The organism is uncultured Maribacter sp., from assembly GCF_963974015.1.
GTDB lineage: Bacteria > Bacteroidota > Bacteroidia > Flavobacteriales > Flavobacteriaceae > Maribacter.
Genome location: NZ_CAXBBZ010000004.1, coordinates 57,306 through 114,976, shown reverse-complemented (window position 1 = coordinate 114,976; position 57,671 = coordinate 57,306). Strand labels below are relative to the sequence as shown.

The following is a 57,671-nucleotide window of genomic DNA, read 5'->3' as shown; positions in this document are numbered from 1 at the left end:
GAGTGTGCACTAAAAGGTCTCCCAAAAAATTGTTATATTCAAGCGCCCTACCGGGCGTTTTTTTTATAAACCATAATTTACCAAAACCAATGAAATCAAATATCAATATTCTGCTCATTACCTTAATTCTAACAACATTTATAAGTTGTAATCAAAAACCTAAAGACGATACCCCTTGGGTAAATCTTTTTGACGGAGAAACTTTAAATGGATGGTCACAACTCGGCGGCGAAGCCACTTATGCAGTAAAAGATAATGCTATTGTGGGCACCACGGTGCATAACACCCCCAACTCATTTATGACAACAGATAAATTGTATGGTGATTTTATTTTAGAATTAGATTATAAGGTAGACCCTAGTATGAATTCTGGCATACAAATTAGAAGTAATAGTTTACCACATTATATGGATGGGCGAGTTCATGGATATCAAATAGAAATAGATCCATCTGAACGAGCATGGAGTGCCGGTATTTATGATGAAGCAAGAAGAGGTTGGTTGAACCCGATGACCGATAACCCTGATGCTCAAAAGGCATTCAAGCAAAATGAATGGAACCACTATCGAATAGAAGCTATAGGCGACACCTTAAAAACGTGGATCAATGATGTACCTGCTGCTTACTTAATTGATGATAAAACAGATAAGGGTTTTATAGCGCTTCAAGTACATAGCATCTCTGATGAACAGAAAGATGGTACTGATATTATCTGGAAGGATATTAAAATTTTAACCGACAGTCTTTCTAAGTATTCAAGAAAAAGTCCTTTGACACCAATAATCACAAAAAATGGATTAGGTGCAGACGAATTGAAAAATGGTTGGAAAATGTTATGGGACGGCGAAACTACAAATGGTTGGCGAGGAGCCCGTTTAGATGAATTCCCAACAATAGGATGGGAAATTAAAGATGGTATTTTGACCGTACTATCATCCGGTGGTGAAGAGTCTGCAGCTGGTGGAGATATCGTTACTAAAGAGTTATATGGTGATTTTGAATTAATGTTAGATTTTAAAATCACAGAAGGTGCCAATAGTGGTATCAAATACTATGTAGATACCGATATTAATAAAGGGCCAGGTTCTTCAATAGGTTTAGAGTATCAAATATTAGATGATGCTAAACACCCTGATGCAAAACTTGGAAACCATGATGGTAGCCGCACCGTATCTTCTCTTTATGACCTCATTCAAGCAGATGTTAACAAACCAATGAACGGACCAGGAGAATGGAATACCGCTCATATCATTTCTAAAGACAATCACGTAGAACATTGGTTAAACGGAATGAAAGTTTTAGAATATGAACGTAAAAGCGACGACTACCGAAAATTAGTATCAGAGAGCAAATATGCTCAATGGCCAAATTTTGGAGAAGCTGAAAAAGGACATATTCTTTTGCAAGATCATGGAGACAAAGTTTCCTTTAAAAACATAAAAATAAAATCAATCATTAAAGAATAAGCAATGACCACTAGAAGAAACTTTATTAAAAAAACCTCCGCAGGTACAGCAGCGGTTACTTTGGGCAGTTTTGTCTTTCCAAATAGTTCGTATGCAAATATTCTTGGCGCTAACGACCATATCAATTGTGCAATTATTGGAGTGCGAAGTAGAGCAAAAGCACACGTAATGGCTATCCATAATGATAAAAATGCCAAGATCATATATTCTTGTGATGTCGATGATGTAATATTAAAAGAACATAATGAGTGGTGCCAAGAAAATATAGGATACATACCTAAAATAGAAAAAGACTTTAGAAAAGTATTGGAAGACAAAGACGTCGATGCGGTATTTATTGCTACCCCAGAACATTGGCATGCACCAATGGCTATTTTAGCTTTACAAGCAGGTAAGCATGTTTATGTTGAAAAACCTTGTAGTCATAATCCGTATGAAAATGAACTTTTGGTGGAAGCACAAAAAAAGTATGGAAAAAAAGTACAAATGGGCAATCAACAACGTTCAGCAAAAACGTCAATTAGCGCTATAAAAGATATACAAGAAGGTATTATTGGAGATGTTTATAAAGGAGAGGCATATTACTCTAATAATAGAGGTTCTATTGGTAAAGGAAAGGTTATTGATGTTCCTTCTACATTAGATTGGGATTTATGGCAAGGACCAGCACCAAGAGAATCATACAAAGACAATATTCACCCTTATAACTGGCATTGGTTTCGCACTTGGGGTACGGGTGAAGTACATAATAACGGTACCCATGAAATAGATATCTGCCGTTGGGCCCTAGGTGTAGACTTACCGGAAACAGTTACATCTTTTGGTGGCAAATATACCTTTCAAGATGATTGGGAATTTGTAGATAACCAACAAGTAACCTACACTTTTGCAAATAATAAATTTTTAACATGGACAGGCCATAGTCGAGGAATAATGAAACCAACGCGACCTGGCCGAGGAAGTACAATATACGGTTCTAAAGGAAGCATTATGCTTGACCGTAATTTCTATCAACTTTATGATTTAGATGGCAATCTTTTAAAAGAGGAACTTGAGGGTGGCTCAAGCGAAACAACCAACACAAGAGGTGAAGGCCAATTAGATACAAACCATATTTCTAATTTCTTTGCAGGTATTAGAGAAGATAAAAGTCTTAATTCTGATATTAGCGATGCAAGTGTTTCTACCATGCTATGTCATTTAGGAAATATGGCCCAAGATGCAGGAGAAACCTTAAAGATTGATTCCACTACTGGAAAAATAACTAATAATGCTAAAGCCATGGAATCATGGAAGCGAACTTATGCCGAGGGTTGGGAACCGTTTCTATAGCTTATAAGTTTATTTAATTTTCAAATTAGAGCAATCTACTAATTCATATTATGAACTTGGTAGGTTGCTTTTTTTATTCTAAGGTATTATTTACATCCAATGCGTTAAAATCTAACCCATTATATAAAATAGTATAAAATGAAGACGGACTTTATATAATGCTAGAAATAGTAGATGATATTTTGTTTGACCAAACTAAAGACCCTTAAAAATTTTGGTGGAACGATGACTGTGTAGTGGTTTATATCGATAAGGATAATTCTGGAGGTTTACATCGATTCAATAACAATGCTTTTACCTATGATTCAGCCCTTTACGGTAATGGTATTGACTTAGGTAATGAATAAAATTTCCATATTGTACAATGACCATATAAAATAGGCACATAGAAAAGAAGGTACAACCACCTATTGGGAAATTCTCATAAAGCTGTATCCAGATTCATATGCTGAAACAGAATCTGTAGAACCAGTCATTTTAACTGAAAATAAAAGAATAGAATTTGCTTTGGCATACGCCGATAATGATAAAAGTGCTGAGCGAGAAAATTTTATTCGATCAGTATTCGTGCCTGGTGAAGATAAAAATCAAGTGTGGATAGATGTAAATATTTTTGCAACGTTAGAATTAGTAAAGTAATTAGTGGATGACCACTTCACTATAATCGGATGTAATTACAACAGAACGATTACTCTTTTCTTTTAAATAAGAGCCTTTATTAATAATTGAAGTACCATTTTTAATCTGCTCTAACTTTAAAGTAGCTGGTACCTTAAGAGTAGAAGAATTACCCTTAACATAAACATCTGTAGCCACATTTGGCAATGATAGGTTTAATTCCCCATTTCGAACACTAATATCTAATTCTTTAAAATCTGGCCCCAATTCTAGTATATGTACTGCACCAAAGTTGTTTTTTATAAAAGCATTTTTAAGCAGTTTATTTATTGTAACGGCAGAGGATGTTGCTTGCAATTGCAATTGAACAACTTCAGACAATAATATTTCTTCTGAATACGCCGTGTTTAACTGACCATAATTCCATTTTTGAACATTGACAGGTGAATATGAAGCCGAAACATTAGTTTCTTGCCCATCTATGGTAGCTGCCCAAAGGCTTGAATGCGAAAGTTTCGCATTCAAGTTTTTGGTATTCGCTGCTAGTTTTACTTCTCCATGGCGTACATCCATTTTTATACGGGTAGACTTAGGTAACTTAATTTTTATGATTTTTTTTATTTTATAATTCTTTTGGCCTTCATTCGTATTCAAATAGAAAATATTTGGTGCGCTGATTAAACTATCGCGTCGTAAAAAAGCATAGCTCCTTATCGAATCTCTTTCCGCCAGACGATGTTCACGGTCTCTTTCATGCTCTTCAAGCCGCTGTTCCATTTCTTTGGCACGTTCTTCCATATGCTTAATGCGTTCTTCATTTTGTTTTTCCATACGCTTTTCCATTTCCTCAGCTTGCTCTTCCATTTTTGAAGCCCATTCTTCTAAACGTTCTTGATGATCTTTATCAAAACTTTTCTCAAAATTCTTCTGCCATTTTTTCATGTACTTATCCCCATCTTTTTTATAAGCTTCATAATCGAATGAAAATGCCTCTGTTCGTGGTAATGGCGGCATATTGGGAAACGGGGCTATTTGCGGCATATTCATAACAAATGATGCAATTTCCGGCATTTCGATATGCAAATCACTATGATCAAATTCAAAATCTGTTCCGTCAATAGAAAAGAATGTATGGTTTCTTGATTTTGATGCTATAGTAACTTTCTTACTATTACCTAATATTTCAATTGGATTACCCTTAAAATAAACATCCGCCTCCTCTTTGGTAGCACCTTCTAAGGTGATGGTGGCCGTAATGGCCACCTCATCTTTGTCCCACGTTTCAAATTCAATATCAGCGTAGCTGGTATTGATGTCTACAACGGCATCTTCTGCCACAATAAATCGTTCTTGAAATGTTTTACTTTCCTTCTGGGCATATAACCCACAGGTAATTAATAGCCCTAATGCAATGATGAGTTGCCTAAATACTGTTTTCATTGATCTGTTCATTTTTCGATAATTTTAATTCGTTTAACTTTCTCTTTAATTTCTGTAATAATTGTAATCGTAATTGCAAATTCTCTATCAGCGCCGTTATAGTTTGATCATTTGGACCTAATTCTTTCAACTCTGCGTTTAACGTTTTATACTCCAAGTTCAGATTATTGAGTTGTTCCATAAAACCGTCAATTAAATCTTTAGTATCAGGCGATACTTCTAGTTTGGCTAATTCTAGATTAATATTGGCCACATAATAATTTTCTACTTTTTTAAGATCTGGAGATAGATCCCCAAAAGTAAATTCAGTTTGTCTTTCATTGATAGGATCATTACCCACAACTGTATTCTCAAAATTGCTATTTTCATTCAATAAAAAATAACCTACACCTACACTTAGTATGATCGCTATCGAAGCAGCAACTTTTACCCATGCCCAATTCGGTTTTTTATCTTCAGGCAGTGATTGCTGCAGTTTCTCTAAAAACCGCTCTTCATGTCCATTATTTATGGTGAATTTCTGCTCTCGCTCTTCTTTATTGAACATTTCCCTAAGATCCTGTTCCATATTTCTTTTTTTTTAATAGTTCTTTTAAATGTCCTTTTCCTCGTAATAACCTTGTTCTACAGGCAGATTCTGAAATATTCAATACCTGAGCAATTTCTTGATGGTCATACCCTTCTAGCAAATACATGAGTATTACATACTTGTATTTACTCTCTAAATCATCAATTGCAGATCTCACCTGTTCTATACTAATTGTCGATGGTACATTCCAATTATCATCATCTTCCACAACCTGCATATAACCTTCATGTAAAGCCACAACATTATCTTTTTTTGACTTTAAAAAATCAATACTCTTATTAATAACAATTCGCTTCAGCCATGCTCCAAACGTTACATCTCCCTTAAACTGATGTAGTTTTTGAAAAGCTTTTATAAATGATTCTTGTAAAACATCTTCTGCATCATCTGTATTCTTTACAAATCGCATAGCAACGATAAACATACCATCACAATATTTTCTGTACAGTTGCAACTGTGCAGTTCTATCATTTGCTTTACATTTCTCTACGACATTGCTTTGAAACATCGGTTGAATAAGTTGGTTTAAGTTTGTTGTTATAATAAGGACGTTAGAAAAAAAAGAATGTTGCAAAAATCTTTATTTTTACATTGTATAATTAATAGCTCCCTTTGAAACAAGTTACGATTTCCAATAAGTTTATGACCCTGATGGTGCTAGATTATGGCGCTACGATACAAAAATTACTGGTAAAAGGTAAGGACGGAAACTATACCAATGTCGTTGTTGGTTTTAATCATCCAAGTAGATATCGTTTAGATGATAATATGCTTGGTGCAAGTGTAGGTCGTTATGCTGGTCGTATTTCTAACGGCGGATTTGAACTTGATAGAGAAAAATTTTATTTATATCATGAAGATGGAGTTCATTTACATGGTGGCAAAGAAGGTTTTCATCATAAATATTGGTCTATTGATGAAGTAAACAATGATGACAACCCCTCAGTTAAACTTTCTTATAAAAGTAAGCATTTAGAAGAAGGTTACCCTGGCAACCTTACTGTAAATGTTACCTATAAACTAATGAATAATGCATTACAGGTAATTTATGAAGGAACTACAGATAGAAGCACCGTTATTAATCTTACCAATCATTCTTATTTTAAACTTGATTCAGACCCGTATATAGACGATTATGAATTGCAGTTAAACTGTCCGTATAGACTTGAAATGAATGAAAAATTACTTCCTACAGGAGACATTATTCCTGTTAGGAAATCTGAATATGATTTTTTATTACCAAGAAAAATCGGAGTACAACGTTTAAATACAGTTTTCATTAAGGATATTGGTAATGAAAAAGTTGCAGAAGTGCATTCAAAAACCTCTGGTATTTCAATGAAGGTATATACCAATCAACCAGCAGTAGTTCTATACACCCCTTCAGATTTTCCAGGTATTTGTTTTGAAACACAAAATTATCCTGATGCCCCCAACCAACCAGATTTCCCTAAAAGCGTCTTAAGGCCAGGTGATATCTATAACAACATCTCTATCTTTAAATTTGATAGTTTACCCTAAAATGTAATTTACGTACTATAGTTTTTTAGCACATGAAAGTATTGATAAAAATCCTTATGAGTATTGCTGTGCTTATAGCTCTCATTTATTTTGGTGCTATACCCTATATACATCATGAAGCCAAAAAATTCAGTCCCGAAAAAACAGCTACTATGGACCTTGGAGGAGGCTCGTTGAAAGTAGATTATTCGAGTCCGTCAAAAAAAGGAAGAACAATTTTTGGTGAGTTAGTGCCTTTTGGTAAAATATGGAGAACTGGAGCCAATGAACCTACTACTTTTACCACGACCGAGCAAATTAAAATTATCGACAAAACTCTACCTGCAGGAAGGTATTCTTTATGGACGATACCTAACAAAAATTCTTGGAAGGTTATTTTCAATACCGAAATACCCGAATGGGGCGTAACACGTGTAGATGGTAACCAAACTACTCATGAAGCGAAGTACGACTACTTGACTATTGAAGTACCTATCAAAAAATTAGAAGAACCGGTAGAAGATTTATCTATTAATTTTGAGGATATTGAGATAAATAATACGTCTCAAAATAATTTAAGTTTAGCATGGGATACTACCAAAATTATGGTTCCCATATACAAATAGTACATTTACATCAGGTCTACCAAAACCAAAACTGTTTCATGAATATAGCCAACCTTAACACTAAAGAAATAATTGAGGGTATTTACTCGAACAATATCGCAATTGTTAGTAAGGCTATTACCATTATTGAGAGTACAAAGCCAGAACATCGTATTATCGCTAATCAAATAATTGAAGGCTGTATTTCAAAAAAACATGACACCATTCGAATTGGCATAACCGGTGTACCAGGCGCTGGAAAAAGCACCTTTATAGAACATTTCGGTAGTATGCTCACCGGTTTTGAAAAAAAAGTAGCGGTGCTTACAATTGACCCTTCTAGCAGCAGAACAAAGGGTAGTATTTTAGGAGACAAAACACGAATGCAAGAATTGGTGAAAGACCCTAATGCCTACATTAGACCATCTGCCTCTGGTTCTTCTCTTGGTGGTGTTACTAGAAAAACTCGAGAAAGTATTGTTATCCTTGAAGCAGCTGGTTTCGACATTATTCTAATTGAAACGATTGGGGTGGGGCAAAGTGAAACAGCCGTACATGATATGGTAGACTTTTTTTTACTTCTAAAATTAGCAGGTGCAGGAGATGAATTACAGGGAATAAAAAGAGGAATTATAGAAATGGCAGATTCTATAGTTATCAATAAATCTGATGGAAATAATGTGCAAAATGCCGCTCGGGCAAAAATGGAATTCGCCAGAGCTTTACATATGTTTCCGCCTAAAGAAAATGGTTGGTCTCCTGAAGTTTTAACATGTTCTGCATTAGAAAATAGAGGTTTGGAGGAGATTTGGAAATTAATAGCCAATTATTGCCAGACCATGAAAGAAACCGGTTATTTTAATAAAAACAGACAACAACAAAATGAAAAATGGCTTATTCAATATCTAGAACAAGAACTTTTATCGAAATTCTATCAAAATCCGAAAACCAAAAAGTTATTGCCGTTACTTAAGAAGGAGGTTATCAATGGTAATACGTCACCTTTTTCAGCCGCAGAAAAACTATTGAATGTGCTTTCAACAAACTAGTTTACGAGAGTACTTAGTAATAATCAAGTTCTTTTTCTTAAAGATAAAAAACATAACTTTGCAGCTATTCCAAAAACAACCCAATGCAACCTGTTACCACTTCCCTACTTTCGGTCGTTGTTCCTTTATATAACGAAGAAGATAATGTGGCTTTATTGACACAAAAAATTCACGAAAGCTTGGTAGGCTACCATTATCAAATTATTTATGTTGATGATTTTTCTAAAGACGACACTAAAAAAGTGGTGAAAGCCCTTAAAGATGATAAGGTTCATCTTATAGAACTTAAGAAAAATTACGGTCAAAGTTTAGCTTTGGCGGCAGGTCTTGATTATGCAGATGGGGAATATATCATTACTATGGATGGGGATCTGCAAAACGACCCTTCCGATATACCCGAGATGCTTACCTATGCAGTGAGTGAAGAATATGATGTAGTAACGGGAATTCGTCAAAAACGCAAAGATTCCCTTGTTAAAAAAATACCCTCTAAAATCGCCAATTTTCTGGTGCGCCGAGTCACCAAATTAGATATAAAGGATAATGGATGTGCCCTTAAAGTTTTCACTAAAGATATAGCCAAAGATTTAAACCTATATGGCGAAATGCACCGATTTATTACCCTTTTAGCACATTTAGAAGGCGCACAAATAAAACAAATTCCTGTAAAACACCATGCACGTCATGCAGGTGTTTCTAAATACGGTTTAGAACGTGTATTTAAAGTGGTTGCAGATATGATGCTACTACTATTTATTCGCAAATACTTTCAACGTCCAATACACCTTTTCGGCATATTCGGCTTTTTAATGATTCTTTTGGGTGTAATAATAAATTTATATCTCTTTGTCGTAAAAGTAGGTTTTGGGCAAGATATAGGCACAAGACCTTTATTAATGTTCGGAATGATGTTCATTCTTGCAGGAATTCAATTATTCACCATAGGTATTGTTATGGAATTATTGATACGTACGTATTATGAATCACAAAAGAAAAGACCGTACCGCATTAAAAAAGTAAGCGTAGGTGGCGAAGTTAAATAAAAAAGTAACCTCCGGATTAAAAGTCCTTATCAGTGCAATTCTTATTTATTTCATTCTTACAAAAATTAATGTAGAAGAAATAAAGGAGATATTGGTAAAGAGTAATCCTTCTTATTTTTTCGGTGCAGCTATTTTCTTTATCATTTCTAAGGTGATAGCGGCTGTGAGGCTTAATCTTTATTTTCATCAACTCAGTATATCTCTTACCCATAAAAGCAATCTTAAACTGTACCTTTTGGGGATGTTCTATAACCTCTTCTTGCCAGGTGGCATTGGTGGTGATGCTTATAAAGGCTACATTTTAAAGAAGAGTTTCGATGTGCCTACCAAAAAAATGGTGAGTGTTTTGGTGTTAGACCGTTTAGGAGGTCTTCTTATACTCTTTATTTATGCTTGTGCCTTATTATCTTTTCTAGATTTAGAAGCCCTAAATGGTTTTCGATGGATGTTCATTTCAGCTATTCCATCGTCCGTTGTAGTATTTTGGTTTTTAAACAAAAGATTTTTCAATTATGTGCTTCCCATTTTTTGGAATACCACAGTCTTATCGGCTTTGGTACAGTTGGCCCAATTAATTAGTATATATTTTATTTTATTTGCACTGAAAATAGAACTAAATCAAATCGCATATCTTATCATTTTCCTTGTTTCTTCAATCGTATCGGTTGTTCCTTTAACCCTAGGAGGCATAGGTAGTCGTGAAGTCACATTTTTTTATGGTGCGCAGCTATTAGGGCTAGACCAGAATATATCGGTTGGTGTAAGTGTATTATTCTTTTTAATAACTGCAATCGTTTCTTTAGCAGGAGTATGGTATCACTTCAAAAAAATAAGGCTAGAATCTTTGGTAACTTCAAAGCAATAAAAGATTACTTAGTAAATATGCAGCAAATGCATTTTACGAGTAACTTTTTTACGTGTATTCGGGTTTAAAAATTTGCCTTGAAGACGAGTTATTCGAAACTGATCAACAGAAATTTTAGAATCCCAATCTAGGCCACTATTCTGCAATATTGATACGTCTTCATCACTAGCATATACCCAAATATCCTTTTTGCCTTCTAATAAATTTGGGGTCGTTATTTGAACAGGATGTTGATTGTAAAAATCTAAAGACCATGTATAATCTGAACTAACCTTATACACTCTATCTACAGGAATATTTTTTAATTTTATGATTTTCGCCATTGAAGAGCCACCTTGAAACTCCAATAAATTAGGATAAAAATGCAAATTCAAAACAGTGTTCAATAATAATGAAGAACAGACAGAAATAGTAATTAATCGTACATAAACACCTTCTCGTTTTAATGCGTAAAAAATAATAATTAGCCCTGCAATTGATAGAAAGATATTAGTCACTATACTCTTTAATTCAAATACATAAAAACAAATTAAAGCAGAGGCTATGAATACCACACCAAGTATAAAATATTGACCTTTCATCAGCAATCGTATTACTTTCTCTCTATCATATCGATATAAATCATAGAGATAAGATGCCGTTAAAACTGCAAACAAAGGAATAGTAATATTTAAATAGTGTGGTAGCTTAAATTGTGCAAAACTAATAACTGCAAATATTAAAGTTATTCCTCCTAAGGTTAATACTTCAAACTTGTCGTTATATCTAAATTTAAGCTTAATTAGTCTTTTTACCTTAGTATAATAGGCAATAATTCCAAGAATTGTCCAAGGTAGAAATACCCATAAAAAAGTATGAAAAAAGAAGAAAAAGTCACTACTATTTTTTCCTATTCCTTCACCACTTAGTCTTTCAAAACTTTGTTCCCAAAAAATAAAGAAAATGCCACTACGGTTATCCTTACCACGAATTACTTTTTCAGGGTGTAAATCGAATTGAAGGTAATATGCATATAACATCGGGCTAATAGTCACTCCAAAAACCAAAAGCGCCACCAATACCTTCCAACTTAAAAATACTTTCCATTTATCTGTATACAAAAGGTGGCACAAAATGGGCAAACCAATAACCAATAAAGAAATCTGCCCTTTAGTGGAGAATGCTATCCCTGCTGCAAAGGCTCCTATTACAATTCCTTTTAAAGAACCTTTTTCGATATACGTGGTTAGTTGCCAAATCGCCAAAATACTAAAACCTGTTAATACCGCATCGGTACGTACATCTATGGCTCCCAATACAATTGTTTGGGCAGTCATAAAAATTAACGCCGATAATTTACCAACATGTTTTCCGTATAAAAGATTTCCCAAACCGTAACAACTGTATGCCGCAAGTAATGTGGCCAAAATACCAGGTATTCTGTACGCCCAATCACGTATTCCAAAAATTTTATAGGATAAAGCAGCAAGCCAATAATGCATATGTGGCTTATCTAAATACTCTTCTGGACCTTTAAATAAGCTGAAAAAATCATTTTCTTGAACCATTCGCATGGCCATTACCGAAAACTGTGCAGAATCATTCTCAAACAACGTAACAAACATACCTGCCACGTAAACCATGAATATCAAAACAATTAAAAACCAGTACCTTAGATTAGATATCATAGGGAGAATTTGCGAAGTGCAAATATAAATAACTTTACAAACAACCAGCCGAACAACGAACCTATTACAGCACCAGTAATAATATCCAGTGGAAAGTGAACGCCAAGGTAAATGCGACTATACGCAACCAAAGCAGCCCAAAACACTAAAAAGACACCAATATGTTTTATGGTTGACTTTAAAATACTACCAAAAAATACTGCTATGGCAAAAGCATTAGCGGCGTGTGCCGAGAAATAGCCATACTGCCCACCGCAATAACTTTTAACCAAGCGCATGACCGGTCTTATTTCGGGATCATGACAAGGTCTTAATCTGGCAACGCCATACTTAAAAAAGTTACTTAATTGGTCCGTAACAGTGATTAACAAAGCAACGGAAATCAATAAAATTAAGGTTCTTTTGAGTCCGAATTTTTGGTATGAAAGTATAAGAAGAAATATGTACAACGGTACGGCACTCAGCTTGTGGGATATAAATTGAAATAGATTATCCCATTGAGGTGTACCCAAACCGTTGAGGTATATAAAAAATTCTTTGTCAAATTGTAATAACTCTTGAAGCATATTACTTAATCTTCATATCTAGAGACTTCTCTATCGTAGAAAGCGGTGGCAGCTACTATTAAATTTTCTGCTTCCTCTTCTAATTCTTTTTCATCCTCCTTAGAAAATTCTTCAAGCCATTCTACTTCGTCATTTTCAAGATTTATAATAAACCTTGGAAATTCGGTATGTACAACAAATATTGCTGTTGGATAATCAGTATTGTCACCCAGTAAAAATTTTGGAAATTCCATAAAAAATATACTATATAAGTTGAAATTTAATTGCTCATTAGGTATTGAAACAATTACCCAGCAATTAGTTTTTTTGTTAAATAATTAAATCGAAGATACAACATAATGGCCGATGCGGTTAAACCTGTTAGCAAACCAATCCAAATACCAGTACTTTTCAAATCTGTGTAGAGACCCAAGTAAAAACTTACAGGAAAACCTATTAACCAATAAGAAATAAAAGTAATAACCGTTGGTATTTTGACATCTTGTAATCCACGTAACGCACCTAGCACCACTACTTGAATTCCGTCTGAAATTTGAAAAAATGCAGCCACCAATAATAACTCGGCCGCAATAACTATAACTTCTGTATTATCAGTGATGTTGGCTAAATCATTAATATCTAAATATAAAGAAGGGAACCAAAACCTACCTAATAAGAAAAGAATAGCAAAGAATATTTCTAACAAAAAGGTCAGTAAAAATATGGACTGGGCAATGCGCCTTAGGTCGGTAAAATTCGTTAAGCCTTTTTGATTACCAACTCGTATCATAGCAGCTATTCCTAGACCCATACCAAACATAAAGGTCATACTACTTAAGTTCAAGGCAATCTGGTTAGCTGCTTGTGCATTTTTACCTAAAACACCGCTTAACCATACTGCAGAGGTAAAAATACCAACTTCAAAAAACATTTGTAATGATGAAGGGAATCCTAATTCTATGATTTTCTTTATCACCGTTTTCTCAATTTTAGCAAAATCGAATCCGGTTACGTAGTATTTAAATTTCTCTTTGGTTTTTAAAATAAACCATAAATAAAATACCATAAAAAATCGAGAGACAAGCGTACCTATTGCAGCTCCTACAATTCCCATTTCTGGAAAACCAAAAGTTCCAAATATTAAAAGATAGTTTAATATAATATTAATAATGTTTGCCACAATGGTTGCGTACATTGGGTATTTAGTTTGCGACAAGCCTTCTGAAAATTGTTTAAATGCTTGAAAAATAATCAACGGAACCAATGAAAAAGCAACCAAATCTAAATATGGCAATGCTAACACTACCACCTCAGCCGGTTGATTCATCATGTGCATTACGGGTTTCGCCAGCAAAATCGATCCGAATAAGGTCAAACCCAGAATTGTGCACAACATCAAACCATGCTTCAATGCTCTTTTAGCATCCTTTTTATTACCTGCTCCATCTGCTTCTGCGACCAAAGGTGTAATTGCAGTAGAAAAACCTATACCCAACGACATAGCTATAAACACAAAACTATTACCCAATGAAACTGCTGCTAATTCAGCTGTACCTAATTGGCCAACCATAATATTATCTGCCAATTGCACGAAAGTATGACCCAACATTCCTAAAATTACAGGAACGGAAAGCTTAATATTATATCTAAATTCTTTGGTGAATTTTTGTAACAAACCTTAATCTAAAATTTTGGCAAAGGTACTTCTAATTAGCCTATTTCAGCTTAAATAGAACCGTATTAAAAAGTTGGAAATCTTTGCAAACATTCTCTTTTGATTATAATTCAAATAAAAATTATCTCAACAAATAACCACTACACTATATGGTATAAGAAAAGATTTTGTCCTATTTATAAATAAAAAAACTATAAATAAGCAGAGCTGAATGATTATTCATCAATAATTTCTTCCCCAAAAAAAATAGCCATCAGAAAATATAGATGAAATATATTTCAAGCTAATGTACTATTTGCACATAATAAAGCGTTATTCATATTGTATTAACACTACAAGACCATTAACTATTAGTAGTATGAGTGAAACACCATTAATTTGGATAATCGACGATGACGATATTTCAAAATATGTAATGAATAGAAACCTTAGGCAACTTTCGGTAACTAATGTTATTGAATTTACAGATTCAACTCAGCCCTTAAAAATTTTATCTGATAATTTTGATTCTACAGATAAATTACCAGACATAATTCTTTTAGACCTGTATATGCCTATTCTTGATGGGTTTCAATTTATGGAAAAATTTAAGGTCGCAATTAAAAGAATAAAAAAAAACATACAAATCTATATGCTGACTTCTTCATTTAGCTCAGAGGACGTAGACCGTGCAAAATCAATTCCTGAAATTTCAGAATATATTGTTAAACCGATTACCCTTAGAAATTTAACGAGAATTGTCGATAACGTTTTACAAGAATAGGATTATTCTTTAGTCTTAGCTTCATTCCAAAATATATCCATTTCTTTTAAGGTCATATCCTGTAAATTTTTACCCATTTGTTTTGCGTTTTTCTCTAAATACTGAAAACGTTTAATGAATTTTTTATTGGTTCTTTCGAGCGCATTTTCAGGATTAACACCTAAGAATCTAGCGTAATTTATCATCGAAAAAAGTACATCTCCGAATTCAGATTCAATTTTATCGACTTCCCCAGATGCAACCTCTACTTGTAATTCACCTAGTTCTTCTTGTACTTTTTCAAATACCTGTTCTGGTTTTTCCCAATCAAAACCTACCCCTGCAACTTTATCTTGTATTCTATTCGCCTTAACAAGTGCGGGCAAACTTCGTGGCACACCTTCCAAAACACTTTTTTTACCTTCTTTTAGCTTTATCTGTTCCCAGTTGCGTTTCACTTCTTCAGCATCGGCAACTTTTACATCACCATAAATATGAGGGTGTCTATTAATTAATTTATCGCCTATGGCATTTGCAACGTCTGCAATATCGAAGTCCTCAGTTTCTGAACCAATTTTAGCGTAAAACAAAATATGAAGAAGTACATCTCCTAATTCCATCTTCACTTCGTTCAGATCATTATCTAGTATAGCATCGCCCAACTCGTAAGTTTCCTCAATAGTCAAATGCCGAAGTGATTGCATTGTCTGCTTTTTATCCCAAGGGCACTGCTCACGTAACTCGTCCATGATAGTTAATAATCTATCAAGGGCATTTAATTGATCTTTCCTACTATTCATTGGTGAAGTTTTTACAAAAATACGTATCACAGGTATGACCCACTAAAATTCCTGTTTAGTTTTTGTACATTTAAATGCCTAAAACCTACAATCTTTTATAACCAAAAAGCCAACTCTCATGAAGACGCGAAGAAATTTCCTTAAACAATCAAGTTTATTCGGTGCCGCAACACTGATAATGCCACAATTTAGTTATGCTATAACTAAAAATTCAACTTATGGTGTTCAACTATATTCCTTTAGAGATAGCATGTTAGAGAATCCTAAGAAAACACTAGAAGATATTGCTAATTTAGGTTTTAAAGAAATTGAAAGTGCAGGTTCGGCAAAAGGATATTACTACGGTCTTACACCTACAGAAATGGGACAAACTTGTAAAGATTTAGGCATGAAAATTACAAGCGGCCATGTACGTCTTGATGATAAATTTGAAAAAACTATGGAAGATGCTGTTGCCTCTGGCCAAGAGCATCTTATTTGTTCTTCAATGCCGTCGGATGGACAAACAGTTGATAATTATAAGAAAGTAGCCGAACAGTTTAATGTTGCTGGGGAAGCGTGCAAGAAATTAGGCCTGAAATTTGGATATCACAACCATGAATATGAATTTGATACTGAAAATGGGCAGGTTCTTTACGATGTGTTAATGGACAATACTCAAGTTGATTTAGTACATATGGAATTGGACCTTGGCTGGGTTGTCGTTGCTGGCAAAGATCCAATTTCTTACTTTAAGAAATACCCAGGTAGATTTCCCCTGTGGCACTTAAAAGATATGGATATGACCAAAAAGGAAAGTACTGAATTTGGTAAAGGAGTTCTCGACATAGCGTTAATGCTGAAAAATAAAGAACTTTCTGGTGTAGAACATATTTATATAGAACAAGAAGAATATGCTAGCACACCTGTTGAAAGCATGAAATACAATATGGATTATCTTAAGAATATTTAGTGCCAATTATGAAAACAACCATTCAATTTATAACAACAATTATTTGCTCAATTTCAATAATTTCCTGTAAATCTCAATCAGTAGATTTGGTTGCTGAAGGTGCAGGATTAATTCAAATTTCAAACGAGTATAGTTTCACGGAAGGTCCTGCATCGGACAAAAACGGAAATGTATTTTTCACAGACCAACCAAATGACAAGATTATTAAATGGAATGAGTCAGATAACACATTAAGTATTTTCAAGGAACCTGCAGGTAGGGCCAACGGTTTGTATTTTGACCATAATGGGAAATTATTGGCAGCAGCTGATAATGAAAATGAACTATGGCGAATTAATGAGAATGGTATGGTAGATACACTTATAACCAATTTTGAGGGTAAAAAATTAAATGGACCAAATGATATCTGGGTAGATCTACAAGGAGGAATCTATATTACCGACCCCTATTACCAAAGACCCTACTGGGATAGAACTACTGCTGAAATTGAAGAAAAAAATGTGTATTACATTTCACCGGACTTAAAAAATATTACCATTGCTGCAACTGATTTTGTACAGCCTAATGGCATTATTGGCACACCAGATGGTAAAACACTTTATGTGGCAGATATTGGAGACCAAAAAACCTATTCTTATTCCATTCAAAATAATGGAACATTGACAAACCGCACGTTATTTACAGATATGGGTTCTGACGGTATGACCATTGATAATAAAGGAAACATATACCTTACTGGTGAAGGTGTAACTGTTTTTAACTCGAAAGGTCATAAAATACAACACATACCTATTAATGAGGAATGGACTGCAAATGTTACATTTGGTGGAAAAAACCAAGACATTTTATTTATAACCGCCAAGGGCTCTGTCTATACTTTAAAAATGAATGTTCATGGTGTTAGATATACCGAGTAACTCCTTCAGATAAAGTAAAAAATTACTATTATTTTAAAAATCTCCTACTTGAAATACCAGGTAAATCATCATTTACACTTTCAGTCAATGTTGACGAATTAAAAGTCATAGTAGAAAATTCACTATTATTTAAATTCAAAACATTACTTAGAATTGTCCATTTACCTGTATAGTTTATAGCACGACCACATCTTATATCATAAAGGTCTCCAGTTATACTTGTTATATTCAGTTCAATTAAGTCCATATTCCACGTTCCATCTCCACTTACCGTTAGCAATCCTGTCAAACAAGAAAGTTCGTCTAACATATTTACCGAGGACACACCATCTTCATTAGGGTCTTGAGCTGTACTTAAATTTACTTCGGTCAAATTATAAGTACCAATAACTAATGGACTTTCCTGACTCTCATTGCCATCATCATCTGACGAGCAGGCTGCAAAGATTATTATCGAACAAAAAACAAGAACATATTTAACAAATTTCATAGCGTATTAGTAATTTAAAATCAACCTGGCGAAAGTTAAGATAAATATTTTTCATGCTATTTAATTCCAACACGATTCATAAAATTACAAAATCAGTGTTCCTTATTAAATCTTTAAAAACCAAAAGATCTAATTAATGCCATTAAATCAAAAAACATTGAGTTTCACATATCTAACCAGTCGCAATTATCAATAATGTAACAAACCGTTTTAATTCTTAATTATTCCTCGTTTTTTTTTATCTTAATCCACTTAAACCAACCAAACAATGATTGTATATATTTTTGAATTTATCGGAACTGCCATGTTAATACTTATAGGAAATGGAATCGTTGCCAACCTAGTTTTAAAAGGAACAAAAGGTAGTGACTCTGGTTGGACAGGTATTTCTTTAGCATGGGGTATAGCAGTTTTCATAGGTGTATTTATGTCTGCCGATGTCAGTGGCGCACATCTTAACCCTGCTGTTTCCATTGGTCTTGCAACCGCAGGTAAATTTTCATGGGCATTAGTACCTGGTTACATTATTGCTCAAGTATTAGGTGCTATTATGGGCAATCTTTTAGTATGGTTAACCTATAAAAAACAATACGAAGCCACAGAAGATACGGGTTCTATATTAGCAACATTCTCAACCTCCCCTGCCATAAAAAGTCCTTTTTGGAATTTGGTAACTGAAATCATCGGTGCTTTCGCACTTGTTTTTGGTGTTTTCTATATTGCTGGCGGTGCAATGGGTGAAAATGCTGTCTCCTTAGGTTCTTTAGATGCCCTACCTGTTGCATTACTTGTTATGGGTATAGGATTCGGACTAGGTGGGCCTACAGGCTACGCTATTAATCCAGCAAGAGATTTTGGCCCGCGTTTATTGCATTCGATATTACCAATTAAAAACAAAGGTAAAAGCGATTGGGGTTATGCTTGGGTACCTATAGTTGGCCCTATTATCGGTGGCGTATTGGCAGCTCTTATATATCAATTAATTGAATCGTTTATTTAAAAAAATAGATTGAAAAATATACTTCTCATACCTTGTTTACTAGTTTCGATGAATATACTCGCCCAAAGTATTATTGAATTGCCGTTCACCCCTAACTCTGAAGTTAAATGGTCAACCGACGAGAAAGAGTACTTCTCGGAAATATGGGATACTCAAGTAATAACCAATGTATCTGTACCACGATTAGAAGTATATGAAGCTGATCAACCAAATGGAACTAGTGTAATTATTGCACCTGGAGGTGGACTTTACGGATTAAGTATTAACAGTGAAGGGCGAGATGTTGCCAAGTGGTTAAATAATAGAGGAATTACCGCTTTTGTGTTAAAATATCGACTGGTACCTACAGGTATTGATGGCGTTAAAGAGATTACCGATGAAGGAAATACCAATCCTGCTAAAATTAGTGAAAGGGTATCTCCCGTACTACCACTTTCGATTGCAGATGGTTTGGCAGCCATTACATATGTAAGAACTAATGCAAAAGAAATGAAGTTAGACCCAAACAAAATTGGCTTTATAGGTTTCTCGGCAGGTGGCGCAGTTACTATGGGAGTAACATTTAATTATACACAGGAAAATAGACCGAATTTCATTGTACCTGTCTACCCTTGGATGACCATAATCGGCGAGTACAAAGTCCCTAACGATGCTCCAGCTATGTTAGTTGTATGCGCCTCTGATGATCCATTAGAACTTGCAAAGCCAAGTGCTGACTTGTACTCTGCTTGGTTAACAAATGGCAAAAATGTTGGAATGCATATGTACTCGAAAGGCGGACATGGTTTTGGTATGAAAAAACAGAATCTTGCTTCTGATAATTGGATTTCACAATTTTATAGTTGGGCACTTACCGAAAGTTTAACAAAACCAACAGTCAATTAAATTCATGCAACATAAAAATCATTATTCTACCGAATTAAAAATAGGCAAACTCTTTCTTCTATATTTTTGCATAATATTAAGTAGTTTTTACTGTAGTGCACAGTCAGAAATCACCTTTTCTAATGAGGTCAATGCTATCACAGAAAAATACGATACTATTTGGGACACTAATCGCGAAACCATCGTTTTTACAGGAAGTTCAAGTGTACGATTATGGAAGGACCTAGAGCAGAGTTTTCCAAATCATCAAATTGTAAATTCTGGGTTTGGAGGTTCTCAATCAACTGACTTACTATATTTCTTAAATGATTTGGTGTTAACTTATAACCCAAAAAAAGTTTTTATTTATGAGGGTGACAATGATTTATGGGCAAAAAAAAGACCAAATCAAGTTCTTGATACCACAGAAGAGATCATCCGTCGAATAAAAGCAAACAGTCCATCAACCCAAATTATATTAATAGCTACAAAACCAAGTATTAGCAGATGGGCGATTCGTGGAAAATATAAAAAGTTAAATAGAAAATTCGAACGCCTTGCAAAAAAAGATGTTCAATTAGATTATGTAGATGTTTGGCACCCCATGCTAAATAATAGAAAACTAATGACTGATATTTTTATTGAAGACGGACTGCACATGAACCAAAAAGGCTACGATATTTGGTATGAAGCCATGAAAAATTTAGTAAACAACCCATAATAAAAGACAATGTTTAAAACCCTTTTTATCAGAAGTTTATTTTTTACCGCTCTCACCTTAGCCTTTATTGCTTGTAGTGAGAAAAAAAAAGAACGAATTGCCATGCCTACAACTGATTTGTCTAAAGTTAGTTTAATTCCAAAACCTTTAAGAACAACACCAACAAATTCAGCGTTTGCATTAGATCAGTTTACCGCTATCTATACCTCAAAAAAGGCAACAGGTTTTGAAGAGGTAGGTACCTTTTTGGCAGATAAGTTAAAAAATAAAACGAACTTAACAATACCTGTAAATTCTGAAGGCGCCAATACAATTGAAAGAGTTATATACATCAACCAGAGCGATAGCATAGACTTGGAATCGACTGAAGCATATCAACTATACATAAATCAAGATTCAATCATTATTAATGCGAATACAGCTGAAGGAGCTTTTAGAGGTATACAGACGTTAAGACAATTGGTGCCGATTGAAAGTAACGACACATTGGCTCTACAGAAAATTTGGCCAATACCGTCGGGGAAGATTGTCGACAATCCTAACTTTGGCTATAGGGGCTCTATGTTAGACGTTGCAAGACATTTCTTCAGTGTTGATGATGTAAAAAAATACATCGACCTACTAGCCTATTATAAAATAAATGTGCTGCATTTACACCTAAGTGATGACCAAGGCTGGCGTATAGAAATTAAATCTTGGCCTAAATTAACCGAAGTTGGTGGTAGCACGGAAGTTGGTGGTGAATCTGGCGGATTTTACACCCAAGAAGATTACAAAGATATTGTTCGTTATGCAGCTGAGCGATACATGACCATTATACCTGAAATAGATATGCCAGGCCATACAAACGCTGCTTCTGTTTCTTATCCGTTCTTAAATGGCAATGGTAAAACACCTAAACTTTATGAAGGTATGCGTGTTGGCTTTAGCACATTTGACACCCATAAGGATACTGTGTATTCTTTTATTGATGATGTCGTAAGAGAAATCTCGGCAATAACACCTGGCCCATATTTTCATGTTGGTGGAGATGAAAGCCACGTGACAAAGAAAAATGATTATATCTATTTCATTAATAAAGTAGAAAAGATTGTTCAGAAACATGGTAAACGAATGATAGGCTGGGATGAAGTAGCCATAGCGGATGTAGATTCTACTTCTATTTCACAATGGTGGGCAAGCGAAGAAAATGCAAAAAAAGCTGTAGAGAAAGGAATGAAAATAATCATTTCACCTGCCAAAAAAGCATATTTAGATATGGAATATGACACCTTATCTAAGTTCGGCTTACACTGGGCCGCTTACATACCAGTTGATACTGCTTATGTTTGGACACCGGAAGAATATGGTATACCTGTAGAAAATATATTAGGCGTAGAAGCGCCACTTTGGTCTGAAACAATTAGTAATATAGATGAACTAGAATATTTAGCATTCCCAAGAATAATTGGCTATTCTGAACTTAGTTGGAGTATTAAAGAAAATAGGAACTGGGAAGATTATAAAATACGTTTGGCAGATCAAGCTCCCTTTTTAGATAGAATGGATGTAAAGTATTATCCCTCGCCTTTAATTGATTGGAAAAAAAGTGATTTCACATATGAAACTATTAAAAAAGACTAAATAAACTACTGCATAAAAAAAGCCTTGATTTAAAAATCAAGGCTTTTTATTTTAATTGAAACTCTTTTATTCCTCCTCAGAGGCATCACTTGCTTCTTCCTTTTCACTTGAAAAATCAGTTATTTTATTATCTGCCAATATATTATACCATTGAATTACTTTTTTAATATCACTAACATAAACACGATCTTCATCGTAATTAGGAAGCACTTCGAAAAAGTATTCTTCTAATTTTATTTTTTCATCTTTGTGGCTAATTGAAGTTTTTCCTCCATCTTCTTTAGATTGTATTTTTTCAAAAACCTCTCTTAACGGCACTTCTTCTTCAAGCGTGTAAATTGCTATCTCCGATAATACACTTACGCTGGCACGTAGACTTACGGTTATTCTTTTTCCATCCAATAAAGACTCCGCCACAAATCCAGTTCTTGTTTGGGTAATTAATTTATATAAACCTGGTTTTCCTGCAACAGATAAAATTTTCTCTAAACCCATAAACTATTTTAAAATTTAAGTAGACAAAGATTACACTTTTCTATTAATTAAAATATGATTTTAACGTCCTTTTTTCATTGCAGGGAATTTCATACGATAATCTACACTTATCTTCCCTTTAGATATATTCGTTAATCTACCCTTTAACATTCTTTTTTTTAAGGCTGATAATTTGTCAGTGAACAAAATACCTTCTATATGATCGTACTCGTGTTGAATAACCCTTGCCAATAGACCATCAAAAGTTTTTGAATGTTCCTTGAAATTTTCATCTAAATAGGTGATTTTAATAGTATCCTTTCTATTTACATCTTCACGTACATCTGGTATACTTAAGCAACCTTCGTTAAAAGCCCACTCCTCTCCTGTTTCTTCTTCAATATAGGCATTGACAAACACTTGCTTAAAGCCATCCAATTGCTTCTGCTCTTCTGCAGTTAAATCTTCATCATCAGAAAATGGTGTGGTATCTACTAAGAATATTCTTATAGGCAAACCAATTTGAGGAGCAGCAAGACCAACACCGCTCGCATTATACATTGTTTCCCACATATGAGAAATCAAATCATTCAGTTTAGGATAATCTTTATCAATATCATCCGCAACTTTTCTTAATACGGGGTCTCCGTATGCAATAATGGGTAAAATCATTTATAATGTCTTTAAAAAATCTTGTAAAATAATGGTTGCGCTAATCTCATCGATTAATGCTTTATTCATTCGTTGCTTCTTTTTTAGACCGCTATCTAACATGGTTTGAAATGCTATTTTAGATGTAAAACGCTCATCATGCCTTTTTATAGGAATCGTTGGGAATTTTTCTGCTAGTTTAACTAAAAATGGTTTTATGTACACCTCAGACTCTGAGGCCTTATTATCCATTTGTTTTGGTTCGCCGACTACAATGGTATCAACCTTTTCTGTTTTTATATATGTGGTTAAATAGTCAAATATTTCGCTCTCAGGAATGGTAGTTAAACCGAAAGCAATCATTTGCATCTCATCAGTAACTGCCAAGCCAATTCGTTTTACACCATAATCAATTGCAAGAATCCTTCCCAAACTTAATTTTTGGCAAAAATAAAGGATAATTTGTTATATGTGCTTTTACAAATGGTGAATTCCTCCGCTTCAACTTATATTTGAGAAAATTTTGATGAAAATGACAGAACTGAGAGCACAAATAGAAAAAGCATGGGAAAATAGAGACCTATTAAAAGAGTCTGCAACCCAAGATTGCATTAGAGAGGTTATCGACCTTTTAGATGTAGGTAAATTAAGATGCGCCGAACCAACTTCCAACGGATGGCAGATTAATGAATGGGTTAAGAAAGCCGTAGTGATGTATTTCCCTATTCAAAAAATGGAAACCTTAGAAGCAGGTATTTTTGAATATCACGATAAAATTCCGCTAAAAAGGGGATATGCCGAAAAAGGAATACGAGTAGTACCTAATGCCGTTGCACGACATGGTGCATATATTTCAGCTGGCACTATATTAATGCCCAGTTACGTAAATATTGGTGCTTACGTTGATGAAGGCACTATGGTAGACACCTGGGCCACAGTCGGAAGTTGTGCCCAAATCGGCAAAAATGTGCACTTAAGTGGAGGTGTGGGTATAGGTGGAGTTCTTGAACCATTGCAAGCAGCCCCAGTGATTATTGAAGATGGTGCTTTTATTGGTTCTCGTTGTATTGTCGTAGAAGGTGTTAGAATAGAGAAAGAAGCTGTGCTAGGAGCAAATGTAGTTTTAACAATGAGTACAAAAATTATAGATGTTACAGGTGAAACACCAGTAGAAAGAAAGGGATTAGTACCTGCACGCTCAGTGGTTATACCTGGTAGTTACACTAAAAAATTCCCTGCTGGCGAATTTCAAGTACCCTGTGCCTTAATCATTGGTCAAAGAAAGGAAAGCACTAATAAAAAGACATCATTGAACGATGCTCTACGGGAGTATGATGTAGCAGTCTAAACAAAAAAAATATACCTCTCGACCATTATCGACCCCATAAAAAGTAGTCAAGAGGTTTATTTTTTATACAATTCATTACCATATGTTTTTCAACCCGAAGAATTCAAAATTGACATTTTTCAGAAATTAAACGCAACCTTTTTGACAAATACAACTCTAGTTAGCAAGCAATAACTTGATAAATAGAATTTTAAACTTGTAAGAATTTTACCTCGTGATACAATTTTTTAATTCCTTTTTTGTTATAACTTTGTTCGCTCCAATTAGAGCCAACCTACCAAATTGGATTATATGGTTACCAATAAAGAAAAACTTACCGCATTAATTATCACATACAATGAAATGGGCTACATTGAAAAATGTTTAGATTCCGTTTCTTTTGCTGATGAAATTATTGTAGTCGATTCTTTCAGTACCGATGGAACTTATGAATTTTTAAAGAGTCACCCAAAAGTAAAGGTTATTCAAAATCCGTTTGAAAATTTTACAGCTCAGAAATCATTTGCTTTAAAACAAGCAACTAATGATTGGGTATTGTTTTTAGATGCTGATGAAATTGTTTCTACTTCTTTACAGATGGAAATTTCAGAAACAGTCTCTAACGATACTGAGATATCTGCATTTTGGTTTTATCGCCAATTTATGTTCAAGAATAAAAAGTTGAATTATAGCGGTTGGCAAACAGATAAGAACTATAGACTTTTCAGAAAAAGTAAAGCATCTTTTTCAGATTGTAAAATAGTGCATGAAACTTTAGATGTTGAAGGAACTTCTGGCATTTTAAAGGAAAAACTAATCCATTATTGCTACAAAAACCACGAAGATTACAAAGGTAAAATGTTGAAATACGGTAGGTTAAAAGCTATTGAATCATTTTACAGAGAAAAGAAATATAGTTATGCAATGATGATTGCAAAAACTAGTTGGAAATTCTTTAACCATTATATATTGCGCCTTGGCTTTTTAGATGGCAAAAAAGGTTTTATTATTTGTCACTTAAATTCACTTGGAGTTTTAGAACGCTACAGGGAACTTAAAAAACTTGAACAAAAGAACGAACTTGCGTATTACTTGGTAATGCCGTAAAACGTCCATACACTTTTCTCCTTTTTAGTCGTATTTCTAATTCCCACATTTTTTGCTATCGATTCTGGTGTCTTATACCCCCTTTTGTGGTCTAAGTGTACACATACGGCACTATAACGAAGTTGTTTAGATTTTAACCCGAAATTAAAAAGTCGTTCACCTAATTCTCTATCCTGACCACCGTACTGCATTCGTTCATCGAATCCGTTTACATTCTCGATATCTTTTTTCCAACCAGATGAATTATGTCCGTTCCAACTTGCATTGGTAGGTGTAATCCAATTCAGAATTTTAGAAATAAATCCATGAGCAGTAAGTTTGTTGTTCTTGAAAGTTTGCGGAATACCTTTATCTTTCAACCATTGAATATTAAAACAACGTTGTTTTTCAATATCCTCTAGTGTGATCAACTTAGATATATTCATGGGCAACATATAATAACCACCAGAAATAAAATACCCTTGTTCTTTATTGATATAATGAACCTGAACGAAATCTTCTCTAGGTATACAATCGCCATCGGTCATTATAATATAATCGGCAGAGCAAGTAGTTACTGCCTTATTTAGAATTTTTGACTTTTGAAAACCATCATCCTCTTGCCACACGTGTACAATAGGATAATGAACCTTTTTAGACATTTCTGCAATCATTTCTTTCGTTGGTTCTTTCGAACCATCGTCAGCTATGACAACTTCAAAATCTTTAAAAATTTGTTGCTCAAAACCCCAGAGGACCTTCTTTAACCATTCTTCGGCATTATATGTACTAACTATGATACTTATTTTAGGAATCTCCATACTGCGTTTCAAATTACCACAAAAATATAAAAGTCTTATCTATCTTTGAACTTGAAAAGACTGTCTACATTAATAAACGACAAATAACAGCATTGTAAAATGAAGTTGAAAGAAATACCTGTATCTATTTACACTTCAATTAAACTTTCATCGCTTTCGGTTAAAAGTATTCTTTCTGAAACAAAAGAAGAAATACCTGTTATTGTTTCTTTAACTTCTATTCCAGAAAGGTTACAGACACTACATTTAACTATACGAAGTATTTTAAATCAAGATGTGAGACCAAAGAAAATAATACTTTGGCTACATGAATCTTTAAAAAATAAAATACCAAATAAATTAAGCGTGTTGGAATCTGATTTATTCCAAATCATGTTTTCCGATTTAACATGTTCCCACAGAAAATTAATTCATAGCCTTGAGCTTTTTCCAGAAGACATTATTATTACTTGCGATGATGATATGATGTACCGTTCTAATTGGCTTCAATTACTTTATGAGGAACATAAATTACATCCTAATGATATTATTGGAAATCAGACCAGGTATATTCGATATACCAAAAAGGGTGAAATACAACCTTATAGGAATTGGATTTATGACGATGGAATAACATATAATAAATCTGCAGTAATCCCTATCGGAGCAGAAGGAGTTTTATATCCTCCTAAAAAGCTCTCGGATACTACCACAAATTCTAAATTATTCTTAGCATTGGCCCCTAAAGCCGATGACCTTTGGTTTAAAGCAATGGCATTGTTAAATGGAACGAATTCCATATTAGCTAAAAATAGAGCCGAAACACCTATTCCAATTCTAGGGTCTCAAAAATACTCCCTTAAAAAATCGAATATCGGTGGCGACAAAAACAGAACTCAATGGTTATCATTAACCCATCATTTTAATATTAAACCAGAAACATTTCTTTAAATAATTTTTAGAAGAGCTATGACAGAAGAAATCAATAAGTGTATAGAGGTTCTTGAAAATGGCGGACTCATACTCTACCCTACTGACACCGTTTGGGGAATTGGTTGTGATGCCACCAATAAAGAAGCAGTTCAAAAAGTTTTTAAACTGAAGCAACGAGATGACAGCAAAGCATTAATATGTCTTGTTTCCAATGATGCTATGCTTGAAAAACATGTTGAAAAAGTACCTGAACTTGCTTACGACCTTATTGACTTAGCCACAAAACCAACCACAATAATCTACGACAAACCTCGTGGTGTGGCAGAAAATCTCATCGCATCTGATAACACTTTGGCTATTCGAGTAGCGTCAGATAAATTCTGCCAATACTTAATCGGTAAATTTAAAAAACCTATTGTATCAACTTCCGCCAATATATCTGGTACAAGTACCCCTAAAAGTTTTCAAAATATAGACAAAGCCATTTTATCAGGTGTAGACTATGTGGTAAATTTGCACCGAGAAAAACAGAATAGCTCCGCATCATCTATTATTAGATTATCTAATGATAATACTGTGAAGATCATTCGAGAATAAGAACATGCAAGAGAGTCACAATAACGCTTTAAACAATCCTATTTTCAAAATCATTTCAGAAGCCGCAGAAGAACTTTCTGTAGAGTGTTATGTTATTGGTGGTTTTGTTAGAGATTACTTTTTAGGTAGAACTACACCAAAAGACATCGATGTTGTTGCCATTGGTAGCGGAATTCAACTTGCCGAAAAAGTGGCCTCTAAATTAGATGGCAAACCTCAAGTATCTGTTTTCAAGAATTTTGGTACTGCCATGATAAAAAGTGAAGGTATAGAACTAGAATTCGTTGGCGCTCGAAAAGAAAGTTATCAGCGCGATAGTAGAAAACCTATCGTAGAAGATGGCACTTTAGAAGACGACCAAAAAAGAAGAGATTTTACTATTAATGCTTTAGCACTGTCTCTTAATAAAGTTAATTACGGGAAGCTTTTAGACCCTTTTAATGGTATAGCCGATCTTGAGAGCAAAATTATTAAAACTCCCCTGGAACCTGGCATTACATATTCAGATGACCCTTTGAGGATGATGAGAGCAATTAGATTCGCTACACAATTAAATTTTCAAATTGCTTTGCCCTCGCTACAAGCTATTACCGAACATAAAGACCGTTTAAAAATTGTTTCGAACGAACGTATTCTAGATGAGCTTAATAAAATTATGTTGTGTAAAAAACCATCATTAGGTTTTTCGCTTTTACATAAAACCGGACTTCTAGAGTTAATACTTCCTGAACTCACAGCCTTACAGGGCATAGAAGAAATTGAAGGTCAAAAGCATAAAGATAACTTTTGGCATACTTTAGAGGTAGTTGATAATATTTCTAAAGCTACCGATGACCTATGGTTACGTTGGGCGGCTTTATTACATGATATTGGTAAAGCACCAACAAAACGATTTCACAAAAAAATTGGATGGACATTTCATGGTCATGAATTTGTAGGCTCTAAAATGGTGTACAAACTTTTTAAACGGTTACGCATGCCTTTGAACGAGAAGATGAAATTTGTTCAAAAAATGGTTTTAATGAGTTCAAGACCCATCGTACTTTCTGAAGATTTTGTAACCGACTCTGCAGTTCGTAGGCTTATTTTCGATGCTGGTGACAATGTTGAAGATCTTATGACTTTGTGCGAGGCCGATATTACTACCAAGAATCCTAAGAAGCAAAAAAAATACCATCAGAACTTTAAACTGGTTCGACAAAAAATAGAAGAAGTAGAGGCACGCGACCATGTTCGTAATTTTCAACCACCCATTAGCGGAGAAGAAATTATGGCAACTTTTGCTCTAAAACCTTCGAGAGAAATAGGTATTATTAAAGAAGCTATAAAAGAAGCTATTTTAGAAGGAGAAATACCGAATGAGTATAAAGCTGCACAAGAATTTATGTATCTTAAGGGTGAAGAATTAGGCCTTCATATCAACAAATAGAATGGATATTACATTTAGAAAAATCGCCAAAATATCTTTAGTTTTAGTTTATTTAGTAATTATTGCTGGTGCTGTCGTTCGTATGACGGGTAGTGGCATGGGTTGCCCAGATTGGCCTAAGTGCTTTGGTTACTACATACCCCCAACCGATGAAAGTGTGCTAAAATGGCAGCCAGATAGATTATTCGAAAAAGGTCAAGTAATTATAAAGGATAAGACTTTACAGATATCTAAAAAAACCTTCAAAACCAATAAATCCTTCAATTCTAATAATTGGGAATTATATACTAAACATGACTATGCAATTTTCAACCCTTGGCATACCTGGATAGAATATATCAATAGACTTTTCGGCGCATTAGCAGGTCTTGCTACATTATTACTTGCCATTACCTCTATCAAATTTTGGAAAAAGAAAAAACGAATACCCATACTATCATGGCTAGTTGTATTCGGCATGGTTTTTCAAGCTTGGTTAGGTGCTACAGTCGTTTATTCAGTTTTAGAACCCGCAAAGATTACAGTGCATATGCTTATGGCTCTGGTTATAGTTGCTATGCTGCTGTATATTATTTATCTAGCCAATGCCGAGAATAAGCTTATTCATTTTGACAAGCTTACGCTCAACCTCAGTATTCTTGCAATAGGCCTAACGCTCGTTCAAATTGTCATGGGTACACAAGTACGACAATTTGTAGATGAGCAAATAGATTCATTCGGGTATGATGCAAAAAGCAGTTGGCTTAAAGACCCATTATTATTATTTTACATGCATAGGTCTTTTTCAATTTTAGTTTTGTTGCTCAATGCTTTTTTAGCCTTTAGAATAACTAAATTAAATTTAGGGCACATTAAAATCTATTGGGTTCTCTTCATATTGGTTGTAGAAGTATTCACTGGTATAGCAATGAACTATTTGAATTTTCCCTTTGGTAGTCAACCTTTACACCTTGTATTAGCTTCGATTCTTTTCGGGGTACAATTCTATATAGTTTTAGATGCATTAAAGCCTAGAAAAATTAGCAAAACTTCGTAACTTTGCCCTCCCGCAAAAAATAAGGTATGATTTATAAAATTCGTATAATTCTAGACGCTGAGGAAGATATTTTCAGAGATTTAGAAATTGAGGCGCATAATTCATTAGAGGATTTTCACAATGCCATAACACAAGCGTTTGGATTTTTAGGCAATGAAATGGCTTCTTTTTATACGTGTAACGATGAATGGCAACAAGAAGAAGAGATTGCACTTTTTGATATGAGTGAATCTGGGTCTGATGTTCGTTTAATGAATGAATCTTTTTTAGAAGATATCATGACTCAAGACAATCCTAAACTAATTTATGTTTATGATTTCATGAATATGTGGACATTTTTTGTTGAACTTGCCGATATCGAAGAAAAAGAAGATGGTCGTTCTTATCCTAATGTATTATTCTCGTTTGGAGAATTACCTGAAACTCCACCAGAAAAAAACTTCGAAGCTGAAAATAGTGCCTTTGATTTTGATGATACTTTTGAAAACTATGACGATTTAGATTTTGATGAAAATTGGAATTAGTCGGTAGTAATTAAAAATTGAATTTTCCTTAAAGAACAATCCTATAAATAAGAACATTCTATGATCAACTTATATGCCACCCAAATTGAAAGTATTTCTATACATAGAGTGGGCAATAAAAATAAAAACGAAGGTGTTTTTCTTTCAGAAGAACCATTCAGATTAAATGATGAAACCACTGGTTTATTAAAGGAATATTTTTTCAAACCTTTTAGAGAAAAAGAGGAAAATTACTATAAGCTTGCTAATGATGTTGATGTTGAGTTCAACGAACTATATAAAATAGTAACTGAAGTTTTCACAGATAATTCAAAAGCTCATTTGAGTTCTAAAAAAATCGCTTCACTCCTTTTCGAGCAATCAAATCACCCACACATTAAAAGTGGGGAAGTTTATGTGGCTTACTTAACAGGTCTATTATTAGACAACCAGAAAGTTGATGCAATTGGCATATTTAAAAGCGAATTAAAGCACGATTTTATTCAGTTTGAAGAAAAGGATAGCAACCTAGATATTGTTATACAACAAGGTATAAACATCAATAAATTAGATAAAGGTTGTTTAATTTTCAATGTAGATAAAGAGGAAGGATATAAGGTTTTATCTGTGGACAGCAACAAGTATGACACCAAATATTGGATAGAAAATTTCTTAGGTGTTGACCCTCTTTCAGATGACAATTTCAAGACCAAAAACTACTTGAAATTCTGTCAAAATTTTGCAAAAGATGTGGTATTACCTGCAGAAGACAAACAACAAGAAGTATTGTTCATGAACCGTGCAGTGAACCATTTTGCAAAAAATGATTCTTTTGAAGAGTCTACGTTTTTGAATGAAGTAATGGAAAACCCAGAATTAATTCCAGAATTCAAACATTACAAAACAGAAAAAGGTCCAAAATATAGCATACAGGATGTTTCCAATTTTGATATTGCTAACAAGGCCGTATCTGACGCAAGAAAGAAAATTAAAAACGTTATTAACTTGGACACCAATATACAGATAAAGCTAGATTTCATCAATCCGGAATCTGCAGAAAAATTTGTTGAAAAAGGTTGGGATGAAGATAGACAAATGTACTACTATCTAGTATATTTCAATAAGGAACAGAAAAGCTAAGAGCAACTATATCAATAGACAAGAAATAAAAAAGAGGATGAATATTTTATATCATCCTCTTTTTTCATTTAACCAATTGGCCACCAAAAAAATCTTTGGGTTCATATTATATTTTTATATTATTCTCGATAATCTGTTTCATACTAACATCCTCATAATTACGACGCACAAAGTTCAAGGCTAAATCGAGTACTTGACCCATAGTGGTGCAACTTTTAAAATCCATATCCATAGTAAGCACTTCTATTTGCTCTCTAAGCATGGCTATATTTTCAGGCGTAGAAATTTCATCAGTCTTACAAATAGCCCGTAATTTTTTAATTCTATTTCCAGAACTCAAAATACGTTTCGCTACCATAGATCGCTCCTCCAATTTATACTGATCTACTGAATCACTTTTTAACTTACTACGTACCAACTCTACCATTTTATAGTTTTCCTTAAAAAATTGTGGTCGATATACTTTCAATTTACCTTCAAAACATTGCTGATCAAAATCAATAGCTCTAATCTTATATACTACATGGTCAAAATCATGAGTCGGCACTATTACATAATTATAGGAACGCATATCTCCTAAAAGCCGAATCATACAACGTTCATTGAACTTTACAAATTCCTTGGCCAATTGTGCTTTTTCAGGCTCAGTACATTTTGGCAGCATATTTTTTATAAACTCATCACCAGGTATACCAGCAATATGCTCTTCAATTAAGGTATCTTTATACACTAAAAAGTTAAGGTTATAAGGAGACAACATATGCTCCAGTTCTAACCCATAAATACGAGATGCATCTGTTTTCTTAATATAGAAATACGTGAAGTTGTCATTAAGAATATTACGGATTTTAATCCTAAAAGGCTTAGAATTACCGAACGTACAAAAGTCGACCGCATCTACATTCAAATACTGGTTAATATTATTACTACCATCAGAATGTAAAATTGAATATACTTTTTTTAAACTATCATCAATTTCCTTTCTATCGAATTCAGAATAATAAGCGCGAATCCACAAGGTATCTTCATCATTGTTATCATACACGACTACAGAACCTGAAAAACGAAGTAGATCATCATAAAAAATAGGAATTTCTATCTTTCTGCTATAATGCTCTAAATAATCATCTAGAGCTTGATTGACAGGGTAAGCAGGTTTTTTTTTAGACATTAATCGTTCTTCTGACATGGTGTTGAAATAAATTTGATGAAGTTAGCTGTAACAAAGTTAGGCTTTCTTCGTCAACTAGGTATATCAATCAATAACACCAACATACTTTGGACCATATTTTAACAGTACAAAATCTTACTAAAAAATTCGGGTACCTCACAGCGGTAAAAGATTTATCATTTACTATTGAGAAAGGCAATGTATATGGCATTCTTGGTCCTAACGGAAGCGGAAAATCAACTACCCTTGGCATCGTTTTAAATGTCGTGAATAAAACCAGTGGTCAATTCTCTTGGTTTAATGGTCAGGCCTCAACCCATGAAGCATTGAAGAAAGTCGGCGCCATTATTGAGCGCCCCAACTTTTACCCCTACATGTCCGCTTTACAGAATTTAAAATTAGTCTGTAAAATTAAAGACGTGGAGGAAAATAAAATAGAAGAAAAGCTAGAGTTAGTAGGGCTGCTAGATAGAAAAGATAGCAAGTTTAAAACATTTTCGTTAGGAATGAAGCAACGTTTGGCCATTGCTTCTGCCTTATTAAATGACCCAGAAATATTAATTCTTGACGAGCCCACCAACGGTCTTGATCCTCAAGGAATTCATCAAATACGCGAAATCATCAAGACAATTGCCGCAAAGGGTACCACAATATTATTAGCCTCTCATTTATTAGATGAAGTAGAAAAAGTTTGTACCCATGTTATCATATTAAGAAAAGGAGAGAAATTATATTCCGGCAGAGTAGATAGTTTAAAAGCAAGCTTTGGCTTTTTTGAACTCAAAACTTCTGATATGGATTCTTTACATTCTTTTCTAAATGAAAATGAACATTTCGGTGAAATAAAAATAGAAAATGGTTTATTCATAGCCTTTCTACATACTGAATTAGATGCCCAAAAGTTGAATAAACTATTGGTGGACAACGGTATCGTAGTTTCTCATTTGGTTAAAAGAAAAGAAAGTCTAGAAGAGCAGTTTTTAGAACTGACTAAAAACGCAAAAGCCTAAAACACCCCTACAATGATAAGATTACTACACATAGAATTCATAAAACTTTGGAATAATAGAGCAAGTAAGGTGTTGATTATTTCATACTTCACTCTATTAACTTCTATAGCTTTGTTTGCAGCCATTAAGTTCGATATTGGCCCTATTCAATTTCATTTGGCAGACCAAGGAATATTTAATTTTCCCTACATATGGCACTTCAACACCTTTATTACGGCATTCTTCAAACTATTCTTGGCAATTGTAATTGTTTCGATGATGTCAAATGAATACAGCAATAAAACCATAAAGCAGAACTTAATTGACGGACTCTCTAAAAAGGAATTTATCCTTTCGAAATTCTTGACCGTAATTTCCTTTTCACTGATTTCTACCCTTTTTGTTTTTGTTGTTTCATTGATTTTGGGATTGGCTTATTCGGATTATAATGAAATTTCCATAATTCTATCTGACCTAGAGTTTTTGGTAGCATTTTTCGTCAAACTAACAGGTTTCTTTTCCTTCTGTTTGTTCTTAGGAGTTTTGGTTAAAAGGTCTGCATTCGCTCTAGGCTTTTTAATTCTATGGCAAGTTTTTGAAGGAATCGTTAGAGGTCTTATCCGTTGGAAATTATTTGATGGTGAAACTACAGATGCTATAATGGGCTTTTTTCCACTACAAGCGATGTTCAACCTAATCAAAGAACCTTTTTCAAGATTGGGAGCCGTACAATCTGTCGTAAACCAAATGGGTGAAGAATTGAGCCTAGACTATGCTATTCATTGGTATGAAATTCTAATTGTAATGATTTGGACAACAATTTTTATTTATGGTTCATACGCTATACTAAAAAAACGAGACCTATAGTACTACTGATAGATTGACCTTTATTCCTATTTAACACTATTTCGAAAGCGTAAATTTTCATTTTGTAGTATATTGTATTGTTTACGAACATGCTATGAAAAAGAATTGGAATATATCATTACCAAAGATTTTGGCTATGCCATTAACTTTTATGGTATTTTTCATTTCTTTTTCTCAAATTAATGCGCAAGACTGCCCTGCTCTTTTAAATCCATTAAACGGTTCTGAATTAGTACCATTGAATTCGACTATTCGATGGGAACAAGTTACTGGTGTGCCCGGTTATATTTTGTCTTTGGGAACAACAGAAGGCGGAACCGATATTCTGAACGAACAGAATTTAGGAGCATCGAACAGCTACACTCCATCAACAGGTTTACCAGAGAACACAGAAATATATGTAACAATTACTCTTTTCTTTTTTAATCAACCTAATATTGTTTGCGACAGTCAAAGTTTCACAACAGCCATACTAAGTGAAGCTCCAGAATGTACCACATTCAATATTCCACAAGAAAATGCATTCAATATTAATACTGCAACCAATATTACATGGAATGCTTCTGTGAGTGCCACAGGTTATTTCCTAACCATTGGCAGATCAATGAATGGAGGTGAAATAGTCGATAATCTTGACGTCGGCAATACCTTAAGCTATAATCCGACTGCAGACTTACCTGAGGAAACGACTTTATATATTTCTGTAATACCTTATAATAGAATAGGATTGTCTGTTGGCTGTATCTCCTCTATATTTAATACGGCACCAAAGGCAGATCTACCCTTCTGTACTGCAATGATTACTCCATTAGATGGGGAAACCAACGTTCCTTTAAGTCCGGTTTTAGAATGGAACGAAGTTCCCAATGCAATAGGCTATAGAGTTACCATTGGCACATCTCCTTTTGAGTCTAACATATTAGAAGATGCGATATTCTTCAAAACATCTACCATAGTCATAGATTTTGAACCTAACCGCACCTTTTTCATTACCATAATTCCATTTAACGATGCCGGCGATGCTGTAGGCTGTGCACAAGAGACCTTTTCTACCTTACTTGGCTGTGGTCCATACTTTGACCCATTAAGTGGTGAATTACAAGTCTTGAATCCCGAAATAACTTTTCCCGATACCGTTACTATTTGTCTAGATAATGATTCAAATATAATTTCTGCAACCGACCAAACTGATGGTTATAGATGGTTCAAGGTCGACGGTACAGGAAATGAAATATTACTATCGTCATCGGAAGAAGTTTCTATTTCAGAAGTTGGTGACTATGTTTATGAAGTCTATTCCGTATTCGAAGACTCAGGCAGATCATTTGAATGTTCTTCCTCAAAACCCTTTACAGTAGAAGCCTCGCAAGCACCTGTCATTGAAAATATATTGGTTACCAATCAATTCAATACAAATAATTATGAAGTGTTGACCTCCGAATCTGGAATTTATGAATATGCTCTAGACAATGAAAATGGGCCATATCAAGATAGTAACAGATTTAATGGGATAACCCTTGAAAATCATACCGTTTATGTTCGTGATAAAGGAGGATGCGGCAGTGTGTATCAAATCATTGAACAAGATGTGACTGTTGAAGGCTTTCCCAATTTTTTTACTCCTAATGGAGATGGTGTCAATGATTATTGGCAATTTATACCACCTGTAGTAACCAGTGAAAACAATGTATTGAACATATGGATTTTTGATAAGTTCGGAGCACTTTTAGCAAAGATTACACCAACTTCAGTTGGTTGGAACGGTAATTTTAATGGAAGAGCACTACCGGAATCCGATTATTGGTTTAAGGCAATATCAAATAATAATAAAATAATTAAAGGTCATTTTAGCTTAAAGAGGTGAACCTATGGGTAAAAAAAGAATCATATTAACTATATGCCTTTGTATTGGGTTATATTCTTCTTTTTGCTATACCCAACAGTGCCCAACAATGACATCTCCATTAGATGGCGACATTAATGTACCTGTAGGCAACCTAATTCAGTGGACTCCCGTTGATGGTGTTATTGGCTATTTAATATCCTTAGGAACAACACCTGGTGGAGGAGAGATTATAAACAGACGTTCTTCTGGATTAAATAATTTTTACCAACCTACCGTTGGATTACCGGAAAGCACCATAATTTATGTAACTATCAGCCTATTTTTACCCGACGCTCCAATTAAAGTTTGCCCACTAAAAATTTTTACTACCGTTAACATAACCGATCCACCCGTTTGCACAACACTAGCCTCACCCTTAAACCAAGAAACAGGAGTTCGTGTAGACACTAATATTAAATGGAATTATACCCCAGGCGCTACCAATTACCTCATTTCTTTAGGTACATCACCTAATAACTACGATATTATTGAAAATTTTGAAACCGGTAATATACTTTCATATAAACCAGAAAATAATCTTGAATTAAATCAATCCATCTATGTTAGAGTAATTCCTTTCAATGAAAACGGTAATGCCCTTTTATGCAGTGAAGAATATTTCACTACAGGTGAACCCACAGTGCAATGTAATCCAAATGACTTTCCAATTATTACAATACCAGACAAAGTCTCTTTGTGCTCAAACTTAGAGTTTGGTTCCATAATTAGTAATCAAATAGCTCGTGGTTATAGGTGGATAAAAATTAATAATGATGGTACTGAAAATCTTTTATCCACAAATCGAGAGCTACAGTTTGATGAAGTAGGGTTTTATCGTTTAGAAATTTATAATATTATTTCGGAATTTGGAGCTAGTATAGAATGCCCAGTTTCTAAAAATTTTGAAGTCGTTGACTCAGAATTACCCGAAATAGAAAATGTAATAGTTTCAAGAGAACCCAACGGCCTAAGAATAGAAATTGTAGCTACAGGCAATGGTGAATATGAATATTCGCTAGAAAGTCGTGATAGTGGATTTCAGGATAGTGCTATTTTCACAAATCTTGAACCTGGCGAACGTACTGTATATATTCGTGATAAATTCGGATGTGGTGTTACTCAGCGTCTTGTCGAAAAAGAAGTTTCAATTAAGGATTTTCCTCCTTTTTTTACACCGAATGGTGATGGAATAAATGATTTTTGGCAGCTAAGGAATGAATCAGATAGTAGCGAACTTAATATTGAGTTTATTTTTATATTCGATAGATACGGAAATTTACTTGCACAACTAGACCCTAAAACCAAAGGTTGGAATGGAAATTTCAATGGTAGAGAATTACCTGAAACCGATTATTGGTTTAAAGCAGTGTCATTTTCCAAAAAAGTAATTAAAGGTCATTTTAATTTAAAACGCTAAATTAAAAATTTGATATAAATGAATTTAAAAGAAATGTTTCTCGTTCTGAAGTACTTGGGCATTTTTTTGATCTGCCCATTATTATCAGCTCAAGACTGTCCAACATTTAGCTATCCTATTAATGGAGCGACCGACGTACCCTTAGACGCTACGTTAACTTGGCCTGAAGCTTTAGGCTATAATGGGTATTTATTGTCTATTGGCACAATACCGATGGGAAATGACATACTTGATAGAAAACCTGTAGGCATCGACATATCTTATACTCCGCCTTTAGGATTTCCCAACAATACGAGGCTTTATGCGACTTTAAGCTTGGTACCTTTTGACGGACCACCTATTGCATGTCAAGAAATCTCCTTTACTACGATCCAAACAACTTCTGCACCATCTTGCTCTATTTTGATAGCGCCGGACAATAACGCTAGTAGCGTTACTATAATAACCGATTTAGAATGGTCTTATGCTCCCGGCGCTAACGGCTATACGCTATCTATGGGTACCACACCAAACGGAACCGACCTTGTCGATAATTTAGATGTACAGAATGTATTAAGTTATAACCCACCGGAAGACTTACCGCAAAACTCTTCAATTTATGTACGCATTGTTCCGTATAACGATATCGGTACTGCTACGTCGTGTCTTGAAGAAGTCTTTACCACAAGTTTTGCATTATACGTTTGTGACCCCTATGTTAATGAAAATACAGGCGAGCTAGTATACCGTGCTCCACAAATCAACCTACCCAACATTGTAGGTATTTGCAGTGATGAACTGCCATATACGATTACTACAGATGATGATGCCGACGGTTTCAGGTGGTATCTCACCAATAGCGGTAGTGAAGAATCTTTATTATCACAATCACGAAGTGTAGACATTTCCATACCTGGTAGATATCGATTTGAATCCTATAATACTATCACCACCGATAATGGTATTATCGAATGTATCAGTTCTAAACTTATTGATATCGTAGCATCTGAAGCAGCTACTATTTCAGCGATAGAAGTTGTCAATTTTATAAATGGTAAAACAATTACCATTTCTACTATAGGCGACGGTCAATATGAATATGCTTTAGACAACCGAGACGGGCCTTATCAAGATATTCCAATTTTTAACAATATTCCACATGGCCCACATATTGCTTATGTACGCGATAAAAATGGTTGTGGAATTACGGAAAGATCGGTAGATAGGGATATCGTGTCCAATGATTTTCCCGCATTTTTCACACCAAACGGAGATGGCATCAATGATTATTGGCAATTTGTTCCTCCGCCAGAAAACTTCGAATCTGTAATTGACATAATTTTTATATTCAACCAGTATGGCGGACTACTAAAACAAATTAATCCAAATGATAAAGGTTGGGACGGAACTTTCAACAATAAGGCTTTGCCTGAGTCAGATTACTGGTTTAGGGCAAATTTTCTTAATAGACAAGAAATTATTGGTCATTTTTCTTTAAAAAGGTGATAGAAATCGTACGGGCTTACGTCTAATATAAAATTCGTCTTTCGTATTTTTATACTAAGTATCAGCATGATGGATATTTAATTAGTTTCCACTTGCAAATACCGATGCAGTATGAGTTTTTAAGCGATTCAGTTTAGACTTCAAAAAAGAGAATTACCAAACATGAAATTCAAAGTAGTATCAGAATTTAAGCCGACAGGAGATCAGCCGAATGCCATTAAAGAATTGGTTAAAGGACTGAATGAAGATGAAAAATATCAAACCTTATTAGGAGTAACAGGCTCAGGAAAAACATTTACGGTAGCTAATGTTATTGAAGAAGTTCAAAAACCTACCTTAATATTGGCTCATAACAAGACCTTGGCAGCTCAACTTTACTCTGAGTTTAAACAGTTTTTTCCGGATAATGCGGTTGAATATTTTGTTTCCTACTACGATTACTATCAACCAGAAGCATTTATACCCACTAGCGGTGTATACATTGAAAAGGATCTTTCGATTAATGAGGATATTGAAAAATTACGACTAAGTACGACTTCTTCCTTACTTTCGGGCAGAAGAGATGTAATCGTTATTGCCTCGGTCTCTTGCCTGTATGGTATTGGAAACCCAGTGGAATTTCAAAAAAATGTTATTTCCATTAAAAAAGACCAAGTTATTGCTAGAACCAAGCTAATGCATCAATTGGTTCAATCGCTGTATTCGAGAACAATGGCTGAGTTTAAGAATGGAAACTTTCGAGTAAAAGGTGACGTTGTAGATGTCTTCCCTAGTTATGCCGACCATGCCTATAGAATTCATTTCTTCGGTGATGAAATTGAAGAAATAGAGGCTTTTGACCCATTTAACAATAATATTATAGAAGTTTACGAGACACTTACAATTTACCCGGCCAATATGTTCGTCACCTCTAAAGATGTCTTACAGAATGCGATACATAGTATTCAAGACGATTTAGTTAAACAAATCGACTACTTCAAAGATATAGCCAAACCACTCGAAGCAAAACGCCTAGAGGAGCGAACAAATTTCGATTTAGAAATGATACGTGAGCTTGGTTATTGCTCTGGCATAGAAAATTACTCTAGATACTTAGATGGCCGAGAACCTGGCACAAGACCTTTCTGCCTTTTAGATTATTTTCCCGATGATTATTTAATGGTCATCGATGAAAGTCATGTGACCATACCACAAGTACACGCGATGTATGGTGGTGACCGATCGCGAAAAGTAAATTTAGTTGACTACGGGTTTCGCTTGCCAGCTGCAATGGATAATCGACCCCTTAAATTTGAGGAGTTTGAAGCACTACAAAATCAGGTTTTATTTGTTAGTGCCACACCTGCAGATTACGAGCTACAACTAAGTCAAGGTGTATATGTTGAACAAGTAATTAGACCAACTGGTTTGTTAGACCCCATTATAGAAATAAGACCAAGTCTAAATCAAATAGATGATTTGGTGGAGGAAATTCATCAGCGGGTTGAAAAGGATGAGCGAACTTTAGTCACAACTTTGACCAAAAGAATGGCCGAAGAACTGGCAAAATATCTCGATAGAATTAACGTGAGATGCAGATATATTCATAGTGACGTAGACACTTTAGAACGTGTTGAAATCATGCAAGATTTACGAAAAGGAATCTTCGATGTGCTCATTGGAGTGAATTTATTACGTGAAGGATTAGACCTTCCAGAGGTGTCCTTAGTCGCAATTTTAGATGCTGACAAAGAAGGGTTCCTACGTAGCAATAGATCACTGACCCAGACCGTTGGTAGAGCTGCAAGACACCTAAATGGCAAGGCAATTATGTATGCCGATAAGATAACAAATAGCATGCAAAAAACGATTGACGAGACAAATTATAGACGTGAAAAACAGATAAAATACAACACCGATAATAGTCAAATTCCAAAAGCTTTAAACAAAAGTCTGGACAATGTTCTATCCAAGAATTCGGTCTCAACTTATCACTTCATAAAAGAAGAATTACGTGCCGCTGAACCTGACTTGGAATACATGACCAAAGAGCAAGTCGAGAAGATGATTAAGGAAAAAAGAAAGGCTATGGAAAAGGCTGCAAAAGAGCTCGATTTTATGCAAGCTGCGAAGTTAAGAGACGAAATAAAATCTTTACAAGAACAAGAATGAGTCCGATTTTAGCGAAAATTTCATTTTTCCAAAAAATATAAATTAAAATTTAAATTAAACATGCATAAAACACTGTTTAATAGTATTTTATATATAATTTTTAGACAAGACTAAATCAATTTATATCTATACAAAATGAAAAATTGGAAAGTTTTAGCAGTATTCTTCGTATGTGTTTTAAGCAGCTATAGTAGCCAGTGTCAAAACTTAAAAAGGGAAGAATTAAAATCACTTACCGATGAAAAATTCAATGTAGCTTTTACGAATTTACACCATTTTTTAAAACTACAAAATGATGGTAATTACCCAGAACAAATCGACCAGAACAAAGAGTGGTGCGATAGCGTTTTTAGAAAATTAAACTTTAAAACCCAGACCATAAAAACCGAGGGGGCTCCCCTCCTCTTTGCAGAAAAAATTTATAATAAAAACTACAAGAATATTCTCTTTTATTTACAGATTGATGGGCAACCGGTTGACATTTCCGCTTGGTCACAACCCGATCCTTTTGAACCCAGAATTAAAGAATTCAAAAATGGAATTTGGAACACTATAGAGATTGCTTCGATACAAAATATTTATGATGATGACTGGAGAATTTTTGCGCGCTCTGCATCCGATTCAAAAGGTCCGGCAATGTCATTAATTTCCGCTTTACAAATTCTTCAAGAGCAAAACATAAATCCGCAATACAACATAAAAGTGATTATGGATTTTCAAGAAGAATTAGGTTCTCCAGATTTACCAAAAGCAGTTTTAGAAAACAAAGATTTGTTGAGTGCTGAAATGCTTTTTATTATGGATGGAACAAGACACCTTTCAAATTTACCAACATTGACTTATGGAGCTCGAGGAATTGCCACTGCAACCATAAAAGTATTCGGACCAAAATATGCACTTCATAGTGGTCAATATGGAAATTATGCACCTAATCCGGTTTTTGAAGCTTCACGATTAATAAGCAGTTTAAAGGATGACAGAGGAATTGTACAAATACCAGGGTTTTATGATGGTGTCATTTTAACCGACCGCGACAAACATTTACTGGCTATGATACCTGAAAACAATGATAGTCTAAATAATAGACTAGGTATATTCAGCTCTGAAAAAGTGGCCCCTACCTACCAAGAAGCCTTACAGTTTCCTAGCTTAAACATAAGAGGCCTCAAAGCTGCCTACACAGGTAAGGATGTACGGACCTTAATACCGGAAGATGTTGTTATTGAAATAGACATGAGACTAGTACCCGAAACACCTGCAGAAAGACAATTAGGATTATTACGTAATCATATCTTAAAGCAAGGCTATCATTTGGTTGATTCTGTACCCAATGATCAAGATAGGGCCACTTTTAAGAAACTTGCGGCTTTTGACTACCGAATAGGTTCAAAACCCTTTAGAACGGATATGGACACCGATATAGGGAAATTTTTAAACTCGGCACTTAAAAATGTATTTGGAGACAACGTAGTTAACATGAGAACCACAGGCGGCTCTCAACCAATGGCCCCATTTATACAAACCCTTAACATACCTGCAGTATCCATTAGAATCCCAAATCCGGATAACAACATACATGGGCCTGACGAGAATTTGCGTTTAGGCAATTATAGGGAAGGAATTTTATCGTGTTTGGCAATTTTAACCGAGTCTTTACCATAAAAAAAGTGCCTTGATTACTCAAAGCACTTTAAACAAACAACTCAAACCAACCTAAAAAATTTTATGATTAAGACAATTCGATTTTTCTTTTTGGTTTTGGCAAAGCTTCTTCTTTCTTTGGAAGATTGAATTTTAGAACCCCGTCAATATACGTAGCTTCAATTTTATCTGTGGCTACAGTTTCAGGAAGGGTAAAAGCTCTTTTGAAAGATGAAAGCGTAAACTCTCTTCTTGTAAAGTTTTTATTTGATTCCTCTTCCTCCTTCTTAATTTCAGAAGAAACAGTCAAAACAGAATTATCTATTTCGATAATCAATTCATCTTTATTTCTACCTGGCACAAAAAGTTCCAGTTCAAAATTTTCCTCATTCTCTTTAATATTAACCGCTGGCATTGCGGTTGTTTCATTATGCGTGCCACCGAACCAATCTGGTCTAAAGATTTCGTTCATTAAAGCTGGAAACAATACTTCATTTCTCTTAGTTAAACTCATAATAGTATATTTTAAAAAGATTATTTTATTAATTAATTTGAATAGAACAAACTATATACCAATGCATTTTTTGCGACATAATGTCTTGTTGTTTGTTTATATTTATGTCATTTTGACATTCGCTATGATTTTGAGTCTCTAATTTGATTGAATCAGCCATTATTCAGGCTTTTTTTTAACTAGTTTTATATCGAAACTCAACTCATGGATAGACTGATCAACTTCGTACAGCAAATACGCAATAAAATTGCCTTTCTACCAACCATAATTTCAATAGCCGGGTTAGCTTTAGCATTCTTTATGATTTACTTGGAGCAAGTGAATATATCTAGCTATTTAATAGACGTAGCACCTGGCTTGGTAATAGATAATACGGATACAGCCAAAACCATATTAAGCACATTAATTGGGGGCTTGTTTTCTTTAACTGTTTTTAGCTTTTCGATGGTCATGGTTTTATTAAACCAAGCCTCGAGTAATTTCTCACCAAGAGTTTTACCAGGTATTATATCAGATGAAAAACATCAATTTGTATTAGGCCAATACATTGCAACCATACTTTACAACATCTTTATTCTTATCTCAATAGAGCCAACGGAGAATTCTTATCAAACCCCAGGTTTTTCAGTATTAATAGGCATCATTTTAACTGTATTGTGCCTAGCGTCGTTTATTTATTTCATACACCATATTTCACAGGCCATACAAGTGGGTAATATCCTAATAGATATTCACGAAAGAACACGGGCTGAAATTGAAAATATAATTGAACAAGAAAAAGAAAAATCTTTAGATTTTCCCAATACGGAAAATTGGGAAGAATACGAAATTACCTCATCGGGATATTTTTATGGAATACTCCACGATAATCTTTTAAAGCTATGCAAGGAAAATAACACTAAGGTTGTAATTAATCTATTTAAAGGTCAATTTATCTTAGATGGCACAATAGGCCTTTTAACCGAAAAACCGATTGATGAAAAATTAAAGGAAAATATAATGAACACCTTACTTTTTAATAATGAAGAACTAATGGGTGAAAATTATATTTATGGGTTTAGGCAAATATCAGAGATAGGCGTTAAGGCAATGTCACCTGGAATAAACGACCCAGGCACTGCTTTAAATACCATTGATTATCTTACTTCATTGTTTCTTGTTTTAATGAAAAAATGGGAATATGAATATGTAAGCGATTCAGATAGTGTTAATTGGTCTAGTACCAAATGTCCTAATTTTTCAGAAGTACTTTATAATGTTATGGCCACTTATCGCCAATATTGCAAACATGATATAACTGTTATGAGAAAATTGATGCACATGCTTAAAACACTAACATATCATGTAATAAACTCTAATCAGTTAGAAGATATTGAAATAGAAATCAATGAATTGCGCGAAGACGCAAAATTGAATATCGAGAATAAAAGAGATTTATCAAAAATTGATACCGAATTTATCTCGTGGTCTTAATTATAATGCGCTTTAAAAATAGCTATCAACAAATCTGGCGGAACAATTTTATCGGGGTATTTATGCATTATAACTAACACCTGTTGAATTGCACCAGGTGGTAAACCCATTTTCAACCCTATATCATGTATTCGTTTTATCTCAATCATTTCTTGTTTGTCATCAACATTCATCAACAACAACAATCTATGAAACTGAACAATTCGATCAGACTGTGATTTAGGTATTATGTGCTCAACTCGTTGTGAAAATAAACCATCGAAGGTTTTTTTACTTACTTCTAATTGTTGCGCAACAGAAAAAAGAAAGTCATATTCCGTTTGCTTTATCTCATTGTTGACTTTGGCAAAAGCAATCATTTCCGATAAAATACTAAGTTTCTCTTTTTCCGTTGGCATAAATAAATGTAAAATATTGACATTCATAATACTAACTCAAAATTTCAAGCAATCGTATATTTCATAACATGTTTCCATTTCATATGTAAACTCAAACGACCGATAAAAATATTCTTTTCAAATATCAGATTTAAATATCAAGGGAGTAAATCGTTTATAAAGTATGGCTTCCCATTAAAAAATACAACACACAAACCATTAGGTATATAATTTTATAATAACTTGCAGACCTTAAAATTAGTGGCATGACCAATAACGATATATTTAAAAAATTAAGAGTAGCCTTAAAATTCAGAGATGATGAAATCGTTGAAATACTTCAATTAGTAGATTTTAAAATTTCAAAGAGTGAATTAGGTGCATTTTTCAGGAAAGAAGACCACCCTAATTATATGGAATGTGGTGATCAGGTATTACGTAATTTCTTAAATGGTCTTGTTATTTACTTACGTGGTACTAAGGATAATCCAAAAACTCCTGGTGAAGTTTTATTAGGCATGACCCCAGTTGCAGATAAAGCAATCAAAAAAAGTCCCGAAAAAAGAGAGCATAAAGGAGATTTCAAAAGCAAACAATTAAAAAATGTAGACAAAGCTATTACTCCTGTAAAATATAAAAACAAGAAAAAATCCTGATACACCATAGTGTAGCAGGATTTTCATTCATAACCTTTTGATAAGGTTAAGCTTTTACGCGAACTGGAATAGTATAAACTTTACCTTCTTTCACTTCATTCAGATTTACTTTTTGATAGTTTAGTTTATTCTTAACGAAGCTTTCCATTTTTTCAAAATCTGTATTTACAGATAACACAACAATTTCGCCTTCATTATTTAAGGTAAAACGAACTTGAGCTGTTAAATCAGATTGCTCCTCAGAAAAATTATTTTCTGATAACATTGCTGATATCTGTGCTGAAAGACTTTTTGTAGGGTTTTCACCTGTTGTATTGTTTGCCAATACATTACCTGTTGCAAGTAGCATTACAGCTACCACTACTAAACTTAATTTTCTCATGACTTTTTGTTTTTCCTCCAGAAATTCTGAAGATTGATTAATAATTGATTGATGATGAATTATTAAAAAGACGCTTGAAAATTGATAATGTTACCGATTATTTCAATTTTAACATCTTTTTAATGAAAATCTCTCAATTTCTTTCATTAAAAATAAATATCAAAAAGAACAGATATTTCAAGTTTTAAAAGTCTTAACCTTTATTTCATTAGGTTAACATTTCATACAGATTAGGGGTACTTTCAATTACCCTAAGTTTAAATTCTATGAGCACAAATTAACATTTTGATAAAAGTTAAATTCAAAAAAAAAGACCATTCATTAGAATGGTCTTTAATATAATATGTTAAGAAAACTTGATTAAGCCAATACAGCTTTAACTTTATCTGCAGCTTCTTGAAACTGGACAGCCGATTGAACCGCTAGTCCAGAATTATCAATTATTTCTTTTGCCAATTCAGCATTTGTACCTTGTAATCTAACAATAATCGGCACTTTCATTGAATCGCCCATATTCCTATAAGCATCAACAACACCTTGCGCTACACGATCACAACGAACGATACCACCAAATATATTGATTAGAATTGCTTTTACATTTGGATCTTTTAATATGATTCTAAAAGCTTCTTCAACTCTTTTTGCATCAGCGGTACCACCAACATCTAAGAAGTTAGCTGGCTCACCACCTGCCATTTTAATTAAATCCATCGTTGCCATTGCAAGACCTGCTCCGTTAACCATACAGCCTACATTACCATCTAAATCTACATAGTTAAGACCAACCTCTCTCGCTTCAACTTCAATCGGATTTTCTTCTCTTAAATCACGCATTTCCGCATATTGCTTTCTACGATAAAGTGCGTTATCGTCAATAGATACTTTTGCATCTACCGCCATAATCTTATCATCTGAAGTTTTCAATACCGGGTTGATTTCAAACATACTTGAATCACTTTCAACATATGCTTTATATAAAGATGACACAAACTTTGTCATCTCTTTAAATGCTGTTCCAGAAAGACCTAGGTTAAAAGCTATTTTCCTAGCTTGAAATCCTAAAATACCTGTTGCTGGGTCAATTTCTTCCGTGAAAATCAAATGGGGAGTGTGTTCAGCAACCTCTTCAATGTCCATACCACCTTCTGTAGAATACATAATCATATTCTTACCAGTAGCCCTGTTTAAAAGAACGGACATATAAAATTCTTTAGTTTCACTATCTCCTGGGTAGTACACATCTTCAGCTACCAATATTTGGTGAACTTTTTTACCTTCTGCAGAAGTTTGCGGAGTAATTAAGTTCATACCAATAATCTGATTTGCTATTTCTTCTACCTCTTTAAGGTTTTTAGCCAATTTAACACCACCACCTTTACCACGACCACCTGCGTGTACTTGAGCTTTAATAACATGCCATCCTGTTCCGGTTTCAGCAGTTAATTGCTTTGCAGCCTCAACAGCCTCTTTTGCATTATGGGCAACTATTCCTCTTTGGATGCGCACCCCAAAACTTGCTAATATCTCTTTTCCTTGATATTCGTGAAGGTTCATATATATGGTGATTTTAATTGTTAGGCAAAAATAGGAAACACTAAGTAATAAAATAAAAATACAAGTGATTAATTAGAATAACTCTAAGAATAAACTATTCAAAACCTCAAAACTTCTTTAAAGCGAGCCAATTTTACAGTCTTATTATTCTCACATTTCCCAATCTTGAAAATCTAGGGGGTCAAAATTTTTAAAATGACCATTAAGTTCTATAATTTTTCTTGTTCGTTCTACCTCTGATAAAACGGTAATTGTAGCAGTTAAATGTAGGCTTATAAAATTAAGCCTGTCATTTTCTTTAGGCATCTGAAGAAGTTGATATTCTTGTTCGAAAGATAATCCAATTTTATGGGCCAATGTAAAACTATTGAATGTATCTACATTCAATTCTTTATAAGTGATTTCCATCATGTTATATAACTGATGTATACCTTTTATAATGGTTTGTCTTTTTTCTAAGGATGCTTCATAATCGTAATCCAAAAGTTTTACAATTCCACCAGCATATAATTTACCCGGCATATTTTTCTCAAAAGCCAACAGCTTAAAAACCTGTCGTGCAACACAAACAATATCCATTTCGCCAGTATCGTAAGTGTTTACTACTTCTACCAGTTGAACCTCAACACCATACTCCATCTTATTATTTATAAAAACGGGAATACCAAAAGTATTCGCTTCCCCTCTGCAATCGGCTATTAGTTGTTTGTATCGTTCTTCAAAAATATGAAGTGGCACGGTTTCTCCTGGAAAAAATATGGACTGCAGTGGAAATAAAGGTATTTTCATTGTCTAAAATTACAAAGGTCTTTACAGCACGCCAAAATAAATATAATTCATGATTGTTTCAAATATCACATTTTGTTATTTTTATTGTTTTTATGTGATTATTTTTGTTGCTGTCCAATTAGAGAAGTAACTTTGTATAAAATTGTTTAGTATGAAAAATGAGGATTTGTTGCAAATAGCAAAAACCTTTGGTGATCCGGTTTATGTCTATGACTCAGAAAAAATAGTTTCACAGTTCAATAGATTGACTAAAGCATTTGGGTCGGTTAAGAAATTACAGCTCAATTATGCGGCCAAAGCCTTATCTAATATTACTATCTTAAGACTCATGAATAGTCTTGGTAGTGGACTAGATACGGTATCTATACAAGAAGTACAATTAGGATTGTTGGCCGGTTTCAAACCAGAATCCATCATTTTTACTCCTAACGGTGTTTCGCTTGAAGAAATTGAAGCAGCATCTAAACTTGGTGTTCGTATCAACATTGACAACTTGTCTATATTAGAACAATTTGGCAGCAAACACCCAACTATACCCGTTTGTATAAGAATTAATCCGCATGTAATGGCCGGTGGAAATTCTAATATTTCGGTAGGGCATATTGATTCTAAATTCGGAATCAGCATTCATCAAATTCCACATTTGCTTCGCATTGTAGAGTTGACTAAAATGAATATTAATGGTATTCATATGCATACTGGAAGTGATATTTTAGATATCGATGTTTTCCTTTATGCGTCTGAAATATTATTCGAAACGGCCCGTAATTTTAAAAATCTTGATTTTATCGATTTTGGTAGTGGCTTTAAAGTCCCTTATAAAGAGGGTGATATTGAAACCAATGTAGAAGAGTTAGGTAAAAAATTGAGTACTCGTTTTAATGAGTTTTGTAAAGAATATGGCAAAGATTTGACTTTGGCATTTGAGCCTGGTAAGTTTTTGGTAAGTGAAGCTGGAGTTTTTCTAGCCAAAGTAAATGTTGTTAAACAGACTACTTCAACCGTTTTTGCAAGTATAGATTCTGGCTTTAACCATTTAATACGCCCAATGCTTTACGGTGCTACACATACCATAAAAAACATATCTAATGCCGATGGAAGAGAACGTTATTATTCTGTTGTTGGGTATATCTGTGAGACCGATACTTTTGCAAGTAACAAGAGAATAAACGAAATTACAGAAGGCGACATTCTTTGTTTTAAAAATGCAGGTGCTTACTGCTTTACAATGGCAAGTAACTACAATTCAAGATTTAGACCACCAGAGGTTCTTTGGCATAAAGGAAAAGCAATTCTTATTCGCGAAAGAGAATCTTTTGACGATTTAATTCGTAATCAGGTAGATGTAAAAGATTTGTTCGCTGTTAAAGAAACCGCAAAAGTGAAATAAAGCATTTAAAAATACGTTAGTTTTGGTATAAAAGTTGGATTAAACACTCAAAAAACTCATGAAGACGTATTCTTTATCTTTTTTTAAATCATTTTTATTTTTAGCCGTGCTCTTTGTCTCAGCTGTAAGTTATGCACAAGAGGTAAAATGGCTTTCATGGAATGAAGCTACAGAATTAGCTGCTACGGATAAACATCCTAAAAAAATATTTATAGATGTCTATACCGATTGGTGTGGGTGGTGCAAGAAAATGGATAAAGACACGTTTCAAAATCCTGAAGTTGCTACTTATATGGCAGAAAAATATTATATGGTTAAGCTAGATGGAGAAGGCAAAGAACCTATTGAATACAAAGGGAAAACCTATAAATTCGTACCCTCAGGAAGAAAAGGATATCATGAATTTGCTGCTGCCTTAATGCAAGGTCGTTTAAGTTATCCGACAACAATTTTTCTAGACGAGGAACTAAACATGCTTTCACCAGTACCTGGTTATCAAAAACCAGAGCCGTTTTTAGAAATAGCCCGTTATTTTGGCGAGAATATTTATAAGGAGAAAAAATGGGACGCCTATGTTAGTAAGCCTGGTAAATAAAATACAACTTTAAAGCACAAAAAAAGAGGTCTAAAAGACCTCTTTTTTTGTACACTATATTTTTTCTATCTACTATAATTCGGGCTTTCCTTTGTGATAGTTACATCATGTGGATGGCTCTCATTAATACCACTCGCTGTAATTTTCACAAATCTACCCGTATCTTGTAATGTAGCTATATCTTTCGCACCACAGTAACCCATACCAGCTCTTAACCCTCCAATAAACTGGTGAATACTTTCAAACAAATCACCTTTATAAGGAACACGACCTACTATGCCTTCTGGAACCAACTTTTTAATATCATCTTCTACATCTTGAAAATAACGGTCCTTACTACCTTGTTTCATAGCTTCAACAGAACCCATACCTCTATATGATTTAAACTTTCGTCCTTCATATATGATGGTTTCTCCTGGAGATTCTTTTGTACCAGCTAAAAGAGACCCCAACATAACAGTATCTGCACCAGCAGCTATAGCTTTAGGAATATCACCTGTATATCTTATTCCGCCATCAGCAATAACAGGTACACCAGAGCCTTTAATAGCCGCAGCAACTTCTAATACTGCAGAAAATTGAGGAAAACCAACACCTGCAACTACCCTTGTCGTGCAAATAGAACCTGGACCGATACCAACTTTAACCGCATCTGCACCAGCTTCTACCAAATATTTGGCAGCTTCACCGGTTGCGATATTACCTACGATAACATCTAAATCTGGAAACTTATTTTTTACCGCTTTTAAAACAGCTACTACGCCTTTTGTATGACCATGTGCCGTATCTATAACAACTGCATCTACTCCAGCATTAACTAAAGCCTCAGCTCTTTCTACAGCATCAGCAGTTACACCTAAAGCCGCCGCAACACGCAATCTTCCGTATTGGTCTTTATTCGCCATAGGCTTTTGGGTTAATTTGGTAATATCCCTAAACGTTATTAATCCCACCAAGGTATTATCCTTTGTTACCACTGGCAACTTTTCGATTTTATGTTGTTGAAGTATATCTTCGGCCTCAGATAATGAAGTACCCTCTTCTGTAGTAACTAAATTTTCTGAAGTCATTACTTCAGAAATTGGGCGCTCATTATTTTTTTCGAACCTTAAATCCCTATTAGTAACAATACCTATTAATTTTCCCGCATCATCTACAATCGGTATACCACCAATACTAAACTCCTTCATATTGGCTTTAGCATCTTTCACCTTCGAATGCAAAGGCAACGTCACTGGATCTAGAATCATTCCGCTTTCAGCTCTTTTCACCTTTCTAACTTTCATGGCTTGTTGCTCAATGGTCATATTCTTATGCAAAACACCTATACCGCCTTCTTGAGCCATGGCAATAGCCATTCTAGACTCCGTAACGGTATCCATAGCTGCGGAAATAATCGGTACATTGATTGTAATATTTCTCGTGAATTTGGCCTGAATATTTACTTCTCTTGGAAGTACATCAGAATATGCAGGTACTAATAATACGTCGTCGTATGTTAGACCTTCTCCTAGAATTTTATTTTGATGGGCTTGCATAGCAATTAAGGATTTAATTGCGTGCAAAGATACTCTTTTTTTACATAGATCAATCCTCCCTATTTCATTCTAAAACCACAGACATAAATGTTAAAATGTATAGTTTAATAATTTGATTATCAGGTAATCCATTTATTTTATTTTTATTTATTCTAAATAAGCTTTGCAATATCAACAGTAGCTTATATATTTGCCGAATGTTAACTATTTTAATTCAGTCTAAATAAGATGAAAATATATTCAACGCTTTTTTTACTTACCACATCCTTCTTTCTAAAGGCTCAAATTCAAGATCCAACTTTAGTGGATTCTATTCATTTAAATGAAATCACACTTAAAGCAAATGCTATTTTAGGAAGTAAGTTTGAAGCAAAGAACAGAACAGGCTCGGCCTACTATATTACTCCACAAGAAATTAAAAAATTCAATTATACCGACATAAACAGAACGCTTAGAAGCGTACCTGGGGTAAATGTATACGAGGAAGACGGGTTCGGACTACGGCCCAACATTAGCCTTCGCGGAACTTCACCTGAACGAAGCTCAAAAATAACCTTAATGGAAGATGGCGTGCTTATAGCACCAGCTCCCTACAGTGCGCCCTCCGCTTATTATTTTCCAACCATTGCAAGAATGCAAGCTGTTGAAATCTTAAAAGGAAGCAGTCAGGTTCAATATGGTCCGTATACCACCGGTGGGGCCATTAATATGATTTCGACCGAAGTACCGGACACCTTTGGCATCTTCTTGACCTCGAGCTATGGTAGTTTCAACAGCGGTCGCCTTCACACCCAACTTGGTGACAGTAAAAAGAATTTCGGGTATTCGGTTGAGTACCTTAATTATAATTCGAATGGCTTTAAAGAGTTGGATAATGGAGAAAACACAGGTTTCGATAAAAACGATTTTGTCGCGAAATTCAAGGTAAACACAAATCCTGAAGCCAAGATCGGACATGCGTTCGAATTAAAATTTCAATATGCCGATGAAACTTCTAACGAAACCTATTTAGGACTTACAGAAGCTGATTTTGAAATAACCCCTTTCCGAAGGTATGCCGGTTCACAACAAGATGAAATGAATACCGAACATATTCAATTTATGGGTACACATACCTTAAGTTTGAGTCCTAATGCACGAATTACCACTACTGCCTATATGAACGACTTTAATCGTAATTGGTACAAAATCGATTATTTGACCGTAAACGGACAGCGTGAGAGTATCTCAAATATCATTCAAAATCCCGATACACTTTCAAACTATTATGATATTGTCAGTGGCACGGCCAACACTGGAACCAATGACCTAATTGCGGTAAAAGCTAACAATAGGAATTACCTTTCCACCGGTATCCAAACAAAATTAAATTACCGATGGGGCGGCGATAATACAATTCACGATATGGAGATTGGCCTTCGCTATCATTATGACGAAGAAGACCGATTTCAATGGGTAGACGACTACAGCCTTACGAATGGAACTATGGCTCTAATAAACGGCCGTCAGCAAGGAACCGATGCTAATAGAATTAGTGATGCAAGAGCATTTTCTTCTTATGCACTCTATAAATTGAAATACAAAGACCTAACCCTTACCCCAGGAATACGTTATGAAAATATCAACCTAGGAAGAATGGATTACGGTAGTACTGACCCAGAGCGAGCAGGAATTAACCTTACCGAACGTGAAAACCAGGTCAATGTATTTATTCCTGGAATAGGATTCAATTACAACTTTCAGAACATCTCACTTTTTGGTGGCGTACACAAAGGATTTTCTCCCCCAAGTAATCAAGTTGGTGAAAAACCGGAAGAAAGTATAAACTATGAATTTGGAACACGTTTCTCTTATGGGGGTATTTCTGGAGAATTGGTCGGCTTTTACAATGATTACAGCAATCTCTTAGGAAGTGATTTGGCAGCAACCGGCGGTACAGGTTCTTTAGATCAGTTCAATGCCGGGGAAGTTAAAGTACAGGGCATCGAATTTTTAATAAACTATAACCCTTTGACCAACTCAAAAAGTTTCGCATTGCCTATAACAATTGGGTACACGTTGACAGATACTGAATTTCTAAATAGTTTTGGCAGTGATAACAGTGTATGGGGTGAAGTAGCCATTGGCGATAAGTTGCCCTACCTATCGAAACATCAATTTAATACCTCCATTAGCTTGGAACACAAAAAATTCGAACTAAACTTTAGCGGACGGTATAACGGAGCTTTTAGAACTAAAGCCGGCATTGGTCCGATTCCTACTAGCGAAAGGGTTTCCGCCAACATTGTATTAGACCTTGGAGCAAAGTACCGCTACAACGACAATATTAGCTTAACCACGAACGCGATGAATCTTTTAGATGAAACCTATGCCGTAGCGCGTGTACCAGCAGGCCTAAGACCTGGTTTACCCTTTGGTCTATTTGGTGGGGTTGAACTTAGGTTCTGATTTTTACGCAAAAAATTAAAAGCAATAAGAAGCGGCTTTTTAAAAGGTAGTTTACGCCGGTAACTTTGAACACAAAAGAAAAGTATATAATTACAACTGTTAGTGATTCTCTAGTAAGCCCGAATAGACAGAAAGTAAGCCTTTTAAACAGCCACTTCTTATATTATAATTTGATGGAATACTCAGTGATACTCTGAAAACAGTTCGGATGCTTTGTTGTATGCCGCTTCAAAAGCCATCCAATTAACACCAGTCTCTATTTTTTCTGATGTAAAATAGGATAACATTTTCTCTGTCGGCATATTGCCCGTTAGCTCATCTTTAGCCATAGGACAGCCGCCAAAACCTTGAATAGCACCATCAAATCGTCTACAGCCCGCAACATGAGCCGCTTCTATTTTCTCATGCCATTTGGTTGGTGTGGTATGTAAATGAGCACCAAATTCTATAGTTGGGTATTTAGGGATTAAATTTGAAAATAGATAAGAAATAGTTACTGGATCAGAAGTACCCACAGTATCTGATAAGGATAATATTTTAGCACCCATTTTCGCCAACCTTTCTGTCCACTCTCCAACGATTTCAACATTCCAAGGATCCCCATATGGGTTACCGAACCCCATCGAAATATAAGTTACCACCTCTTTATTTGCGGCATCTGCCAAATTAAAAATCTCTTGTAACGTTTCTATAGATTGCGATATGGTTTTATGGGTATTTCGCATTTGAAAATTTTCTGATATGGAAAAAGGAAATCCTAAATACTCTATTTCTGGATGTAATACTGCATCCTCAGCACCTCTAACATTCGCAACTATAGCAAGTAATTTCGTCTTTGTCTTCGATAGGTCTAGGTTAGACAGAACCTCTGCGGTATCGACCATTTGGGGTATCGCTTTGGGAGATACAAAACTTCCAAAATCTAAGGTATCAAAGCCACAACCCAATAATGACTGCAAATACCTTACTTTTTCATTTGTAGGTATAAAATCCTTAATGCCTTGCATAGCATCTCTAGGGCATTCTACTATTTTAATTTTTGAATCGGACATTACGTAAAAATACGAACTCAAATTAAGTAAGACTTAATTAAACAAGAAATAAGCTATCCGAAAAACAAAAATATAGCTATCCCTAAAAAGGCGATAATTTGAACCCATTTAAGAACAAATCCTGTTTTTTTATTCCCTGTCAAAAACGTTGAAATACTACCTGATAAAAAGGCAATTCCGCTAAATACAATAGATGAAATCACAATAAACAATAGTCCTAAAACATAGAATTGAATAATAGTACTAATAACATTTGAGAATAAAAATCCTGGAAAAAAAGCTAGAAAAAAAATGGTCACCTTAGGGTTTAAAACATTCATTATAAATCCTTGTCGAAATAAACTACTTATACTTTTAACCTGTTTATTTTCAGTTTCAATTGAAATAGAATTTCCTCCTCTATAAACTGAAATTGCCAAATACACCAAGTATACCGCACCAAAAATTTTAATTAAAGTAAACATGGTTGGATTATTTTTTATAACCGCCGAAATCCCAAATGCCAATAAAGTAGTATGTACCAAACACCCTGTCATTAGACCAGCTACTACAGCAAGACCAAATTTGCGACCATTAGTAATACTTTGTATAAGTACAAAAATATTATCGGGCCCTGGTGAAAGTGCCAAGGCAAACGTAGCTATTGAGAATGCTAACAAAATTTCGTAGTTCAAATGAAAAATTAGTTGGTTAGGGATGAAAAGTACAAAATACCATTATTTACACCTATATTTAATATCTTGTTTAAAAATAATAAAATCATGAAAATTAAAGTGCTCGCTTTTTTAATCAGTATTTCATTCATGGCAAATACTTTT

At 34.5% G+C, this 57,671-nt stretch carries 59 protein-coding genes (2 of these 59 cut by a window edge); 37 read left to right on the top strand and 22 right to left on the bottom strand.

Going from position 1 to position 57,671, the window contains the following annotated elements; translation table 11 throughout:
- The 4 genes from msrA to AACZ41_RS09100 form a co-directional block, all read left to right on the top strand.
- Positions 1 to 13: the end of a peptide-methionine (S)-S-oxide reductase MsrA gene (gene msrA, locus AACZ41_RS09115; RefSeq protein ID WP_339628105.1), read on the top strand. 713 nt of this gene lie to the left of the window's left edge; 13 of the gene's 726 nt are visible here — the last part of the coding sequence; its start codon lies beyond the left edge, outside the window; its stop codon occupies positions 11 to 13.
- Positions 14 to 89: 76 nt separating this feature from the next.
- Positions 90 to 1,466 (top strand): DUF1080 domain-containing protein, encoded by a 1,377-nt coding sequence (locus AACZ41_RS09110; protein WP_339628104.1) that lies wholly within the window; start codon positions 90 to 92, stop codon positions 1,464 to 1,466.
- A gap of 3 nt (positions 1,467 to 1,469) precedes the next feature.
- On the top strand, positions 1,470 to 2,798 hold the full coding sequence (locus AACZ41_RS09105; protein WP_339628103.1) for a Gfo/Idh/MocA family oxidoreductase: 1,329 nt from the start codon (positions 1,470 to 1,472) through the stop codon (positions 2,796 to 2,798).
- 507 nt (positions 2,799 to 3,305) lie between these two features.
- Positions 3,306 to 3,437: a hypothetical protein gene (locus AACZ41_RS09100; RefSeq protein ID WP_339628102.1), complete on the top strand. Its 132-nt coding sequence runs from the start codon at positions 3,306 to 3,308 to the stop codon at positions 3,435 to 3,437.
- On the opposite strand, the gene AACZ41_RS09095 is transcribed toward AACZ41_RS09100, so the two are convergent.
- Genes AACZ41_RS09095 through AACZ41_RS09085 form a run of 3 tightly spaced genes read right to left on the bottom strand, consistent with a single transcriptional unit; the run spans position 3,438 to position 5,953 of the window.
- Positions 3,438 to 4,856 (bottom strand): hypothetical protein, encoded by a 1,419-nt coding sequence (locus AACZ41_RS09095; protein WP_339628101.1) that lies wholly within the window; start codon positions 4,854 to 4,856, stop codon positions 3,438 to 3,440.
- The gene (locus tag AACZ41_RS09090; protein WP_339628100.1) at positions 4,840 to 5,424 is read right to left on the bottom strand and encodes a hypothetical protein; all 585 of its coding nucleotides are present in this window, start codon (positions 5,422 to 5,424) and stop codon (positions 4,840 to 4,842) included. The genes AACZ41_RS09095 and AACZ41_RS09090 overlap by 17 nt, the downstream gene beginning before the upstream one ends.
- On the bottom strand, positions 5,408 to 5,953 hold the full coding sequence (locus AACZ41_RS09085; RefSeq protein ID WP_339628099.1) for an RNA polymerase sigma factor: 546 nt from the start codon (positions 5,951 to 5,953) through the stop codon (positions 5,408 to 5,410). The genes AACZ41_RS09090 and AACZ41_RS09085 overlap by 17 nt, the downstream gene beginning before the upstream one ends.
- A 104-nt stretch (positions 5,954 to 6,057) precedes the next feature.
- Here AACZ41_RS09085 and AACZ41_RS09080 point away from each other — a divergent pair, with 104 nt between their 5' ends.
- The 5 genes from AACZ41_RS09080 (at position 6,058) to AACZ41_RS09060 (ending at position 10,507) form a co-directional block, all read left to right on the top strand.
- A complete protein-coding gene (locus tag AACZ41_RS09080; RefSeq protein ID WP_339628098.1) occupies positions 6,058 to 6,966 on the top strand; it encodes an aldose epimerase family protein in 909 nt (302 codons plus the stop codon).
- A gap of 32 nt (positions 6,967 to 6,998) precedes the next feature.
- Positions 6,999 to 7,571: a DUF2911 domain-containing protein gene (locus AACZ41_RS09075; protein WP_339628097.1), complete on the top strand. Its 573-nt coding sequence runs from the start codon at positions 6,999 to 7,001 to the stop codon at positions 7,569 to 7,571.
- Between the two features lie 38 nt (positions 7,572 to 7,609).
- On the top strand, positions 7,610 to 8,599 hold the full coding sequence (meaB, locus tag AACZ41_RS09070; RefSeq protein ID WP_339628096.1) for a methylmalonyl Co-A mutase-associated GTPase MeaB: 990 nt from the start codon (positions 7,610 to 7,612) through the stop codon (positions 8,597 to 8,599).
- A gap of 83 nt (positions 8,600 to 8,682) precedes the next feature.
- Positions 8,683 to 9,642, top strand: coding sequence for a glycosyltransferase family 2 protein (locus tag AACZ41_RS09065; protein WP_339628095.1), 960 nt, complete (start codon positions 8,683 to 8,685; stop codon positions 9,640 to 9,642).
- Positions 9,626 to 10,507, top strand: coding sequence for a lysylphosphatidylglycerol synthase transmembrane domain-containing protein (locus AACZ41_RS09060; RefSeq protein WP_339628094.1), 882 nt, complete (start codon positions 9,626 to 9,628; stop codon positions 10,505 to 10,507). The genes AACZ41_RS09065 and AACZ41_RS09060 overlap by 17 nt, the downstream gene beginning before the upstream one ends.
- An 8-nt stretch (positions 10,508 to 10,515) precedes the next feature.
- On the opposite strand, the gene AACZ41_RS09055 is transcribed toward AACZ41_RS09060, so the two are convergent.
- The 4 genes from AACZ41_RS09055 to AACZ41_RS09040 are packed head-to-tail and all read right to left on the bottom strand — an operon-like array spanning position 10,516 to position 14,394.
- The gene (locus AACZ41_RS09055) at positions 10,516 to 12,174 is read right to left on the bottom strand and encodes a glycosyltransferase family 39 protein (protein ID WP_339628093.1); all 1,659 of its coding nucleotides are present in this window, start codon (positions 12,172 to 12,174) and stop codon (positions 10,516 to 10,518) included.
- A complete protein-coding gene (locus AACZ41_RS09050; protein ID WP_339628092.1) occupies positions 12,171 to 12,740 on the bottom strand; it encodes a phosphatase PAP2 family protein in 570 nt (189 codons plus the stop codon). The genes AACZ41_RS09055 and AACZ41_RS09050 overlap by 4 nt, the downstream gene beginning before the upstream one ends.
- Positions 12,741 to 12,745: 5 nt before the next feature.
- Positions 12,746 to 12,973, bottom strand: coding sequence for a hypothetical protein (locus tag AACZ41_RS09045; RefSeq protein WP_091622933.1), 228 nt, complete (start codon positions 12,971 to 12,973; stop codon positions 12,746 to 12,748).
- Positions 12,974 to 13,026: 53 nt separating this feature from the next.
- Positions 13,027 to 14,394 carry an MATE family efflux transporter gene (locus tag AACZ41_RS09040; RefSeq protein WP_339628091.1) on the bottom strand — a complete coding sequence of 456 codons (1,368 nt, stop codon included), beginning with the start codon at positions 14,392 to 14,394 and terminating at the stop codon, positions 13,027 to 13,029.
- A 358-nt stretch (positions 14,395 to 14,752) separates the two neighbouring features.
- On the opposite strand from AACZ41_RS09040, the gene AACZ41_RS09035 reads away from it, so the two are divergent.
- Entirely contained in the window at positions 14,753 to 15,157 is a 405-nt protein-coding gene (locus AACZ41_RS09035; RefSeq protein WP_339628088.1) for a response regulator, read from the top strand.
- A gap of 2 nt (positions 15,158 to 15,159) precedes the next feature.
- Here AACZ41_RS09035 and mazG read toward each other — a convergent pair whose 3' ends face one another.
- On the bottom strand, positions 15,160 to 15,936 hold the full coding sequence (gene mazG / locus AACZ41_RS09030; RefSeq protein ID WP_339628087.1) for a nucleoside triphosphate pyrophosphohydrolase: 777 nt from the start codon (positions 15,934 to 15,936) through the stop codon (positions 15,160 to 15,162).
- Positions 15,937 to 16,054: 118 nt separating this feature from the next.
- Between mazG and AACZ41_RS09025 the strand changes: the two genes are divergently transcribed.
- Entirely contained in the window at positions 16,055 to 16,888 is an 834-nt protein-coding gene (locus AACZ41_RS09025) for a sugar phosphate isomerase/epimerase (RefSeq protein ID WP_339628086.1), read from the top strand.
- Positions 16,889 to 16,896: 8 nt separating this feature from the next.
- The gene (locus tag AACZ41_RS09020; protein WP_339628085.1) at positions 16,897 to 17,805 is read left to right on the top strand and encodes an SMP-30/gluconolactonase/LRE family protein; all 909 of its coding nucleotides are present in this window, start codon (positions 16,897 to 16,899) and stop codon (positions 17,803 to 17,805) included.
- A gap of 28 nt (positions 17,806 to 17,833) precedes the next feature.
- On the opposite strand, the gene AACZ41_RS09015 is transcribed toward AACZ41_RS09020, so the two are convergent.
- Positions 17,834 to 18,295 (bottom strand): hypothetical protein, encoded by a 462-nt coding sequence (locus AACZ41_RS09015; protein WP_339628084.1) that lies wholly within the window; start codon positions 18,293 to 18,295, stop codon positions 17,834 to 17,836.
- Positions 18,296 to 18,563: 268 nt separating this feature from the next.
- Between AACZ41_RS09015 and AACZ41_RS09010 the strand changes: the two genes are divergently transcribed.
- From AACZ41_RS09010 to AACZ41_RS08995, 4 genes are read left to right on the top strand one after another with little or no spacing between them, the layout of a single operon-like run.
- Entirely contained in the window at positions 18,564 to 19,295 is a 732-nt protein-coding gene (locus AACZ41_RS09010) for an MIP/aquaporin family protein (protein ID WP_339628083.1), read from the top strand.
- Between the two features lie 48 nt (positions 19,296 to 19,343).
- The gene (locus AACZ41_RS09005) at positions 19,344 to 20,180 is read left to right on the top strand and encodes an alpha/beta hydrolase (RefSeq protein WP_339628082.1); all 837 of its coding nucleotides are present in this window, start codon (positions 19,344 to 19,346) and stop codon (positions 20,178 to 20,180) included.
- A gap of 4 nt (positions 20,181 to 20,184) precedes the next feature.
- Positions 20,185 to 20,880: a GDSL-type esterase/lipase family protein gene (locus tag AACZ41_RS09000; RefSeq protein WP_339628081.1), complete on the top strand. Its 696-nt coding sequence runs from the start codon at positions 20,185 to 20,187 to the stop codon at positions 20,878 to 20,880.
- A 9-nt stretch (positions 20,881 to 20,889) separates the two neighbouring features.
- The gene (locus AACZ41_RS08995; RefSeq protein WP_339628080.1) at positions 20,890 to 22,503 is read left to right on the top strand and encodes a family 20 glycosylhydrolase; all 1,614 of its coding nucleotides are present in this window, start codon (positions 20,890 to 20,892) and stop codon (positions 22,501 to 22,503) included.
- Positions 22,504 to 22,569: 66 nt separating this feature from the next.
- Here the strand turns inward: AACZ41_RS08995 and AACZ41_RS08990 are convergent, their stop codons facing one another.
- The 3 genes from AACZ41_RS08990 to ruvX are packed head-to-tail and all read right to left on the bottom strand — an operon-like array spanning position 22,570 to position 24,060.
- The gene (locus tag AACZ41_RS08990; protein WP_339628079.1) at positions 22,570 to 22,998 is read right to left on the bottom strand and encodes a DUF5606 domain-containing protein; all 429 of its coding nucleotides are present in this window, start codon (positions 22,996 to 22,998) and stop codon (positions 22,570 to 22,572) included.
- A 60-nt stretch (positions 22,999 to 23,058) separates the two neighbouring features.
- A complete protein-coding gene (gene def / locus AACZ41_RS08985) occupies positions 23,059 to 23,649 on the bottom strand; it encodes a peptide deformylase (RefSeq protein WP_339628078.1) in 591 nt (196 codons plus the stop codon).
- Positions 23,650 to 24,060, bottom strand: a complete 411-nt coding sequence (ruvX, locus tag AACZ41_RS08980; RefSeq protein WP_339628077.1) for a Holliday junction resolvase RuvX — start codon at positions 24,058 to 24,060, stop codon at positions 23,650 to 23,652.
- A gap of 100 nt (positions 24,061 to 24,160) precedes the next feature.
- On the opposite strand from ruvX, the gene AACZ41_RS08975 reads away from it, so the two are divergent.
- Both AACZ41_RS08975 and AACZ41_RS08970 read left to right on the top strand, forming a co-directional pair.
- The gene (locus tag AACZ41_RS08975; protein ID WP_091623268.1) at positions 24,161 to 24,976 is read left to right on the top strand and encodes a 2,3,4,5-tetrahydropyridine-2,6-dicarboxylate N-succinyltransferase; all 816 of its coding nucleotides are present in this window, start codon (positions 24,161 to 24,163) and stop codon (positions 24,974 to 24,976) included.
- A 291-nt stretch (positions 24,977 to 25,267) separates the two neighbouring features.
- Entirely contained in the window at positions 25,268 to 26,062 is a 795-nt protein-coding gene (locus AACZ41_RS08970; RefSeq protein ID WP_339628076.1) for a glycosyltransferase family 2 protein, read from the top strand.
- On the opposite strand, the gene AACZ41_RS08965 is transcribed toward AACZ41_RS08970, so the two are convergent.
- A complete protein-coding gene (locus AACZ41_RS08965) occupies positions 26,044 to 26,862 on the bottom strand; it encodes a glycosyltransferase family 2 protein (RefSeq protein WP_339628075.1) in 819 nt (272 codons plus the stop codon). The two genes, AACZ41_RS08970 and AACZ41_RS08965, sit on opposite strands and share 19 nt — an antisense overlap.
- A 99-nt stretch (positions 26,863 to 26,961) precedes the next feature.
- Between AACZ41_RS08965 and AACZ41_RS08960 the strand changes: the two genes are divergently transcribed.
- From AACZ41_RS08960 to AACZ41_RS08935, 6 genes are read left to right on the top strand one after another with little or no spacing between them, the layout of a single operon-like run.
- On the top strand, positions 26,962 to 27,792 hold the full coding sequence (locus tag AACZ41_RS08960) for a zinc-binding alcohol dehydrogenase (protein WP_339628074.1): 831 nt from the start codon (positions 26,962 to 26,964) through the stop codon (positions 27,790 to 27,792).
- An 18-nt stretch (positions 27,793 to 27,810) separates the two neighbouring features.
- Entirely contained in the window at positions 27,811 to 28,371 is a 561-nt protein-coding gene (locus AACZ41_RS08955; protein ID WP_339628073.1) for an L-threonylcarbamoyladenylate synthase, read from the top strand.
- Positions 28,372 to 28,375: 4 nt separating this feature from the next.
- Positions 28,376 to 29,800: an HD domain-containing protein gene (locus tag AACZ41_RS08950; protein ID WP_339628070.1), complete on the top strand. Its 1,425-nt coding sequence runs from the start codon at positions 28,376 to 28,378 to the stop codon at positions 29,798 to 29,800.
- A gap of 1 nt (position 29,801) precedes the next feature.
- Entirely contained in the window at positions 29,802 to 30,836 is a 1,035-nt protein-coding gene (locus tag AACZ41_RS08945; RefSeq protein ID WP_339628069.1) for a COX15/CtaA family protein, read from the top strand.
- A 26-nt stretch (positions 30,837 to 30,862) separates the two neighbouring features.
- The gene (locus AACZ41_RS08940; protein ID WP_091622879.1) at positions 30,863 to 31,360 is read left to right on the top strand and encodes a hypothetical protein; all 498 of its coding nucleotides are present in this window, start codon (positions 30,863 to 30,865) and stop codon (positions 31,358 to 31,360) included.
- Positions 31,361 to 31,420: 60 nt separating this feature from the next.
- Positions 31,421 to 32,479 carry a nucleoid-associated protein gene (locus tag AACZ41_RS08935; RefSeq protein WP_339628068.1) on the top strand — a complete coding sequence of 353 codons (1,059 nt, stop codon included), beginning with the start codon at positions 31,421 to 31,423 and terminating at the stop codon, positions 32,477 to 32,479.
- A gap of 106 nt (positions 32,480 to 32,585) precedes the next feature.
- Here AACZ41_RS08935 and AACZ41_RS08930 read toward each other — a convergent pair whose 3' ends face one another.
- Positions 32,586 to 33,668 (bottom strand): hypothetical protein, encoded by a 1,083-nt coding sequence (locus AACZ41_RS08930; RefSeq protein WP_339628067.1) that lies wholly within the window; start codon positions 33,666 to 33,668, stop codon positions 32,586 to 32,588.
- Between the two features lie 89 nt (positions 33,669 to 33,757).
- Here AACZ41_RS08930 and AACZ41_RS08925 point away from each other — a divergent pair, with 89 nt between their 5' ends.
- From AACZ41_RS08925 to AACZ41_RS08895, 7 genes are all read left to right on the top strand, one after another.
- Positions 33,758 to 34,660, top strand: a complete 903-nt coding sequence (locus AACZ41_RS08925; protein WP_339628066.1) for an ABC transporter ATP-binding protein — start codon at positions 33,758 to 33,760, stop codon at positions 34,658 to 34,660.
- A 12-nt stretch (positions 34,661 to 34,672) separates the two neighbouring features.
- Complete coding sequence (locus AACZ41_RS08920; protein ID WP_339628064.1) at positions 34,673 to 35,506, top strand: ABC transporter permease; 834 nt, start codon at positions 34,673 to 34,675, stop codon at positions 35,504 to 35,506.
- Positions 35,507 to 35,600: 94 nt separating this feature from the next.
- Positions 35,601 to 37,370, top strand: coding sequence for a T9SS type B sorting domain-containing protein (locus AACZ41_RS08915; protein ID WP_339628063.1), 1,770 nt, complete (start codon positions 35,601 to 35,603; stop codon positions 37,368 to 37,370).
- A gap of 88 nt (positions 37,371 to 37,458) precedes the next feature.
- On the top strand, positions 37,459 to 38,808 hold the full coding sequence (locus AACZ41_RS08910; RefSeq protein ID WP_339628062.1) for a T9SS type B sorting domain-containing protein: 1,350 nt from the start codon (positions 37,459 to 37,461) through the stop codon (positions 38,806 to 38,808).
- Between the two features lie 18 nt (positions 38,809 to 38,826).
- Positions 38,827 to 40,293: a T9SS type B sorting domain-containing protein gene (locus AACZ41_RS08905; protein WP_339628061.1), complete on the top strand. Its 1,467-nt coding sequence runs from the start codon at positions 38,827 to 38,829 to the stop codon at positions 40,291 to 40,293.
- A 162-nt stretch (positions 40,294 to 40,455) separates the two neighbouring features.
- Positions 40,456 to 42,444, top strand: coding sequence for an excinuclease ABC subunit UvrB (uvrB, locus tag AACZ41_RS08900; RefSeq protein ID WP_339628060.1), 1,989 nt, complete (start codon positions 40,456 to 40,458; stop codon positions 42,442 to 42,444).
- A 135-nt stretch (positions 42,445 to 42,579) separates the two neighbouring features.
- Positions 42,580 to 44,106 (top strand): M20/M25/M40 family metallo-hydrolase, encoded by a 1,527-nt coding sequence (locus tag AACZ41_RS08895; RefSeq protein ID WP_339628059.1) that lies wholly within the window; start codon positions 42,580 to 42,582, stop codon positions 44,104 to 44,106.
- Between the two features lie 67 nt (positions 44,107 to 44,173).
- Here the strand turns inward: AACZ41_RS08895 and AACZ41_RS08890 are convergent, their stop codons facing one another.
- Positions 44,174 to 44,599, bottom strand: a complete 426-nt coding sequence (locus AACZ41_RS08890) for an Hsp20/alpha crystallin family protein (protein WP_339628058.1) — start codon at positions 44,597 to 44,599, stop codon at positions 44,174 to 44,176.
- A gap of 204 nt (positions 44,600 to 44,803) precedes the next feature.
- Between AACZ41_RS08890 and AACZ41_RS08885 the strand changes: the two genes are divergently transcribed.
- Positions 44,804 to 46,072 (top strand): DUF2254 domain-containing protein, encoded by a 1,269-nt coding sequence (locus AACZ41_RS08885; protein WP_339628057.1) that lies wholly within the window; start codon positions 44,804 to 44,806, stop codon positions 46,070 to 46,072.
- Here the strand turns inward: AACZ41_RS08885 and AACZ41_RS08880 are convergent.
- Positions 46,069 to 46,470 carry a TerB family tellurite resistance protein gene (locus tag AACZ41_RS08880; protein ID WP_339628056.1) on the bottom strand — a complete coding sequence of 134 codons (402 nt, stop codon included), beginning with the start codon at positions 46,468 to 46,470 and terminating at the stop codon, positions 46,069 to 46,071. The two genes, AACZ41_RS08885 and AACZ41_RS08880, sit on opposite strands and share 4 nt — an antisense overlap.
- Before the next feature lie 245 nt (positions 46,471 to 46,715).
- On the opposite strand from AACZ41_RS08880, the gene AACZ41_RS08875 reads away from it, so the two are divergent.
- Entirely contained in the window at positions 46,716 to 47,105 is a 390-nt protein-coding gene (locus AACZ41_RS08875) for a DUF1456 family protein (RefSeq protein WP_339628055.1), read from the top strand.
- A 46-nt stretch (positions 47,106 to 47,151) separates the two neighbouring features.
- Here AACZ41_RS08875 and AACZ41_RS08870 read toward each other — a convergent pair whose 3' ends face one another.
- The 3 genes from AACZ41_RS08870 to AACZ41_RS08860 form a co-directional block, all read right to left on the bottom strand.
- Positions 47,152 to 47,487 carry a hypothetical protein gene (locus AACZ41_RS08870; protein WP_339628054.1) on the bottom strand — a complete coding sequence of 112 codons (336 nt, stop codon included), beginning with the start codon at positions 47,485 to 47,487 and terminating at the stop codon, positions 47,152 to 47,154.
- Between the two features lie 360 nt (positions 47,488 to 47,847).
- Complete coding sequence (sucC, locus tag AACZ41_RS08865; RefSeq protein ID WP_339628053.1) at positions 47,848 to 49,041, bottom strand: ADP-forming succinate--CoA ligase subunit beta; 1,194 nt, start codon at positions 49,039 to 49,041, stop codon at positions 47,848 to 47,850.
- Positions 49,042 to 49,191: 150 nt separating this feature from the next.
- Positions 49,192 to 49,830 (bottom strand): LON peptidase substrate-binding domain-containing protein, encoded by a 639-nt coding sequence (locus tag AACZ41_RS08860; protein WP_339628052.1) that lies wholly within the window; start codon positions 49,828 to 49,830, stop codon positions 49,192 to 49,194.
- Between the two features lie 151 nt (positions 49,831 to 49,981).
- On the opposite strand from AACZ41_RS08860, the gene lysA reads away from it, so the two are divergent.
- Entirely contained in the window at positions 49,982 to 51,220 is a 1,239-nt protein-coding gene (lysA, locus tag AACZ41_RS08855; protein ID WP_339628051.1) for a diaminopimelate decarboxylase, read from the top strand.
- Between the two features lie 58 nt (positions 51,221 to 51,278).
- Positions 51,279 to 51,815: a DUF255 domain-containing protein gene (locus tag AACZ41_RS08850; RefSeq protein WP_339628050.1), complete on the top strand. Its 537-nt coding sequence runs from the start codon at positions 51,279 to 51,281 to the stop codon at positions 51,813 to 51,815.
- A gap of 65 nt (positions 51,816 to 51,880) precedes the next feature.
- Here the strand turns inward: AACZ41_RS08850 and guaB are convergent, their stop codons facing one another.
- A complete protein-coding gene (gene guaB, locus AACZ41_RS08845; RefSeq protein WP_339628201.1) occupies positions 51,881 to 53,353 on the bottom strand; it encodes an IMP dehydrogenase in 1,473 nt (490 codons plus the stop codon).
- A 228-nt stretch (positions 53,354 to 53,581) separates the two neighbouring features.
- Between guaB and AACZ41_RS08840 the strand changes: the two genes are divergently transcribed.
- The gene (locus AACZ41_RS08840) at positions 53,582 to 55,801 is read left to right on the top strand and encodes a TonB-dependent receptor (RefSeq protein WP_339628049.1); all 2,220 of its coding nucleotides are present in this window, start codon (positions 53,582 to 53,584) and stop codon (positions 55,799 to 55,801) included.
- A 182-nt stretch (positions 55,802 to 55,983) separates the two neighbouring features.
- Here the strand turns inward: AACZ41_RS08840 and AACZ41_RS08835 are convergent, their stop codons facing one another.
- On the bottom strand, positions 55,984 to 56,853 hold the full coding sequence (locus AACZ41_RS08835) for a hydroxymethylglutaryl-CoA lyase (RefSeq protein ID WP_339628048.1): 870 nt from the start codon (positions 56,851 to 56,853) through the stop codon (positions 55,984 to 55,986).
- A 53-nt stretch (positions 56,854 to 56,906) separates the two neighbouring features.
- The gene (locus tag AACZ41_RS08830; protein WP_339628047.1) at positions 56,907 to 57,527 is read right to left on the bottom strand and encodes a LysE family translocator; all 621 of its coding nucleotides are present in this window, start codon (positions 57,525 to 57,527) and stop codon (positions 56,907 to 56,909) included.
- Positions 57,528 to 57,656: 129 nt separating this feature from the next.
- Here AACZ41_RS08830 and AACZ41_RS08825 point away from each other — a divergent pair, with 129 nt between their 5' ends.
- A protein-coding gene (locus AACZ41_RS08825; RefSeq protein WP_339628200.1) for a Dabb family protein crosses the window boundary here: on the top strand, positions 57,657 to 57,671 show its 5' end (the start). 354 nt of this gene lie beyond the right edge of the window; only the first 15 of its 369 coding nucleotides appear in the window; the start codon lies at positions 57,657 to 57,659; its stop codon lies off the right edge, out of view.

Excerpts from the sequence above, each read along its gene's own strand:
- AACZ41_RS09110 (WP_339628104.1), top strand. The coding sequence starts at position 90 with ATGAAATCAAATATCAATATTCTGCTCATTACCTTAATTCTAACAACA.
- AACZ41_RS09105 (WP_339628103.1), top strand. The coding sequence starts at position 1,470 with ATGACCACTAGAAGAAACTTTATTAAAAAAACCTCCGCAGGTACAGCA.
- AACZ41_RS09095 (WP_339628101.1), bottom strand. The coding sequence starts at position 4,856 with ATGAAAACAGTATTTAGGCAACTCATCATTGCATTAGGGCTATTAATT.
- AACZ41_RS09090 (WP_339628100.1), bottom strand. The coding sequence starts at position 5,424 with ATGGAACAGGATCTTAGGGAAATGTTCAATAAAGAAGAGCGAGAGCAG.
- AACZ41_RS09085 (WP_339628099.1), bottom strand. The coding sequence starts at position 5,953 with ATGTTTCAAAGCAATGTCGTAGAGAAATGTAAAGCAAATGATAGAACT.
- AACZ41_RS09075 (WP_339628097.1), top strand. The coding sequence starts at position 6,999 with ATGAAAGTATTGATAAAAATCCTTATGAGTATTGCTGTGCTTATAGCT.
- meaB (WP_339628096.1), top strand. The coding sequence starts at position 7,610 with ATGAATATAGCCAACCTTAACACTAAAGAAATAATTGAGGGTATTTAC.
- AACZ41_RS09065 (WP_339628095.1), top strand. The coding sequence starts at position 8,683 with ATGCAACCTGTTACCACTTCCCTACTTTCGGTCGTTGTTCCTTTATAT.
- AACZ41_RS09055 (WP_339628093.1), bottom strand. The coding sequence starts at position 12,174 with ATGATATCTAATCTAAGGTACTGGTTTTTAATTGTTTTGATATTCATG.
- AACZ41_RS09050 (WP_339628092.1), bottom strand. The coding sequence starts at position 12,740 with ATGCTTCAAGAGTTATTACAATTTGACAAAGAATTTTTTATATACCTC.
- AACZ41_RS09045 (WP_091622933.1), bottom strand. The coding sequence starts at position 12,973 with ATGGAATTTCCAAAATTTTTACTGGGTGACAATACTGATTATCCAACA.
- AACZ41_RS09035 (WP_339628088.1), top strand. The coding sequence starts at position 14,753 with ATGAGTGAAACACCATTAATTTGGATAATCGACGATGACGATATTTCA.
- mazG (WP_339628087.1), bottom strand. The coding sequence starts at position 15,936 with ATGAATAGTAGGAAAGATCAATTAAATGCCCTTGATAGATTATTAACT.
- AACZ41_RS09025 (WP_339628086.1), top strand. The coding sequence starts at position 16,055 with ATGAAGACGCGAAGAAATTTCCTTAAACAATCAAGTTTATTCGGTGCC.
- AACZ41_RS09020 (WP_339628085.1), top strand. The coding sequence starts at position 16,897 with ATGAAAACAACCATTCAATTTATAACAACAATTATTTGCTCAATTTCA.
- AACZ41_RS09015 (WP_339628084.1), bottom strand. The coding sequence starts at position 18,295 with ATGAAATTTGTTAAATATGTTCTTGTTTTTTGTTCGATAATAATCTTT.
- AACZ41_RS09010 (WP_339628083.1), top strand. The coding sequence starts at position 18,564 with ATGATTGTATATATTTTTGAATTTATCGGAACTGCCATGTTAATACTT.
- AACZ41_RS09005 (WP_339628082.1), top strand. The coding sequence starts at position 19,344 with ATGAATATACTCGCCCAAAGTATTATTGAATTGCCGTTCACCCCTAAC.
- AACZ41_RS09000 (WP_339628081.1), top strand. The coding sequence starts at position 20,185 with ATGCAACATAAAAATCATTATTCTACCGAATTAAAAATAGGCAAACTC.
- AACZ41_RS08995 (WP_339628080.1), top strand. The coding sequence starts at position 20,890 with ATGTTTAAAACCCTTTTTATCAGAAGTTTATTTTTTACCGCTCTCACC.
- AACZ41_RS08990 (WP_339628079.1), bottom strand. The coding sequence starts at position 22,998 with ATGGGTTTAGAGAAAATTTTATCTGTTGCAGGAAAACCAGGTTTATAT.
- def (WP_339628078.1), bottom strand. The coding sequence starts at position 23,649 with ATGATTTTACCCATTATTGCATACGGAGACCCCGTATTAAGAAAAGTT.
- AACZ41_RS08975 (WP_091623268.1), top strand. The coding sequence starts at position 24,161 with ATGACAGAACTGAGAGCACAAATAGAAAAAGCATGGGAAAATAGAGAC.
- AACZ41_RS08970 (WP_339628076.1), top strand. The coding sequence starts at position 25,268 with ATGGTTACCAATAAAGAAAAACTTACCGCATTAATTATCACATACAAT.
- AACZ41_RS08965 (WP_339628075.1), bottom strand. The coding sequence starts at position 26,862 with ATGGAGATTCCTAAAATAAGTATCATAGTTAGTACATATAATGCCGAA.
- AACZ41_RS08960 (WP_339628074.1), top strand. The coding sequence starts at position 26,962 with ATGAAGTTGAAAGAAATACCTGTATCTATTTACACTTCAATTAAACTT.
- AACZ41_RS08955 (WP_339628073.1), top strand. The coding sequence starts at position 27,811 with ATGACAGAAGAAATCAATAAGTGTATAGAGGTTCTTGAAAATGGCGGA.
- AACZ41_RS08950 (WP_339628070.1), top strand. The coding sequence starts at position 28,376 with ATGCAAGAGAGTCACAATAACGCTTTAAACAATCCTATTTTCAAAATC.
- AACZ41_RS08945 (WP_339628069.1), top strand. The coding sequence starts at position 29,802 with ATGGATATTACATTTAGAAAAATCGCCAAAATATCTTTAGTTTTAGTT.
- AACZ41_RS08940 (WP_091622879.1), top strand. The coding sequence starts at position 30,863 with ATGATTTATAAAATTCGTATAATTCTAGACGCTGAGGAAGATATTTTC.
- AACZ41_RS08935 (WP_339628068.1), top strand. The coding sequence starts at position 31,421 with ATGATCAACTTATATGCCACCCAAATTGAAAGTATTTCTATACATAGA.
- AACZ41_RS08930 (WP_339628067.1), bottom strand. The coding sequence starts at position 33,668 with ATGTCAGAAGAACGATTAATGTCTAAAAAAAAACCTGCTTACCCTGTC.
- AACZ41_RS08920 (WP_339628064.1), top strand. The coding sequence starts at position 34,673 with ATGATAAGATTACTACACATAGAATTCATAAAACTTTGGAATAATAGA.
- AACZ41_RS08915 (WP_339628063.1), top strand. The coding sequence starts at position 35,601 with ATGAAAAAGAATTGGAATATATCATTACCAAAGATTTTGGCTATGCCA.
- AACZ41_RS08910 (WP_339628062.1), top strand. The coding sequence starts at position 37,459 with ATGACATCTCCATTAGATGGCGACATTAATGTACCTGTAGGCAACCTA.
- AACZ41_RS08905 (WP_339628061.1), top strand. The coding sequence starts at position 38,827 with ATGAATTTAAAAGAAATGTTTCTCGTTCTGAAGTACTTGGGCATTTTT.
- uvrB (WP_339628060.1), top strand. The coding sequence starts at position 40,456 with ATGAAATTCAAAGTAGTATCAGAATTTAAGCCGACAGGAGATCAGCCG.
- AACZ41_RS08895 (WP_339628059.1), top strand. The coding sequence starts at position 42,580 with ATGAAAAATTGGAAAGTTTTAGCAGTATTCTTCGTATGTGTTTTAAGC.
- AACZ41_RS08890 (WP_339628058.1), bottom strand. The coding sequence starts at position 44,599 with ATGAGTTTAACTAAGAGAAATGAAGTATTGTTTCCAGCTTTAATGAAC.
- AACZ41_RS08885 (WP_339628057.1), top strand. The coding sequence starts at position 44,804 with ATGGATAGACTGATCAACTTCGTACAGCAAATACGCAATAAAATTGCC.
- AACZ41_RS08880 (WP_339628056.1), bottom strand. The coding sequence starts at position 46,470 with ATGCCAACGGAAAAAGAGAAACTTAGTATTTTATCGGAAATGATTGCT.
- AACZ41_RS08875 (WP_339628055.1), top strand. The coding sequence starts at position 46,716 with ATGACCAATAACGATATATTTAAAAAATTAAGAGTAGCCTTAAAATTC.
- AACZ41_RS08870 (WP_339628054.1), bottom strand. The coding sequence starts at position 47,487 with ATGAGAAAATTAAGTTTAGTAGTGGTAGCTGTAATGCTACTTGCAACA.
- sucC (WP_339628053.1), bottom strand. The coding sequence starts at position 49,041 with ATGAACCTTCACGAATATCAAGGAAAAGAGATATTAGCAAGTTTTGGG.
- AACZ41_RS08860 (WP_339628052.1), bottom strand. The coding sequence starts at position 49,830 with ATGAAAATACCTTTATTTCCACTGCAGTCCATATTTTTTCCAGGAGAA.
- lysA (WP_339628051.1), top strand. The coding sequence starts at position 49,982 with ATGAAAAATGAGGATTTGTTGCAAATAGCAAAAACCTTTGGTGATCCG.
- AACZ41_RS08850 (WP_339628050.1), top strand. The coding sequence starts at position 51,279 with ATGAAGACGTATTCTTTATCTTTTTTTAAATCATTTTTATTTTTAGCC.
- guaB (WP_339628201.1), bottom strand. The coding sequence starts at position 53,353 with ATGCAAGCCCATCAAAATAAAATTCTAGGAGAAGGTCTAACATACGAC.
- AACZ41_RS08840 (WP_339628049.1), top strand. The coding sequence starts at position 53,582 with ATGAAAATATATTCAACGCTTTTTTTACTTACCACATCCTTCTTTCTA.
- AACZ41_RS08835 (WP_339628048.1), bottom strand. The coding sequence starts at position 56,853 with ATGTCCGATTCAAAAATTAAAATAGTAGAATGCCCTAGAGATGCTATG.